Annotated in this window: 49 protein-coding genes and 3 tRNA genes (2 of these 52 cut by a window edge); 38 read left to right on the top strand and 14 right to left on the bottom strand. The window is 46.3% G+C overall.

Annotated elements, in window-relative coordinates; translation table 11 throughout:
- Together FD963_RS06190 and FD963_RS06185 are read left to right on the top strand one after the other, a co-directional pair.
- Positions 1 to 10,109, top strand: the 3' portion of a protein-coding gene (locus FD963_RS06190) for an autotransporter-associated beta strand repeat-containing protein (protein WP_215361154.1). The gene continues 1,072 nt to the left of window position 1, outside the view; the window shows 10,109 of its 11,181 coding nt (coding positions 1,073-11,181); its start codon lies beyond the left edge, outside the window; it ends in the stop codon at positions 10,107 to 10,109.
- 6 nt (positions 10,110 to 10,115) lie between these two features.
- A complete protein-coding gene (locus FD963_RS06185; protein WP_215361152.1) occupies positions 10,116 to 10,661 on the top strand; it encodes a hypothetical protein in 546 nt (181 codons plus the stop codon).
- 15 nt (positions 10,662 to 10,676) lie between these two features.
- On the opposite strand, the gene FD963_RS06180 is transcribed toward FD963_RS06185, so the two are convergent.
- Both FD963_RS06180 and pgi read right to left on the bottom strand, forming a co-directional pair.
- Complete coding sequence (locus FD963_RS06180; protein ID WP_215361150.1) at positions 10,677 to 12,062, bottom strand: phosphomannomutase/phosphoglucomutase; 1,386 nt, start codon at positions 12,060 to 12,062, stop codon at positions 10,677 to 10,679.
- A 75-nt stretch (positions 12,063 to 12,137) separates the two neighbouring features.
- On the bottom strand, positions 12,138 to 13,664 hold the full coding sequence (gene pgi / locus FD963_RS06175; RefSeq protein ID WP_215361145.1) for a glucose-6-phosphate isomerase: 1,527 nt from the start codon (positions 13,662 to 13,664) through the stop codon (positions 12,138 to 12,140).
- 137 nt (positions 13,665 to 13,801) lie between these two features.
- On the opposite strand from pgi, the gene FD963_RS06170 reads away from it, so the two are divergent.
- A complete protein-coding gene (locus FD963_RS06170; RefSeq protein WP_215361143.1) occupies positions 13,802 to 14,947 on the top strand; it encodes an NAD(P)/FAD-dependent oxidoreductase in 1,146 nt (381 codons plus the stop codon).
- 44 nt (positions 14,948 to 14,991) lie between these two features.
- A tRNA-Ser gene (locus FD963_RS06165) sits at positions 14,992 to 15,081 on the top strand.
- 83 nt (positions 15,082 to 15,164) lie between these two features.
- Here the strand turns inward: FD963_RS06165 and FD963_RS06160 are convergent.
- Positions 15,165 to 15,746, bottom strand: coding sequence for a hypothetical protein (locus FD963_RS06160; protein ID WP_215361141.1), 582 nt, complete (start codon positions 15,744 to 15,746; stop codon positions 15,165 to 15,167).
- A 105-nt stretch (positions 15,747 to 15,851) separates the two neighbouring features.
- Positions 15,852 to 16,805: a hypothetical protein gene (locus tag FD963_RS06155; protein ID WP_215361138.1), complete on the bottom strand. Its 954-nt coding sequence runs from the start codon at positions 16,803 to 16,805 to the stop codon at positions 15,852 to 15,854.
- Between the two features lie 46 nt (positions 16,806 to 16,851).
- Between FD963_RS06155 and FD963_RS06150 the strand changes: the two genes are divergently transcribed.
- On the top strand, positions 16,852 to 18,300 hold the full coding sequence (locus FD963_RS06150) for a sensor histidine kinase (protein WP_215361136.1): 1,449 nt from the start codon (positions 16,852 to 16,854) through the stop codon (positions 18,298 to 18,300).
- A 99-nt stretch (positions 18,301 to 18,399) separates the two neighbouring features.
- Positions 18,400 to 20,505 (top strand): alkyl/aryl-sulfatase, encoded by a 2,106-nt coding sequence (locus FD963_RS06145; RefSeq protein WP_215361134.1) that lies wholly within the window; start codon positions 18,400 to 18,402, stop codon positions 20,503 to 20,505.
- Positions 20,506 to 20,609: 104 nt separating this feature from the next.
- Here the strand turns inward: FD963_RS06145 and FD963_RS06140 are convergent, their stop codons facing one another.
- Positions 20,610 to 21,857 carry a CaiB/BaiF CoA-transferase family protein gene (locus FD963_RS06140; RefSeq protein ID WP_215361132.1) on the bottom strand — a complete coding sequence of 416 codons (1,248 nt, stop codon included), beginning with the start codon at positions 21,855 to 21,857 and terminating at the stop codon, positions 20,610 to 20,612.
- A gap of 76 nt (positions 21,858 to 21,933) precedes the next feature.
- Here FD963_RS06140 and FD963_RS06135 point away from each other — a divergent pair, with 76 nt between their 5' ends.
- Both FD963_RS06135 and FD963_RS06130 read left to right on the top strand, forming a co-directional pair.
- The gene (locus tag FD963_RS06135; RefSeq protein WP_215361131.1) at positions 21,934 to 22,923 is read left to right on the top strand and encodes a tripartite tricarboxylate transporter substrate binding protein; all 990 of its coding nucleotides are present in this window, start codon (positions 21,934 to 21,936) and stop codon (positions 22,921 to 22,923) included.
- A 7-nt stretch (positions 22,924 to 22,930) separates the two neighbouring features.
- Positions 22,931 to 23,728, top strand: coding sequence for an enoyl-CoA hydratase/isomerase family protein (locus tag FD963_RS06130; RefSeq protein WP_215361128.1), 798 nt, complete (start codon positions 22,931 to 22,933; stop codon positions 23,726 to 23,728).
- Between the two features lie 27 nt (positions 23,729 to 23,755).
- Here FD963_RS06130 and hemW read toward each other — a convergent pair whose 3' ends face one another.
- Genes hemW through rph form a run of 3 tightly spaced genes read right to left on the bottom strand, consistent with a single transcriptional unit; the run spans position 23,756 to position 26,275 of the window.
- Positions 23,756 to 24,961 carry a radical SAM family heme chaperone HemW gene (gene hemW, locus FD963_RS06125; RefSeq protein WP_251367198.1) on the bottom strand — a complete coding sequence of 402 codons (1,206 nt, stop codon included), beginning with the start codon at positions 24,959 to 24,961 and terminating at the stop codon, positions 23,756 to 23,758.
- The gene (gene rdgB, locus FD963_RS06120) at positions 24,936 to 25,526 is read right to left on the bottom strand and encodes an RdgB/HAM1 family non-canonical purine NTP pyrophosphatase (RefSeq protein WP_215361125.1); all 591 of its coding nucleotides are present in this window, start codon (positions 25,524 to 25,526) and stop codon (positions 24,936 to 24,938) included. The genes hemW and rdgB overlap by 26 nt, the downstream gene beginning before the upstream one ends.
- Positions 25,527 to 25,534: 8 nt before the next feature.
- On the bottom strand, positions 25,535 to 26,275 hold the full coding sequence (rph, locus tag FD963_RS06115; protein ID WP_215361122.1) for a ribonuclease PH: 741 nt from the start codon (positions 26,273 to 26,275) through the stop codon (positions 25,535 to 25,537).
- Between the two features lie 68 nt (positions 26,276 to 26,343).
- Here rph and FD963_RS06110 point away from each other — a divergent pair, with 68 nt between their 5' ends.
- Genes FD963_RS06110 through FD963_RS06095 form a run of 4 tightly spaced genes read left to right on the top strand, consistent with a single transcriptional unit; the run spans position 26,344 to position 30,597 of the window.
- The gene (locus FD963_RS06110; protein WP_215361120.1) at positions 26,344 to 27,273 is read left to right on the top strand and encodes a YicC/YloC family endoribonuclease; all 930 of its coding nucleotides are present in this window, start codon (positions 26,344 to 26,346) and stop codon (positions 27,271 to 27,273) included.
- A 16-nt stretch (positions 27,274 to 27,289) separates the two neighbouring features.
- Positions 27,290 to 27,928, top strand: a complete 639-nt coding sequence (gene gmk / locus FD963_RS06105) for a guanylate kinase (RefSeq protein ID WP_215361118.1) — start codon at positions 27,290 to 27,292, stop codon at positions 27,926 to 27,928.
- Between the two features lie 44 nt (positions 27,929 to 27,972).
- Positions 27,973 to 28,176, top strand: a complete 204-nt coding sequence (rpoZ, locus tag FD963_RS06100; RefSeq protein WP_011902918.1) for a DNA-directed RNA polymerase subunit omega — start codon at positions 27,973 to 27,975, stop codon at positions 28,174 to 28,176.
- 15 nt (positions 28,177 to 28,191) lie between these two features.
- A complete protein-coding gene (locus FD963_RS06095; protein WP_215361116.1) occupies positions 28,192 to 30,597 on the top strand; it encodes a bifunctional (p)ppGpp synthetase/guanosine-3',5'-bis(diphosphate) 3'-pyrophosphohydrolase in 2,406 nt (801 codons plus the stop codon).
- 3 nt (positions 30,598 to 30,600) lie between these two features.
- Here FD963_RS06095 and greB read toward each other — a convergent pair whose 3' ends face one another.
- Positions 30,601 to 31,101 carry a transcription elongation factor GreB gene (greB, locus tag FD963_RS06090; RefSeq protein WP_215361114.1) on the bottom strand — a complete coding sequence of 167 codons (501 nt, stop codon included), beginning with the start codon at positions 31,099 to 31,101 and terminating at the stop codon, positions 30,601 to 30,603.
- 18 nt (positions 31,102 to 31,119) lie between these two features.
- Between greB and FD963_RS06085 the strand changes: the two genes are divergently transcribed.
- From FD963_RS06085 to FD963_RS06050, 8 genes are all read left to right on the top strand, one after another.
- Positions 31,120 to 31,196 (top strand) — tRNA-Arg (locus FD963_RS06085).
- A gap of 89 nt (positions 31,197 to 31,285) precedes the next feature.
- Positions 31,286 to 32,458: an ABC transporter permease gene (locus FD963_RS06080; RefSeq protein WP_215361112.1), complete on the top strand. Its 1,173-nt coding sequence runs from the start codon at positions 31,286 to 31,288 to the stop codon at positions 32,456 to 32,458.
- Positions 32,458 to 33,234: an ABC transporter ATP-binding protein gene (locus FD963_RS06075; RefSeq protein WP_215361110.1), complete on the top strand. Its 777-nt coding sequence runs from the start codon at positions 32,458 to 32,460 to the stop codon at positions 33,232 to 33,234. Before FD963_RS06080 ends, FD963_RS06075 begins: the two co-directional genes overlap by 1 nt.
- Positions 33,231 to 34,160, top strand: coding sequence for an MlaD family protein (locus FD963_RS06070; RefSeq protein WP_215361089.1), 930 nt, complete (start codon positions 33,231 to 33,233; stop codon positions 34,158 to 34,160). The genes FD963_RS06075 and FD963_RS06070 overlap by 4 nt, the downstream gene beginning before the upstream one ends.
- Positions 34,157 to 34,783: a membrane integrity-associated transporter subunit PqiC gene (locus tag FD963_RS06065; protein ID WP_215361086.1), complete on the top strand. Its 627-nt coding sequence runs from the start codon at positions 34,157 to 34,159 to the stop codon at positions 34,781 to 34,783. Before FD963_RS06070 ends, FD963_RS06065 begins: the two co-directional genes overlap by 4 nt.
- A 4-nt stretch (positions 34,784 to 34,787) precedes the next feature.
- Positions 34,788 to 35,774: a tripartite tricarboxylate transporter substrate binding protein BugE gene (locus tag FD963_RS06060; protein ID WP_215361084.1), complete on the top strand. Its 987-nt coding sequence runs from the start codon at positions 34,788 to 34,790 to the stop codon at positions 35,772 to 35,774.
- A gap of 29 nt (positions 35,775 to 35,803) precedes the next feature.
- Positions 35,804 to 36,589 (top strand): SDR family oxidoreductase, encoded by a 786-nt coding sequence (locus FD963_RS06055; protein ID WP_215361082.1) that lies wholly within the window; start codon positions 35,804 to 35,806, stop codon positions 36,587 to 36,589.
- Entirely contained in the window at positions 36,586 to 39,072 is a 2,487-nt protein-coding gene (locus tag FD963_RS06050; RefSeq protein WP_215361081.1) for an ABC transporter permease, read from the top strand. Before FD963_RS06055 ends, FD963_RS06050 begins: the two co-directional genes overlap by 4 nt.
- 23 nt (positions 39,073 to 39,095) lie before the next feature.
- On the opposite strand, the gene FD963_RS06045 is transcribed toward FD963_RS06050, so the two are convergent.
- The 4 genes from FD963_RS06045 to FD963_RS06030 are packed head-to-tail and all read right to left on the bottom strand — an operon-like array spanning position 39,096 to position 41,294.
- Entirely contained in the window at positions 39,096 to 39,632 is a 537-nt protein-coding gene (locus FD963_RS06045; protein WP_215361080.1) for an RDD family protein, read from the bottom strand.
- An 8-nt stretch (positions 39,633 to 39,640) separates the two neighbouring features.
- Positions 39,641 to 40,267, bottom strand: a complete 627-nt coding sequence (locus FD963_RS06040; RefSeq protein ID WP_251367197.1) for a DUF3106 domain-containing protein — start codon at positions 40,265 to 40,267, stop codon at positions 39,641 to 39,643.
- A 2-nt stretch (positions 40,268 to 40,269) separates the two neighbouring features.
- Positions 40,270 to 40,728, bottom strand: coding sequence for a DUF3619 family protein (locus FD963_RS06035; protein ID WP_215361079.1), 459 nt, complete (start codon positions 40,726 to 40,728; stop codon positions 40,270 to 40,272).
- Positions 40,725 to 41,294, bottom strand: coding sequence for an RNA polymerase sigma factor (locus FD963_RS06030; RefSeq protein ID WP_072582501.1), 570 nt, complete (start codon positions 41,292 to 41,294; stop codon positions 40,725 to 40,727). The genes FD963_RS06035 and FD963_RS06030 overlap by 4 nt, the downstream gene beginning before the upstream one ends.
- A gap of 193 nt (positions 41,295 to 41,487) precedes the next feature.
- Between FD963_RS06030 and FD963_RS06025 the strand changes: the two genes are divergently transcribed.
- From FD963_RS06025 to FD963_RS06000, 6 genes are all read left to right on the top strand, one after another.
- Complete coding sequence (locus FD963_RS06025) at positions 41,488 to 43,275, top strand: acetolactate synthase 3 catalytic subunit (RefSeq protein ID WP_215361075.1); 1,788 nt, start codon at positions 41,488 to 41,490, stop codon at positions 43,273 to 43,275.
- Positions 43,275 to 43,766 carry an acetolactate synthase small subunit gene (ilvN, locus tag FD963_RS06020; RefSeq protein ID WP_011902903.1) on the top strand — a complete coding sequence of 164 codons (492 nt, stop codon included), beginning with the start codon at positions 43,275 to 43,277 and terminating at the stop codon, positions 43,764 to 43,766. Before FD963_RS06025 ends, ilvN begins: the two co-directional genes overlap by 1 nt.
- A 51-nt stretch (positions 43,767 to 43,817) precedes the next feature.
- Positions 43,818 to 44,834, top strand: a complete 1,017-nt coding sequence (gene ilvC, locus FD963_RS06015; RefSeq protein WP_215361073.1) for a ketol-acid reductoisomerase — start codon at positions 43,818 to 43,820, stop codon at positions 44,832 to 44,834.
- 41 nt (positions 44,835 to 44,875) lie between these two features.
- Positions 44,876 to 45,523: a phosphatidylserine decarboxylase gene (locus FD963_RS06010; protein ID WP_215319888.1), complete on the top strand. Its 648-nt coding sequence runs from the start codon at positions 44,876 to 44,878 to the stop codon at positions 45,521 to 45,523.
- Positions 45,524 to 45,551: 28 nt separating this feature from the next.
- Positions 45,552 to 46,415 (top strand): CDP-diacylglycerol--serine O-phosphatidyltransferase, encoded by an 864-nt coding sequence (pssA, locus tag FD963_RS06005; protein ID WP_215361071.1) that lies wholly within the window; start codon positions 45,552 to 45,554, stop codon positions 46,413 to 46,415.
- Positions 46,416 to 46,645: 230 nt separating this feature from the next.
- Positions 46,646 to 48,193 (top strand): 2-isopropylmalate synthase, encoded by a 1,548-nt coding sequence (locus tag FD963_RS06000; protein ID WP_215361070.1) that lies wholly within the window; start codon positions 46,646 to 46,648, stop codon positions 48,191 to 48,193.
- 24 nt (positions 48,194 to 48,217) lie between these two features.
- Here the strand turns inward: FD963_RS06000 and FD963_RS05995 are convergent, their stop codons facing one another.
- Positions 48,218 to 48,814: a YSC84-related protein gene (locus tag FD963_RS05995; RefSeq protein ID WP_215361069.1), complete on the bottom strand. Its 597-nt coding sequence runs from the start codon at positions 48,812 to 48,814 to the stop codon at positions 48,218 to 48,220.
- A gap of 218 nt (positions 48,815 to 49,032) precedes the next feature.
- Between FD963_RS05995 and rpsO the strand changes: the two genes are divergently transcribed.
- The 12 genes from rpsO to nuoF all read left to right on the top strand — a co-directional run.
- Complete coding sequence (rpsO, locus tag FD963_RS05990) at positions 49,033 to 49,302, top strand: 30S ribosomal protein S15 (protein WP_011902897.1); 270 nt, start codon at positions 49,033 to 49,035, stop codon at positions 49,300 to 49,302.
- A gap of 269 nt (positions 49,303 to 49,571) precedes the next feature.
- Positions 49,572 to 51,740 (top strand): polyribonucleotide nucleotidyltransferase, encoded by a 2,169-nt coding sequence (pnp, locus tag FD963_RS05985; RefSeq protein WP_215361068.1) that lies wholly within the window; start codon positions 49,572 to 49,574, stop codon positions 51,738 to 51,740.
- Positions 51,741 to 51,764: 24 nt separating this feature from the next.
- Positions 51,765 to 52,763 carry an NAD(P)H-quinone oxidoreductase gene (locus FD963_RS05980; RefSeq protein ID WP_215361067.1) on the top strand — a complete coding sequence of 333 codons (999 nt, stop codon included), beginning with the start codon at positions 51,765 to 51,767 and terminating at the stop codon, positions 52,761 to 52,763.
- Between the two features lie 18 nt (positions 52,764 to 52,781).
- Positions 52,782 to 53,540 (top strand): triose-phosphate isomerase, encoded by a 759-nt coding sequence (gene tpiA, locus FD963_RS05975; RefSeq protein ID WP_215361066.1) that lies wholly within the window; start codon positions 52,782 to 52,784, stop codon positions 53,538 to 53,540.
- 22 nt (positions 53,541 to 53,562) lie between these two features.
- Positions 53,563 to 53,907: a preprotein translocase subunit SecG gene (secG, locus tag FD963_RS05970; protein WP_215361065.1), complete on the top strand. Its 345-nt coding sequence runs from the start codon at positions 53,563 to 53,565 to the stop codon at positions 53,905 to 53,907.
- Positions 53,908 to 53,993: 86 nt separating this feature from the next.
- Positions 53,994 to 54,078 (top strand) — tRNA-Leu (locus FD963_RS05965).
- A gap of 109 nt (positions 54,079 to 54,187) precedes the next feature.
- On the top strand, positions 54,188 to 54,547 hold the full coding sequence (locus tag FD963_RS05960) for an NADH-quinone oxidoreductase subunit A (protein ID WP_012357790.1): 360 nt from the start codon (positions 54,188 to 54,190) through the stop codon (positions 54,545 to 54,547).
- A 5-nt stretch (positions 54,548 to 54,552) separates the two neighbouring features.
- Positions 54,553 to 55,035 carry an NADH-quinone oxidoreductase subunit B family protein gene (locus FD963_RS05955; RefSeq protein ID WP_011902891.1) on the top strand — a complete coding sequence of 161 codons (483 nt, stop codon included), beginning with the start codon at positions 54,553 to 54,555 and terminating at the stop codon, positions 55,033 to 55,035.
- 3 nt (positions 55,036 to 55,038) lie between these two features.
- Positions 55,039 to 55,638: an NADH-quinone oxidoreductase subunit C gene (locus FD963_RS05950; protein ID WP_215361064.1), complete on the top strand. Its 600-nt coding sequence runs from the start codon at positions 55,039 to 55,041 to the stop codon at positions 55,636 to 55,638.
- Positions 55,639 to 55,641: 3 nt separating this feature from the next.
- Entirely contained in the window at positions 55,642 to 56,895 is a 1,254-nt protein-coding gene (locus FD963_RS05945) for an NADH-quinone oxidoreductase subunit D (RefSeq protein ID WP_215361063.1), read from the top strand.
- 23 nt (positions 56,896 to 56,918) lie between these two features.
- Entirely contained in the window at positions 56,919 to 57,425 is a 507-nt protein-coding gene (nuoE, locus tag FD963_RS05940) for an NADH-quinone oxidoreductase subunit NuoE (protein WP_072582488.1), read from the top strand.
- Positions 57,422 to 57,671, top strand: the 5' end (the start) of a protein-coding gene (nuoF, locus tag FD963_RS05935; RefSeq protein WP_215361062.1) for an NADH-quinone oxidoreductase subunit NuoF. The gene runs 1,049 nt beyond the window's last position; the window shows 250 of its 1,299 coding nt (coding positions 1-250); it begins with the start codon at positions 57,422 to 57,424; its stop codon lies off the right edge, out of view. The genes nuoE and nuoF overlap by 4 nt, the downstream gene beginning before the upstream one ends.

The following is a 57,671-nucleotide window of genomic DNA, read 5'->3' as shown; positions in this document are numbered from 1 at the left end:
GCGTGGTTGGAACAAGTTGCTCATTTAACTTGGGTGGCACAACGACATTCTTGAGTTCTAACAGCGTATTTGACTTTGGTACCTCACCAATTACCTTAAACAATGTTCTCTTAGGAAACGGCGTCACCTTGTACTTGGGTGGTGGTAGCTCTGGTGCGATTACTGTTGCCTCGATCACTGGCACTGTAGGTGGCGCAGCATCTAATGTGGTGATTAATACTTCCGGTGCAGTCAGTGTGACGGGTGCTATTGGTACTGATATCGGTACATTAACTATCACGAATGCTGGCGGCGCTATTTTTGGTGGAGCAGTTACCACATCAACCGTTGCTTTAACTAGCGCAACTGGCACGATTGCATTTAATGATGTATTAACTGCAAATACTTTAAGCACTACAAGCAATGCCTATAACGTAGCTATCAATGCTAGCGGTTCTACTATTACTAACGCAGTGACCTTTAGCAATACTGGCACTGTTGCTTTAGGTTCTAGTGGCGGCACACAAACTTATGCCGGTGGAATTACTGCAACCGCTCCTTCGTCAAGCACTTTGAAGGGCACCATCAATACCACCAATACAGCCATGACATTTGGCCCAGTAACGCTTGGCGCTAATACCACTCTAAATTCCAATGCAAGCACCAATGCAGGGGATATTACTTTAGGGGCTGTAACAGGATCCTCATATAGCCTAACGTTGAGTACTGGATCTGGCGTAAGCGGCGCTGATGTGAGCGGCACTTCATTCTCCGGAACAGGCAGTCTGAACCTACAAAATATCGGTGGCACTGCAAGCTTTACTGGAGGCATTACAGCAGCGGATTTCACCATTGCCAATACTGTTAATAATGTCTCATTGACTGGTGCTGGCGGCACGGTCACTAACGCCATCACATTTAATAACACCGGTACATTGACCCTAGGGTCAGCCGGTAATACGCAAACTTACACCGCTGGTATTACAGCAACAGCACCTTCATCTATCACTACCGCTGGCACATTAGTGATGGGTGGTAATACAACTCTGGGTGATGGCGATACCTTGGTAACTCTTGGTTCTGCTACAACATTAAGCGCTGTTGCTGGTGGAACCATTACTTTGGGTAGCAATATCCAAGCTTCTAATATTGGCCTAACCATCTCTGGGGCGGGCAACACAGTCATTGCATCAGTGATTGATATTGGCTCAGGCACCTTAACAAAGTCTGGTTCTGGCACCTTAACCTTGTCCGGTCCTAACACCTACACCGGCACAACAACCGTATCAGCGGGTACATTGGCTCTAGGAGCTAGTGATGTGATCTCCAATAGCTCAGCACTTACAGTCAACGGCGGTACTTTTGCCCTAGGTAGCTACTCAGATACTGTTGGTGCAGTAACCATTGGCACAAACGGTGGTTCTATCACCAGCACTACTGGCGTTCTCACCGGTTCAAGCTACACCTTTAACAACACCACTAGTGCAACCGTATCAGCCATCTTGGCAGGTAGCGTAAATCTGACTCAAGCCGGTAGCGGTACAACGACTCTGTCAGGCGCCAATACTTATAGTGGAACAATGACTATTAGCGGTGGTACCTTATCCATCTCTGCAGATAATCAGTTAGGTGCTGTGCCAGTATCTGCTACACCAGGATCCATCGTATTTAACAGCGGAACCCTCAAAACCACTGCTACCTTTACCTTAAATGCTAACCGTGGCATCGCCATGACTGGTAACGGCAACATCAATGTAGATGGTTCCACAACCTTGACCTATAACGGCATCATTGCTGGCACAGGTGATCTCACTAAGAGCGGGGCAGGTACCTTGGTGTTGGGTGGTAACAGCACTTTATCTGGCACAACCACAAACAGCGCGGGTACATTACAAATCGGTAATGGCGCAACCTCTGGCTCACTTGGATCAGGCGCCGTAATTAACAGCGCTATCTTGGCTTATAGCCGTTCTGATGACGTCATCCTCAGTGGAGACTTATCAGGCGCCGGAAGTATTGCTCAATCTGGTAGCGGAACTCTCTATCTCACTGGCACCAATACCTATTCTGGTGATACCTACATCAACTCCGGTAGCTTATCCGTGGGTAATGGTGGTTCCACAGGAAGCTTTGGTAGCGGCTCAGTATTTAATAATGGATCACTCATCATTAATCGTACTGGAAGCATTTCAGTAAGTAATGTGATTTCTGGTACTGGCTCACTTACGAAGTTGGGTTCTGGTACCTTAACTCTGTCAGGCCCAAACACCTACACCGGTGGCACAACGATTAATTCTGGTACCGTAGCTCTCGGCGCTTCTAATGTTCTGGCTAATACTGGCGCTGTAACGATTGATGGTGGTACTTTTGCCTTAGGTAGCTACTCTGACACCGTTGGCGCTGTAACGATTGGCACAAATGGTGGTTCCATCACTAGCACTACTGGTGTGCTGTCCGGTTCAAGCTACACATTGAATAACACGGTTGGTGCAACTGTCTCAGCTATCTTGGCAGGCAGCGTAAACCTGACTCAAGCTGGTAGCGGTACAACAACTCTCTCGGGCAGCAACACCTACACCGGTGGCACAACGATTAATTCTGGTGCCGTAGCTCTCGGCGCTTCTAATGTTCTGGCTAATACTGGCGCTGTAACGATTGATGGTGGTACTTTTGCCTTAGGTAACTACTCTGACACCGTTGGCGCTGTAACGATTGGCACAAATGGTGGTTCCATCACTAGCACTACTGGTGTGCTGTCCGGTTCAAGCTACACCTTTAATAACACGGTTGGTGCAACTGTCTCAGCTATCTTGGCTGGAGCAGTAAATCTGACGCAGGCTGCCAGCGGTAGAACAACGATCTCTAGCAACAATACTTACACCGGTACCACTACCGTATCTGCCGGTACCCTCAATGTCACCGGCACCTTGTCTGATAGCACTGCAGTAACCGTTGCTTCTGGTGCTACTTATATTGTTGGTGCTAACGACACCGTAGCTTCAATTGCTGGCGCCGGTAATATCACCTTGACTGCAAACCTCACTGCAGGCTCTACACCAGACACTACCTTCAGTGGTGTGATGAGCAGCACAGGATCCTTCACTAAAGTAGGATCTGGTACCTTAACCTTGTCTGGCCCAAATACCTACACCGGCACAACGACTATATCTGCGGGTACTCTGTCCTTAACTGGCACAGGCTCCATTGCTACTTCGAGCAGTCTGATCAATAACGCTACGTTCAATATCAGTGGCACCACTTCTGGCGCCTCAATCATCAGCCTATCTGGTAACAGCACTGGCTCGGTCGTATTAGGTAGCAAGACTCTTACCATTAGCAACGCTGCTGATACCTTTGCTGGTGTGATCTCTGGTACCAACGGTAACCTGGTCATCTCTGGCGGTACTCAAGTATTAACAGGCACTAATACCTACAGTGGTACAACGACGATTAACACTGGCACCCTTAGTGCCGCTAGTGCCAATGCTCTGGGTACCAGCGCCGTATCGATTGGCGCAGCAGGTACCTTAGATCTGTCTTATAGCGGTACTGTCACTTTAGGTTCTAGCCTATCGATGACTGCGGGTTCTGCGATTACCAACAGCACCAATAACTCTGCTTTAGTGGTAACAGGGGTTAGCAGCCTAAGTGGCAATATCACCACAAACGGTAGTCAAACTTACACTGGTGCAGTGACCTTAGGTGCCAACACAGCAATTGCCACAAGCAATGCTAATGTGACCTTTACCTCTACTTTAAATAGCAGCGCTACTAATTACTACGGCCTAGCGATTACCAATGGCACTGGTAATGCCACCTTCACTGCTAGTGTTGGATCAAACAGTGGAACCAGTGCTCTAGGCTACTTATGTATTAATGCAAGCAGCTGCAATGCAAGTACTGTCGGTACAGCGCAAAACACCGGCACTACCACCTTAGGTGGCAATGTGATTACTAGTGGTAATCAGACTTATGGTGGTGCGTTGGTATTAAATCAAGATACAACACTGACTACAATTACCAATGGATCTGTATCAATTGCTGGTAATGTAAGTGGAAGTGCTACTACCCCATCTGTCACTTTCTATAACTCAGGCGGTGGAACACTAACCTACACCGGTGTAGTGAACTATGCGGATTCATTATCATCCTCTAGTCCAACGTGGGCTTTGCTGTATTCCCGTGGATTTAACGATCAGGCTACTTCCTTGCTGCTTTCAGCGGGTGCCTCTACAACCGTTTATGTAGACGCAGTCGGCAGTTCGATTATTAATACATTTACTAATTCAACCAGTACAGCACAGCGTTACACCTTAAGTAGTAGTGCTGGTTCAGCCTTTATTTTGACTGGTGGTAGCGGTGCTAATGCATTAACTATTTCCTCTGGAGCTGGTCGAGTCAACATTGTGGGCAATATCAATGCAACCACACTCTCCATTAACTCCACAGCCAACAATAGTGCCATCAGCGGCACCATCGGTGGATCTACTGCAGTCATTTACAACTCAGGCGCTGGCTATACCGGCTCCAATACTGGCGCCTTAACTCTCACCAACACTAATACCTACACCGGCACAACCACCATTAATGGCGGCACCTTGGCTGTAACCGGCACAGGATCGATTGCCGCTTCAAGCAGCATCATCGATAACGCAATCTTGGATATCAGTGGCACCACCTCTGGCGCCTCGATCATCAGCCTATCCGGTAACAGTGCTGGCTCTGTCGTATTGAGTAGCAAGACTCTCACCATTACTAATGCTGCTGATACCTTTGCTGGAGCCATCTCTGGTACCAACGGTAATTTGGTTCTTACTACCGGTACGCAAGTATTAACAGGCACCAACACCTACACTGGCACAACCACCATCAACGGCGGTACTTTACGTTTAGGTACTGGCGGCTCACTGGCTGCTGCTAGTGCATTGATCATGACTGGCACCAGCATCTTTGATCTGTATGGCAACTCCCAAAGTATTGCTTCCTTAACCGGTGCTACTGGTAATACGGTCTTGAACTCTAAAGGAAGTACTGCTTCTACCTTAACGGTCGTTGGTGGCACTACTACTTATGCTGGTGTGATTGCTGATAACGCCGGTACTGGCGGCTCTGTTGTCTTAGCGCTCTCAGGTGGTTCCTTAACCCTGTCTGGTGCTAATACCTACACCGGCACAACCACCATTAATGGTGGCACCTTAGCTTTAACCGCAACAGGATCGATTGCCGCTTCAAGCAGCATCATCGATAACGCCACCTTCGATATCAGTGGCACTACCTCTGGCGCCTCGATCATCAGCCTATCGGGTAACTCCTCAGGCTCTGCCGTATTAGGTAGTAAGACTCTCACCATTAGCAACGCTGCTGATACCTTTGCTGGTGTGATCTCTGGTACCAACGGTAATTTGGTTCTCACTACCGGTACGCAAGTATTAACAGGCACCAACACCTACACTGGCACAACCACCATCAATGGCGGTACTTTACGTTTAGGCACTGGCGGCTCACTCGCTTCTGCTAGCGCATTGATCATGACTGGCACCAGCATCTTTGATCTGTATGGCAACTCCCAAAGTATTGCTTCCTTAACTGGTGCTACTGGTAATACGGTCTTGAACTCTAAAGGAAGTACTGCTTCTACCTTAACGGTCGTTGGTGGCACTACTACTTATGCTGGTGTGATTGCTGATAACGCCGGTACTGGCGGCTCTGTTGCCTTAGCGCTCTCAGGTGGTTCCTTAACCCTGTCTGGTGCTAATACCTACACCGGCACAACCACCATTAATGGCGGCACACTGCACATTAGCAATAACACTGGCTTAGGCAGCAATAGCGGCGGGGCAGTGACTGTTAATAGCGGCGCTACCTTAGATCTGGTCTCCGTCACTGTTGGTACTAAAGCAGTAGTCCTCAATGGCGGTACCTTAGCCGATGCCACGAGCTCCTTAGCAGGCAACATCAGCTTCACTAGCGCTAGCACCATTAATGCTGCTACTGGCGATACGCTGACCTTGTCTGGCATCCTCTCTGGTAACTATGGCTTTACTAAGACTGGCGCAGGTACTTTAGTTCTGACCAATAGCGCCAACACCTACACTGGTACAACAACCGTATCAGCCGGTACTCTGTCCTTAATTGGCACAGGCTCCATTGCTACTTCAAGCAGTCTGATTAATAACGCCACCTTTGATATCAGTGGCACCACCTCTGGCGCTTCTATCATTAGCCTATCGGGTAATAGCGCTGGCTCTGTTGTACTAGGTAGCAAGACTCTTACCATTAGCAACGCTGCTGATACCTTTGCTGGTGTAATCAGCGGTACCAACGGTAACCTGGTCATCTCTGGTGGTACTCAAGTATTAACAGGCACTAATACTTACAGTGGTACAACGACGATTAACTCTGGCACCTTGTCTCTCACTGGCGCTGGCTCGATTGCCGCCTCCAGCAGCATCATCGACAACGCCACCTTAGATCTAACTGGCACTACATCTGGCGCCTCCATCATCAGCTTGGCTGGCAATACTTCCGGATCATTGTTGATAGGTAGCAAGACTCTCACCATTACTAATGCAGCTGATACCTTCGCTGGTGTGATCAGTGGTACTAACGGCAATCTCGTTTTATCTTCTGGTACTCAAGTATTGACAGGTGCCAACACCTACACCGGTACCACTACCGTATCTGCCGGCACCCTGAATGTGACTGGCACCTTGTCTGATAACACAGCAGTAACCGTTGCTTCTGGCGCTACTTATATTGTGGGTGCTAATGACACCGTAGCGTCTATCGCTGGCGCCGGTAATATCACCTTAACTGCAAACCTCACTGCAGGCTCTACACCAGATACCACCTTCAGTGGTGTCATGAGCAGCACTGGATCCTTCACTAAAGTAGGATCTGGTACCTTAACATTGTCTGGTCCTAATGCCTACACCGGTGGTACTAATATCAATGCCGGTACAGTTGCGCTAGGTGCCAATGATGTCTTGGCCGATACTGGTGTAATCCATGTTGCTGGTGGTAGCTTGGCTATGAGCACCTATAGCGATACTGTCGGTGCCATCACCTTATCTAGTGGTTCTATCTCTGGTACTTCTGGTGTTCTGACTGGATCAAGCTATGATGTGACTAACTCTACTGGCACCACAACGATCTCAGCCATCTTGGCAGGCACTGCTAACTTAGTGAAGAGCGGGGCGGGTACTTTAGTTCTTAGCAATGCGAATACCTACACCGGTACCACTACCGTATCTGCCGGCACCCTCAATGTCACCGGTACTCTGTCTGATAACACAGCAGTAACCGTTGCTTCTGGCGCTACTTATATCGTGGGTGCTAATGACACAGTTGCTTCAATTGCTGGCGCCGGTAACATCACTTTGACTGCAAACCTCACTGCAGGCTCTACACCAGACACTACCTTCAGTGGTGTGATGAGTAGCACTGGATCCTTCACTAAAGTAGGCTCTGGCACCTTAACCTTGTCTAATGCCAACACCTACACCGGTATCACTACCGTATCTGCCGGTACCCTGAATGTGACCGGCACCTTGTCTGATAGCACTGCAGTCACCGTTGCTTCTGGTGCTACTTATATTGTTGGCGCTAATGACACGGTAGCTTCAATTGCTGGCGCCGGTAACATCACTTTGACTGGCAACCTCACTGCAGGCGCTACAACAGACACTACCTTCAGTGGTGTGATGAGTAGCACTGGATCCTTCACTAAAGTAGGCTCTGACACCTTAACCTTGTCTAATGCCAACACCTACACCGGTACCACTACCGTATCAGCCGGTACCCTGAATGTGACCGGCACCTTGTCTGATAGCACTGCAGTCACCGTTGCTTCTGGTGCTACTTATATTGTGGGTGCTAATGACACGGTAGCTTCAATTGCTGGCGCCGGTAACATCACTTTGACTGGCAACCTCACTGCAGGCACTACAACAGACACCACCTTTAGTGGTGTGATGAGTAGCACAGGATCCTTCACTAAAGTAGGGTCTGGTACCTTAACCTTGTCTGGCCCAAATACCTACACCGGTGGTACTAATATCAATGCCGGCACAGTTGCGCTAGGTGCCAATGATGTCTTGGCTGACTCTGGTGCAATCTATGTTGCTGGTGGTAGCTTGGCTATGAGTACCTATAGCGATACTGTCGGTGCAATCACTTTGTCTAGCGGTTCTATCTCTGGTACTTCTGGTGTTCTGACTGGATCAAGCTATGATGTGACTAACTCTACTGGCACCACAACGATCTCAGCCATCTTGGCAGGCACTGCTAACTTAGTGAAGAGCGGGGCGGGTACTTTAGTTCTTAGCAACGCTAATACCTACACCGGTACAACGACAATTAATGGTGGCGTTGTCTCTATCAGTATGGATAGCAATTTAGGCCAAGCACCTGGCTCTGTAAATGCTGCGGCCCTGGTATTTAGCGGCGGCACTTTAAATGCCTCCTCAACATTTATCCTAAATGCTAATCGCGGTATTGCCTTGTTAGGTAGCGGAACAATCGATGTTGATGGATCTAGTACCTTAACTTACAACGGAATCATGTCCGGCGCTGGATCATTTACTAAGACTGGCGCTGGTATATTGATACTGGGCGCTACCAATACTAATACCGGTATCACAACGGTCTCTGCAGGCACCCTTGATGTTAAGGGCGCTTTAGCAAGTACTGCAGATTTGATTGTTGCAGCTGGTGCCAGCTATATCGTTGACCGAGCTGCCGTGCTCAATACTATTACCGGTTCTGGTACTGTGGTGCTCGCTACCAACTTAAGCTTAGGTGGCGGCAATACAAACTTTGCGTTTGATGGATCATTTACCGGATCTGGTACTTTGACAAAGGTTGGCTCTGGATCAATGACATTAAATGGTGCAAATACCTATTCAGGTAATACCGTGTTGAATACCTCACAGTTGATTTTGGGTAATGCAAATGCTCTCGGTGCAGGCGCATTAATATCTACTAATGGCGTATTGAGCTTGGCTTCAGGCGTGACATTGTCGAGTTTAACTATTAATGGCTCGGCAACGATTTCTTCAGACATTAGAACAACTGGCGCGCAAACCTATAACGGTAATGTGGTGGTTTCTCCTAGCGTTGCAGGCGCAGTCACTCTCACTACAGCAAATGCCCCAATTACTTTCAATGGTTTGATTGATAGCGCTGCAAGCAAAGCCAATACACTCAATGTCAATGCCGGCACAGGAATTGTCACTATTGCTAATAGCGTTGGTTCTGTAGCGCCGTTAGCGAGCTTCGTGATTACGGGCTCAACGATTAATCTCTTGGCGGACGTATTAACCTCAAGCCAACAAATTTATAACGGCTCAGTAGTTGTTGGAACTAACGGCAATGACGGATTCTTGTACGCAATGTTCCTGGCTCAAACCCGTCCTACATTGAATTTCAAGGTACTTGATACTGTACATACCCGCACCTTGATTTCTCTAGATCCATTGGTTGAATTTAACGGAACACTCAACCCAGCATCTGCTGCGCTGTACTCCTTAATGGTGGCTGCAATCTACCCTGGATATGTTAACGGCGATCTTACTAAGATGCCTGTGGTTAGTTTCAATGGCCTAGTGGGCAATATCTATCCGTTCTACTCTGCAAATATCCAGACGTTGCAGGCAGGAGATCTCTTTGCGCTTACACCTGCTACAGGTGTCATTAACGTCACAGGTGGTGTAGAGACTACTGCAAATCAAAATTACAGCTCCGCACAAATTGCCTTGACTGCAAATCCAACGCTAAATAATGTGGTCTTCAAATCACTGCAGGGAGCTGGAGGCAATATTAATTTTGATATTTCTAAAGTTGATGGCAAGTTTGATATGACAGGTAAAGTTTCGCTAGTAATCGACGCAAAGACAAACTTTACTGGTAGCGGCATCGATCTGTTAGGAGTGAGATTCCCGGTTGCTGAAGCCGAAGCTGCCGCAGCTTCATCTTCAGGTGGTAACTTAAGCAATGTTCTTAAGGTCTCCAAGCTTGTTTCGCTTGATGGAAGCGCTTCTGGAGATGCAGAAGTAACAGTTGAGATGGGTGAAGCATATTCAGGTAAAAAAGAATGCAAATCTCAAGACGATAGTGGGCTTTGCAAATAGTGCCAAATGAAAATAAAGCAATTAAACGCATCCTACTTAGCCCACGATGATCGACTTCTGTTTCGGTTTAATACCGATGAAAATACAGAGTTCCGATTTTGGTTTACGCGTAGAGTCACGCTATTCATCTTGGCAGCTACGCAGCATTTGATTGTCAAAAAACTAGAGCAAACTCATACGCCTGAAGCTGCAAAAGCAATTGCTGAATTTGGTAGTGTTGCGGCACATGTCGCACAAGATCGGGATCAAAAAGGATCTGAGCCATTTCAGCCGGCAGATAATTTTCCATTTGGGGCGGATCCATTACTAGTAATGGATGTTAAATGTAGTCTAGAAAAAGAGTTGCTTGAGGATATTTTGTCACTGGATTTGATCTTGCCTGGAGGCGCTAATGTCAATCTCAAATTGGCTGGTTCAATTCTTTATGGAATGTGTTCATTGCTGAATCAGCTTCGGGAGCATGCGTCATGGGGCGATGTTCCGCCAGTGGTAGATCAGACCTCAAACGAACAGGAGGATAAAAAAGAGGGCACAAAGCCCTCAGTTCACTAACTTCTTGTTTAGCAACTAAAAAGGTAACTTAGCTTCCGGCTTAGCGGCCAACAACACAGCCTTAAACTCCGCCTGAATACGCGCGATAGCTTCTTCACTATCGGCTTCAAAACGCATCACTACTACCGGTGTGGTATTTGAAGGTCTGGCCAAGCCAAATCCATCTTTATATTCCACTCGCACTCCATCAATAGTATTAATTGACTCAGAGGTGGGGAACTTAGCATTAGCCTTTATGGTTTCTAGTAATTCAAAAGGCTCTCCTTCAGCGCAAGCAAGTTGTAACTCAGGCGTGCAAATGGCGTTTGGTAAATCATTGAGTGTTTGATTCGGATCCTTCTCTTTAGAGAGGATCTCTAGCAGACGTGCGCCCGTATAGAGCCCATCATCAAAACCAAACCAACGGTCTTTAAAGAAGATATGGCCGCTCATTTCACCAGCAAGAGGTGCGCCAGTTTCTTTGAGCTTGGCTTTCACTAAAGAGTGGCCTGTTTTCCACATTAAAGGCTCACCGCCATGCTGCTTTACATAAGTTGCGAGGTTGCGGGTGCATTTGACGTCATAAATAATCTGGCCACCTGGATTGCGTGAGAGCACATCCTTAGCAAAAAGCATCATTTGACGGTCTGGGAAAATCACTTGACCATCTTTTGTGACAACGCCCAAACGATCGGCGTCACCGTCAAACGCGAGGCCTAATTCATTATCGGTAGTCTGTAGGTTCTTGATGAGATCTTGCAAGTTTTCAATATGAGCGGGGTCTGGATGATGATTCGGAAAATGGCCGTCTACCTCACAGAAGAGTTCCTGCACTTCACAGCCTAAAGCTCTAAACAGTTTTCCTGCAAATGCGCCGCCAACTCCATTGCCACAATCAACAACAATCTTCATGGGACGTGCCAATTTCACATCGCTCACAATGCGCTCTAAGTACATTGGGAAAATATCAAAGGTGCTTCTAGCGCCCTGACCAGAAGCAAATTGCTTGGCTTCAATATGCTTACGTAATGCCTGAATCTGATCACCATAAATTGCAGCACCCCCTAGAACCATCTTGAAGCCGTTGTAGTTCGGGGGATTGTGGCTACCGGTAATCATGATGCCGGATTTTGGCTTCTTGCCATTGAGCTCTTGGTTGGCGCCAAAGTACACCATAGGTGTAGCAACCATACCTAAGTCAATGACGTTAATGCCGGTTGAAAGTAGTCCTTCAGTCAAGGCTTCAATCAAGCTTGGGCCAGATAGGCGCCCATCACGACCAATGACGACCTCTGTTTCGCCAAGTTTACGCATCTCGGTACCAAATGCTTGGCCAATCAATTTAGCAATTGATGGATCCACTGTTTCATCAATGATGCCGCGAATGTCATAAGCCTTGAAGATGGATGGAGAAAGTTGCATGAAAGACCTTTAAATTAAAGGAGGCGCAGGGCGCTCAATAGATTGATTGAAAGACTAAATCAAGAATTTAGGAAGCTAAGAATTTAAGAAATTTATACGAGCAGCAGTAATCGCATCAATACTATCGTCCGCAATAACATGGTCGGAACCGCTGGCAAGGGCTTTCTCAATTGGCTTAGCAAGAACCTTGCCATATTCAACGCCGGGTTGATCAAAGCTATTGATATTCCAGAGGGCGCCTAGAGTCGCGGCACGGTTCTCATAAAGGGCTAATAAAGCCCCTAAATAGAAGGCATTTAGTTCAGGAAGTAGCAATAAGCTGCTTGGGCGCTTACCTGGGTAAACATTATTCGGATTGCTATCGGTCTTGCCATGGGCTAGAGCCTGGGCCTGGGCTAAACAGTTGGACAGCAGAATACGATGATGTGCAACAGCCTCAGGAAGATCACTCATGGGCTTACGAACCGCAATGAAATCAATCGGAATGATTTCAGGGCCTTGATGAAAGAGTTGAAAATAGGAGTGCTGCGCATTACTGCCAGCGCTGCCAAACACCACTGGTGAAGAATGTTTAACCGGTTTGCCATCTTTACCAATACTCTTGCCATTGCTTTCCATATCGAGTTGCTGCAACCACTTTGGAAACCAATCCAAAGCATCTGCATACGGAATGGCAGCATAGGCTTTAATGCCGTGCTTCTCTTGTTGGTATAGCAAGGCTAAAGCCATGATGACCGGCAAATTGCCTTCTAGAGGCGCATTCTTAAAATGCAAATCCATCGCATGCGCGCCGGCTAAAAATTCTTCGAAGGTCTTAAAGCCATATTGCAGGGCAATCGGCAGGCCGACTGCAGACCAAACAGAGTAACGACCGCCAACCCAATCCCAAAATGGGAAGATGTGATCTTCTTCAACCCCAAACTCTTTGGCTGCTGCCACATTAGCGGTAACCGCAAACAAGGTTTTGTTAATTTGGCTATTCGTACAGCCAGAAGCTTTCAGCCAAGCCACGACTGCCTTGGCGTTCATGGTGGTTTCTAAGGTGGTGAATGACTTGGAAACAATAATGACGCGGGTGCTATGAGGAAGTGCACGATCCAGAATGCGGGCTAATTCAGCAGTATCGATATTGGCCAAGAAATGCATGCGCATACCGCGGCTTTCAATATCGGGCACATGTGCTAATGCTTCAATTGCTAAGCGTGGCCCAAAGTCTGAGCCACCAATTCCAATATGAATGACATCGGTGACGCCAACCCACTTATTGCAGAGTGCTTCAATACGGCGCCATACTTCTATAACTGCCGGCATGACATCCTGACCATCCAGGATGACAGGAGATTTTGAGAGATTGCGGAGTGCCGAATGAAGTGCAGGGCGATCTTCGCTCTGATTAATATGTTTGCCAGCAAATAGATCGGCAATAAATTCTGAAAGATTTGTCTTGCGGGCGATATCAAATAGAGAGGCCCAGCTTTTTGCATCCATACCTTGATAGGCAGTATCCAGAACCACATCCACGGCAGAATGAGCGCCATTGGGCATAACGCCAGGGAGGCTATCAGTGGAATTAAGGTTGTCAGAATCAGGCTTTAAAGACATATCTAGATTTTATCAAGAAGGGGCTCAAAATCCCCTAAAACACTGAAAATGTTAGGATTTCGGTATATTCAATGTCATTAAGTAGTCAAAAATTGAAAAATAAGTAATAAAGACAAACCAAATACGGGTGGAGATAGATGGAGCAGGTTGATTGCGTCGTGGTGGGTGCCGGAGTTGTCGGATTGGCTGTCGCCCGCGAAATGGCGCTTCAGGGCCGTGAAACCATCTTGCTTGAGCGCGAGAGTTCTTTTGGAACCATTAGCAGCGCTCGCAATAGCGAGGTTATTCATGCTGGCATTTATTACCCAAAAGATTCTTTGAAGGCCAAACTTTGTGTAGAGGGTAATCGGCTACTCTATGAGTACTGCCGTAGTCACCAGGTGGCTACTCAACCCTATGGCAAGCTGATCGTTGCGGCTGATGATGATCAAATCAATGACTTGCAAGCGATCTTATATAAAGCACAAAAGAACGATGTTCCTGAAATTCAGATGATTTCAGGAGAAGAGGCAAAAGCATTGGAGCCAAATCTCAAATGTGTTGCCGCAATTCTCTCATCTACCACAGGTATTGTTGACAGCCACGGCTATATGCTCTCACTGCTCGGGGGCTTTGAGGATGCGGGTGGTATGGTCGCCTACCAATCACCTTTAATCAGCGCAAAGCCAATCGGAAATCATGCGGAGGGTGGTTATGAGTTAACCATCGGCAGTGTCGATGGCGCTGATGGTATGCAAATCAAAACTAAGCTTCTCATCAATTGCGCTGGTATAAGTGCACCAGCAATTGCGCAAAAGATTGAAGGCTTAAAGCAAGATCAAATACCCAAAGCCTACTTTGCTAAAGGCAATTATTTCTCGCTCTCTGGCAAATCGCCATTTAAGCATTTGATCTATCCCATTCCAGAGCCTGGTGGTTTGGGGGTACATCTCACTTTAGATATGGGTGGTCAGGCAAAGTTTGGGCCTGATGTGGAATGGCTCGACATCGATTCTGAAGAGCAAATTGATTACAAGGTCAATCCAAAGCGAGGAGAGGGCTTTTATGAAGCTGTCAGACGCTATTGGCCGGATTTGAAAGACGGTTCCCTTCAGCCCGATTATTCGGGGGTGAGGGCAAAGATCGTGCCGCCAAATGCTCCTGCAGGCGACTTTTGCTTCAACACCCCCAAGGATCATGGACTCCAAGGCCTCTTTAATCTATATGGCTTTGAGTCCCCTGGATTAACCTCCAGCCTTGCGATTGCCAAGCATTTAGAGGGGCAAATCAAAAGTTCTTTATAATCTGGTGCTTGAATCAACCGTGATTCACAGTAAGTAGAATTAAAGGAAGAGTGGCAGAGCGGTTGAATGCACCAGTCTTGAAAACTGGCGAGGATGAAAGTCCTCCGTGAGTTCGAATCTCACCTCTTCCGCCAAGTTACATGTGAAAAAGCCCAGCAACTACTTGCTGGGCTTTTTGTCTTTTCAGCTACTGGAAAAGAATTACTTCATTTTTTGATTACTTCTTAGCTGCTGGTGCAGTTACCACTGCAGCAATTGCTTCTGTGTAAACCACTTTTACTTGATCGTTTACAGCGATATCTTTCATTAAGTCAGGATTCTGAACCTTAACCTTGATGATGTTTCCTTGTGGACCCTTCAAAGAAACGATATTTTTAGCTGCATCAATCGCTTCAACATTGGCGGTTGCAGTAACGGTATTGGTCGTGATCATCCCTGGCTTGTCACCTTGTGGGGCAGTTGTAGTACTAGTGCTAACTTGTTCGCTAGTTGTGCCTGGATTTTTTACCTTAACCAACTCAATAGCTACCGCAAGTTCATAGACAACGTCAAAATGATCGCCCACTTTAATTTCTGCAAAGTTCTTTACTTCAGGACCAGCAACAATGGAGGTTTCGCCATCTTTGTTCTTGAGGGTAACTGTGCGAGTCGCTGCATCAATTTTAGTTACTTCACCATCATAGATAAGTGCGGATTCTTGAGCGGCCACACCAGCAATAGGCGCTTTTGGTTTGGTGAGGAATAAGTAGCCGCCAACTGCGATTGCAGCAATGACAACAGCAATGATAATTTTTTTCATAATGGTTGGATCCTTAAGGTGTTAAAAGTGCGTCACCGCTGAGTGGTGACGCGGAAACAAGTAAATACTAGCAATTCAGTATTTGTAGCTATTGTATTGCCCATATTAGAAGCTGGCAGCTAAGCCAATAGAGGTTCCGTGCACATTTTGACCAAATTGGTAGCGAAACACCACTCTGATGCGAGTAAAGACAGGATCAGATGCGCTGCGATCCAATTCAATACCAGTACCTACGGAGGAGAGGGAGTTAAACCCCAAGGCTCCTCGTAAGTCGCCCAGGAATTCGGTATGTGCCACTTCAAACACAGCTCTTAAAGGTCTATCTAGCAGTGTGATCGGCGTCGGAATGCGACTTCTAGCCCAAAGTGCCAGACTTTGCGAATCAGCTGAACCTTGCACTGCAGTGGAGGTATCAAATGTTTGTACTGGAATATTGGTATAGCGTAACTCCACGTCAATCTCTTGATCGGGTTGGTAGTTCTCATAGTCCAGCATGACCGAGCCACCCAAACCATAGGAATTCATACGGCCGCCATTGAGGAATTGTAGGTCAATACTTTTTTGATTCTGAAGAACCCTAGAAGCAATCGAAAGATCGCTCTCTAAATGCCCCAGCATGACATTGGCAATAGGGCGGAAACGCAATTCATTGGTAATTGGAAAATCCCAACCAATACCGCCGGTGCCTGTGATGCTGTTCCAATGAACCGGTACTGTAACGGATGTATTGGCGATTCCATCACTAAACGTTGGGTTGTAACGATTAACCGCTAAGGTCCCCTCTAAATAAAGAGGAAAGTTTGCGCTAATTCGATCACCGCCTCCTAGAGAAATCATTTGCAAGTCGGAGTTATCGCCACCATTGTTACGGATCGACAACGATCCTGTTGTCACATCCGGTGTAAGTGAATAACCCGTAATCGTCATAAAAGCGTCAGCGCGCTTTTTAAGATAGTTGTTAGCGGCGTTATAAAAAGCCGATTGGGCATGAGCAAAGCTAACCCCAGCGACTAATAGGGTGACAAAGAAAAGGAGTTGGGATCTACTAAAAAGCCGCATGACACGCATTTTAGCGAATCAATTCAGTGGATGTACCATAGCAAACATGAAGCTGCTCATTTCTATCTACTTCTTTATTCTGGCCGTCATTCAGATGGGCCTATTTTTTGGAATCTATCACTATTACCGCTCTCAGAACCTCCTGAGACCCAGTTTGTATTGGATGTCCTCCCTACTAGTGAATGTGGTGGGGTTATTTATTTTTGGGGCAGGAATTATTACCCTCCAAAATATTGCTAATCCAGAATTTAATTTCACGGTAGCCAATACCTTCTTCTATGTAGCAACGATGCTGCAAGCATTATTTTGTCAGTCACTCAATCATGAAGTTTCTAAGCGAGTAAAGATAGTTGCCTCAGTTTCAGTCCTCATTTTTATTGCCGTATTTGATTCCATGCGTCTATACGGATCTTTTGAAAGTCGTACTGCGGTAATGGCAGGGCTTGCTAGTATTTTTTATTGCTGGCAAATATATGAGCTAGGTAAGAAGAGAAAATCTTCCCCATCTAAGCAATTGGTTTATATGCAATACGCCAATTTTGCTGAAATGTTTTTTGCTTTAGGGCGATTCGTCATCATGGTTGCCTCGGCCTTTACCATTCGTCAAGTTGATCAGATCCCTCAACTGCTGATTCTGTTTACCATTTCCCAACTTGTGATGAATACCTTGTCATATATTGCGATTGGGGGATACTGGGCCGAGCAAATTACTATTGCGAATATCAAAACAGCGAATGAAAGTGAAGCTGCTAAAGCGCATTTACAGGAGCGAGAGCTCCTAATCGCATCGCTATTAAAGGCCAATAAGACCGCCAGTACCGGGGCTTTATCGGCCTCTATTGCACATGAGCTTAATCAGCCCTTGGGTGCTTCTAGTTTAAATATTCAATTTTTGCAAAAGAAAATAGCAGAAGGAGAATTGAATCCTAACTTACAGAGAGAAGTTTTGGATTCTTTGTTGGCAGACAATCAGCGTGCAGCAAGTATTATTCGTTCCCTTAGATCGGTGTTCGCTGATGAAAAGATGGCATCTACAAAAGTTGACCTTGCTGAATTAATTGATTTAGTGCTTACCATTGCTCGCCCAGAAATTGTTAAGCAGAATATTCGGATGGTTCTCAAGTTCGAGGAAGACCTCTTTATCACTGCTAATAAGGGAGAACTTCAACAAGTACTATTGAATTTAGTGAACAACGCAATTGATGCATTGAAGTCGACTGAAAATTTAAATAAATTAATCACGATTCGAGGCGAGCATAGTAGTACTGGCGTTCAAATATCGATCGCAGACACAGGCTCAGGAATTGATGAAAATGTGCAGACCCACATTTTTGAGCTGCTTTCAACTACCAAGGGTTCCGGTATGGGAATTGGTCTTTGGTTATGTAAGCATATTGTGATGAGACACGGTGGATCTATCTGGTTTGAGTCATTCCCTGGCAAAGGGACTACCTTTTTCATTGGCTTACCTGTTGTTGCAGTCTACGCAATTTAATATTCTGAATAGACTGACATTAGCTGTGGGGCTAATTGCCATTGATTAGCTCAAACATATCATTGAAGTAATCAAAATACTTTTTTACTTTGGGCTTTTATGAAAATCAAACTCACACAGTTTTCGGTAGCGGCCACATTAATGACCGCTGGGTTGGCGATTGCGGCAGGGGGTGGTGGTGTGGTGGCGGATCCTGGCGCTATGCAGGGGAAGCATTTCGATCCAAAAGGTAAGGCGCCATCAAGCTATACGGTTGAGCTGCAAAATGGATTGCGCAAGACGCTGCCTTTCGAAGATCAGCGTGATTTTGAGGAATCCAAAAAAGGCTTCATAGCAGCCCCGCCATATAAAACGATCATGGCCGATGCTGGCAACGTGGCATGGGACATGGGTAGTTATGAATTCCTCCTGCAGGGGAAAGACTTTGATAGTGTGCACCCTTCATTGCAACGTCAAGCTATTCTCAATATGGGCTATGGCTTATATGAAGTTGTACCAGGAAAAATTTATCAGGTTCGTGGCTTTGACTTGGCCAATATTAGTTTCATCAAAACAGATACTGGTTGGATAGTTTTTGATCCACTAACCGCTAAAGAGACTGCACGCGCAGCCCTAGAGCTCGTAAATGAGAAGTTGGGCAAACGTCCAGTAGTAGCAGTCGTGTACTCCCATTCGCATGGTGATCATTTTGGTGGTGTGCGTGGTGTAGTCGATGAGGCAGACGTGAAGAGCGGCAAGGTCAAGGTCATTGCGCCAGCTGGTTTTATGGATCATGCGATTGCTGAAAATGTCTACGCAGGCAATGCTATGACCCGCAGAATGTATTTCCAGTACGGTGTGTTATTGCCTCGCAGCCCATTTGGTCACGTCGACCAATCCATTGGTAAAAATACTGCTGCTGGTAATCTAGGGTTGATTGAGCCTAACGTCTATATCAATCAACCTTATGAAAAAATGACCGTGGATGGCGTGGAAATGGAATTCCAAAATACTCCAGGCACTGAAGCTCCTGCGGAGATGAATACCTATTTCCCGCAATTTAAAGCATTCTGGGCGGCAGAAAATATCACTGGCACCATTCATAACATCTACACCTTACGCGGCGCCTTAGTTCGCGACTCACTGGCATGGTCCAAGAACATTAACAACGCTTTATATCGTTATGGCACTGAGAGTGAGGTCATGTTTGCATCGCATACCTGGCCGCGCTGGGGTAATGAGCGCATACAAGAGGTGATGCGTACCCAACGCGATAGTTATGCTCATCTTCATAACGAAGTGCTCCATTTAGCAAACAATGGCGTCACTATTAATGAAATCCAGAATGTATATAAACAGCCTGAGAGTCTGAAGAGGCAATGGGCAGCTCATAGCTATCATGGTTCCGAAGAGCACAATAGTCGTGCCGTGATAAATCGTTATCTAGGTTATTGGGACGCTAACCCAGCAACACTAGCGCCACTATCCCCAAAAGATTCGGCACCACTGTATGTGGAGATGATGGGTGGCTCGGCCAAGATCATGGCTAAGGGCAAAGAGCTCTATAAGCAGGGCAAATACCGTGAAGCTATGGAAATTGTTAACAAGTTGGTTTATGCGCAACCGAACAATACGGCCGCCAAAGACTTGCTGGCAGATATTTTTGAGCAGATTGGCTACCAAAAAGAAAGTCCAAGTATGCGCAATAGCTTCTTGGGGGCCGCTTATGAACTACGCCATGGCATGCCTTCAGGGGCATCACCGAAATCCAATGGCCCAGACATGATTAAAGGCATGACAACCGAACTCTGGCTCAATGCTTTGGCTATCAGCATGGACAGCAAGAAAGCGGCGGACATGAACTTTGTAATTAATCTCTCTACACCAGACAATGGTGAAAAATTTGTAATTGAGATGAGTAATTCTGCTTTGACCAACATTAAAGGTCAGCAGGCCAAGAATCCAAATCTGACCATCACATTAAATCGTAGTGATCTCGAGCAGGTGATGGGTGGACAAACAACTTTTGAAAAGTTGCTAGCTGAAGGCAAGGTGAGGTTTGATGGTGATCGCAAATCATTCGATCAACTCAGAAGCACCTTGACGGTCTTTGTGCCTGATTTTGAACTCATGCCAGGTACTAAAGGTAAGGCGGCTCCTAAGCCAGCTGCTCCAGCCAAAGATCCATTCTCAGCACAAGAGATGGCCATTACTGCTGGCGAGTAACTAAAGCAACTGGCGTAATTAGGCTTCTCTAAAATTAAAAAAGGCTCTACGGAGTCCTTTTTAGTTTCTTTTTTACTTAATCATTACGTTTATTAAGCTACAAACTAGGGTGCAAAAGCGCCACCCGCTTCAAGAGACTTCAGTTCATCACCCGCAATACCGAGCTCAGCAAGAAGCTCGCTGGTATGTTCACCCAACAAAGGAGGGTGGCGATACACCTGTTGTGGCGTGCCATTCATTTTGACGGCAAAACCAATATTAGGCACCTTGCCTTCAATAGGATGATCAATCTCCATCCGCATCTTACGATGACGGCCATGCTCGCTATCGAATGCCTCTGGATAGGTGTTGATAGGGCCTGCAGGGATGCCTGCGGTCAATAAGGTGTCTACCCATTCATCCGCAGTTTTGGAGACAAACGTTTTCTCAAGCTCAGAAGCTAGCTCTAAGCGATTGCCTAAGCGCAGTGGATTTGTTTTGAAGCGGGCATCTTCAAATAATTCAGGACGCTCAATCTTGTCGCACAGCAACTTCCACAGTTTTTGATTTGTAGCACCCATGACAAAGTAACCATCAGCAGCTTTCATGGCTTGGTAGGGGGCGCTCATATGATTGGCTGTGCCAAGTTTGTAGGGCTCAACTCCAGTACCCCAGTATTGAGCGGTATCCCAAATGGAGAATGCCAAAGCGGAATCAAAGAGTGAGGCATCAATAAACTGACCTTCACCCGTTTTGGTTTTGCCAATATATGCCGACAATATTCCATATACCGCAAAAAGTGCGCAGCCAATATCAGCTACCGGAACGCCAGCTTTAACTGGAGGACCATCTGGATAGCCTGTAACGCTCATGACGCCAGACATCGCTTGGGCCATGAGATCAAAACCAGGGCGTTCTGCCCATGGGCCAGTTTGGCCAAAGCCAGAAATGCTGGCATAGACCAAACCAGGATTGATATCTTTTAAAGAGGCGTAATCGATTCCTAGTTTTTTCATCACCCCAGGGCGATAGTTCTCTACCAAAATATCAGCGGTTTTGACCAACTCAAAGAATACTTTCTTACCGGCCTCGGTTTTGAGATTCAAGGTGAGACTACGTTTATTGCGGTTCATGTTCAGAAAGCCCATACTGTCTGAACCCTTCATCTTGAAACCCATTGCGCCACGAGTCTGATCACCTGTGCCCGGAGGCTCGATTTTGATAACATCCGCACCTAAGTCCGCCAATAGCATGCAGCAGTAAGGGCCGGCCATGACCTGGCTGACGTCAAGCACACGTACTCGTGAGAGGGGTAATGGTCTTGATCCATCATCCGCACCATTTAAAGCGTCATTTATAGGTGTTTTCGTCATTGTCTCGTTGCTTCTTATATGTTTAGAATTAGTCTCTAATAGTATCAAACACAATAAAAACAATTTTGGAGACTTTATGTTGCTTAAATCGCCTCAGTGGGCTGTTCGTAGTTTGCTCGCAATTACTCTGGCTACGAGTTCGTTCTTTGCTTTAGGGCAGCAGTCTTACCCAACAAAACCAATCCGACTGATTGTTGGTTTTGCACCTGGTGGCGGTACCGATATTGTTGCTCGAGCCCTGGCCCCAAAAATGGGTGAGATTCTCGGTCAAAGCGTGATTGTGGAAAATAAATCTGGTGCGGCGGGAACAATTGCAGCCGATCAAGTTTCCAAGTCGAATCCGGATGGCTACACTTTACTAGTAGGTCACTCTAACTCCAATGCGATTGCGCCATTTGTGCTGACTAACGTTCAATACAATCCTGCAACGGATTTCACACCTATTACTTATTTGGGATATGTGCCGAACGTTTTAGTAGTGAAGGCTTCATTGCCTGTGAACTCGGTATCACAATTAATCTCCCTTGCTAAAGCAAATCCAGGTCAGATGACTTATGGTTCGTCTGGTATTGGCAGTACTCAACACTTAGCAGGTGCTTTGTTTGCCAAGATTGCTGGCATTCAGTTAAACCATGTGCCCTATAAAGGTAGCGGTCAGGCCATCATTGATTTGCTAGGTGGTCAAATTACGATGAACTTTGATACCTTGCCGCCGAACTTGCAGCAAATTAAAGACGGCAGCTTGAAGGCTTTGGCAATCTCCACCCCAAAACGATTATCTATTCTTCCAAACGTACCTACGTTTAACGAAGTGGGTATTACAGGATTTGACGTCACGAACTGGTACTCCATCATGGGTCCAAAGGGCATGGATCCTGCAGTAGTGAACAAGATTGACCAAGCTGTTAAAGCCGCCATGGCCGATCCACAAATTAAAAAGACACTTGATTCACAGGGTTTACAGCCTGAAGGGCCTGCAACACCTGCAGCATTTAGTTTGTTCTTAGCTGGCGAACTGGCGAAATACCAGCGTTTAGTAAAGAGTCTGAATATTAAGGCTGAATAAACTCTCTATGAGTGATTCCGGAAAAGGAGGTAATGTTGCTCAAGTCGTTTTAGAGACGCAGGGTGACATTGCCTACATTACTTTTGATCATGTAGCGGCTCGCAATGCAATGACAGTAGGGATGTATCAAAGCCTGAAGTCGATCTGTGAAGATATTGCTAAGAATCCCAAGATACGTGTAGCCATCTTACGCGGTGCTGGCGGCAAGTCTTTTATATCCGGTAGTGATATAGCGCAATTTGCTAGCTTTAAAGATGGTCACGATGGCATTCGTTATGAAGAGGGTATTGATGATTATCTGGGTCCGCTTGCCACCTTGCCCATCCCAACAATTGCCGTTGTCGATGCTATGGCTGTTGGGGGTGGATTAGCAATAGCCAGTTGCTGTGATTTCCGAATCTCAACTCCCGAAGCTAAGTTTGGCGTACCTATAGCCAAAACACTTGGTAACTGTTTATCTGCTGCAAATGTTGCATGGCTAGTTGCTCATCTAGGAATCAACATTGTTAAGCGGATGCTGCTTCTTGCGGAAATGATTCCTGCAAAAGAGTTGCTCCAACAAGGTTATCTTTTAGCAACATACGAGCAAGAGCAGCTAGGTCAAGAGGCTGCCAATCTCGCAGAGCGACTGAGTAAGTTGGCTCCCATTACCCAAAAATCTAGCAAGCTGGTATTGGCTAGATTAATTAAAAACAATCTGCCCGACTGTAGTGACCTCATCAGTGAAACCTATGGCAGCAATGATTTCCAAGGCGGAGTTGCTTCATTCTTAAAGGGTGAGCCACCTATTTGGACGGGTAGCTAGCGCTCAACGCATAGCGGCTAAAACGGTTTAATCCAAAAACATTTCTTGCAGATTATTGAGGTAGCGCATTCCTAGTGGTGTGGCTTTCAGCTGACTGGGATTCTCATCCAGTAATTGCTTGTTACTAGCTTCAGCTAAGCCTTTGCTAATCACGTTTAAAGGCAGACCTGTTCTTTCGCTGAAAGTATTGGTGGCAACGCCATCTGTCAGTCTTAGGGTATTGAGCATGAATTCGAAAGGCAGATCCTTAGCTTCAAGAACCCGAGATTCAATTAACGCATTTCCCTTGGACTCCATTGCTTGCATATAACTTTCTGGATGGCGTTCCCTTACTTGGCGAGTAATTTTGTCTGGAAAAGAAATCTTTCCATGAGCGCCTGCACCAATGCCCATGTAATCACCAAAGCGCCAGTAGTTCAGGTTGTGTTTGCACTCTTGGTTTTTCTGAGCGTAGGCAGAGACTTCATAACGTTTGTAGCCTGCCTTGGTGAGTAAATCTAAATTCTGCTCAAAGATGGCATCCACTTCATCATCGCTAGGTAATTGTGGAGGAAAGTTTGCAAAGTAGGTATTCGGTTCCAACGTGAGATTGTAGAAAGACAGATGGGGCGTTTTAAAAGAAAGGGCTGTCTCAATATCTGCCTTGGCTAAATCTAATGTCTGCTTTGGGAGCCCGTACATCAAATCCAGATTCACCGATTTGAAGTGTTTCAGGGCAATTGCTATTGCGCGCTTGGCTTCCTCGCCATTGTGTATACGTCCCAAGGCTTTGAGCTGTTCATCCTGAAAGCTCTGAACTCCGATCGACACACGATTAATCCCTGCCTTTGCAAATCCTGCAAATTTATCGGCTTCGATTGATCCTGGGTTTGCTTCCATCGTAATTTCAGCATCGGGCTCAAGATTTACTCGAGCGCGGATAGCGCAAAGTAATTGATCCATGCCTTCGGCTGATAGCAGGCTTGGCGTTCCCCCACCAATAAAGATGCTATGGACCTGACGCCCCCAAATATTAGGTAATTCAGTTTCTAGGTCAGCAATCAGTGCATTGATATAGCGCTGCTCATCAAAGCCCGCCCTGGTAACACCTTCTTTAATTTGATGTGAATTGAAGTCACAATAAGGGCATTTCTTTTCACACCAAGGAAAGTGAATATACAAAGCCAAAGGAGGCAATGCAGTTAGCGTTACTTTGTTGGGGCTCGAATTAAGCACGACTTTTGAGTTGTGCAATCAATTCACGTAGTGCTTGACCGCGATGACTGATTGAATTCTTTTTTTCTGGCTCTAGCTCAGCAGCGGTGCATTTTTGATCCGGCAAAAAGAAGTGGGGGTCATACCCAAAACCATTGCTACCCGATGCCTGATCAATAATTTGCCCATACCAACGTGTTTGCACAATGATGGGTTCGGGATCATTTGCGCTATTTACGAAAACCAAGGCGCACACATAATGCGCTCCTCGATCTGCCTGATCTTTTAATTCTTGAATGAGTTTACGATTGTTTGAGACATCATCACCTTGCTCACCAGCAAAGCGAGCCGACAAAACGCCGGGCTTGCCGTTTAAAGCATGTGCACATATACCAGAATCATCGGCCAACGCCGGCAAGCCTGATGCAGCGCTTGCATGCCTTGCCTTAGTAAGAGCATTCTCCACAAAGGTGAAGTGTGGCTCTTCTGCAGAAGGAATGCCCAATTCACCCTGGGGGATCACTTGAAAGTTCAAGGGCGCCAATAGTGCCTGAAACTCTTTTACCTTGCCGGCATTGTTAGATGCGAGAACGAGTTTTTGCATGTCGATCTTTATTTCAATGCATCACTTTGCATTTGGGTGAGCTCTTGAATACCTTGTTCGGCCAGATCCAGGAGTGCATTGAGCTCCGCCCTTGAGAAAGCGACACCTTCTGCTGTGCCTTGAACTTCAATCATTCCGCCTTTGCCGGTCATGACCACATTCATATCGGTATCGCAAGAAGAGTCTTCTGGGTAATCCAAGTCCAGCACTGGAACGCCTTGATAAATGCCAACTGAAATTGCAGCAACGCTATCGATAATGGGGTCCTTGCTCAGGACGCCACTTTTAAGAAGTTGGTTTACTGCATCACGAGCCGCAACATAGGCGCCAGTAATGGATGCAGTACGTGTTCCGCCATCAGCCTGCAGCACGTCGCAATCGAGGTGAATAGTTCTCTCGCCCAGTACTTTTAAATCAAAGACGCTACGCATGGCACGGCCAATGAGGCGCTGAATTTCTTGGGTACGACCAGATTGTTTGCCACGGGCAGCTTCACGATCGCTGCGGGTATGGGTGGAGCGGGGCAGCATGCCGTATTCAGCGGTTACCCAGCCTTCGCCAGAGCCTTTCTTATGTGGAGGCACCTTTTCGAGGATGCTGGCAGTACACAGCACCTTGGTATCCCCAAAGGCAATTAATACCGAACCTTCAGCATGCTTGGTAAAGGCTCTAGAGATGGTTACTGGACGCAAATCGGTGGGCTTACGGCCGCTAGGGCGGGCAATATTGGCTGGGTTTGCTGTGCTCATGGAAAGGGGGTCCTGTGGGGTTAGGGTCTGGATCGGGTCTAGTTCAATAATGAATCTACAATGTCCATATGATATCGAGCATGACTGGTTATGGCAGCGCTTCTCGCCAAGTCTCCCTAGGGGCGGGCGTAGTTGCTGATCTGCAGGTGGAATGTCGGGCAGTTAACAGCCGCTTTCTGGATCTAGGATTTCGTCTTCCGGACGAATGCCGCGGGGCAGAGCCTGCCTTACGAGAACTGGCTACTCAAAGCCTTTCTCGGGGCAAGGTGGAGTTTAGGGCGGCATGGCGGGTCAATAGTGCCGCAGCAGGTGCCGCCAAAAGTAATCCCCATGCCCTAGGTGCGATTAGTCGAGATCGTCTTGATGCCCTTTATACCCTTCAAGAGAAAGCCCAGGAAGCATTTCCAAAAGCACAAGAATTGAGTATTTCTGAAGTGTTGCGTTGGCCTGGCATTGTTTCCGAGCCTCGGGGCGAAGAGGATAGTTGGATCACTGCCACTGTCGAGGCTGGGCGCGCAGCCCTAGCAGCCCTCATGGAGAGTCGTCATGCCGAGGGTAAGGCCTTGGTTGGTGTACTTACCAGTATCACTGGCAAGATGCGCGATATCGTTAGAGTAATTGAGCCCAAAGTTCCTGAGTATGTAGCCCAGTACCAAGAAAAGCTCACAGAGCGTCTTGCTGAAGCGCTAGCTGCTCAAGAACAAGCCAAGGCGGGCGCTGAACTGATGGAGCGTATTCGTCAAGAGGTTGTGCTCTATGCAGTGCGTATCGATGTGGCTGAAGAGTTTGCGCGCTTAAAGACTCATCTTCAGGCAGTAGATAACGCACTTGCAGGCAAAGGCCCTGTTGGTAAGCGTTTAGATTTTTTGATGCAAGAGTTGAATCGCGAAGCCAACACCCTAAGTTCTAAGTCTGTATCGGAAGAATGCACACAAGCAGCCTTAGAACTCAAGCTTATGATTGAGCAAATGCGTGAGCAAGTTCAAAACCTCGAGTAATCCATACTATTGATTTATGACTAACTCCACTCCAACACCATCCTACCAAGGCAGCATGTTGATGATTGTTGCGCCCTCAGGCGCAGGAAAATCCTCTTTGGTAAATGCCTTACTTAAAGACGAAGCTGGACTGAAGTTATCTTTATCAACCACTACACGTACACCGCGACCTGGTGAAGTTGATGGCAAGGATTATCGGTTTCTGACAAAAGAAGATTTTTTGCAAGAACGTGATCTGGGATATTTTCTAGAATGGGCAGAAGTCCATGGTCATTTTTATGGGACTTCAAAACCTTGGATTGAATCTCAAATGCAGGCAGGCAGCGATGTCATGCTGGAGATTGATTGGCAAGGCGCCCAACAAATTCGGAAGTTAATACCTTCTGTGCAGTGGATCTTTATCTTCCCGCCATCCATAGAGGCTTTAGAAGAGCGTCTACGTAAGCGTGGTCAGGACGATGAGGCAACGATTCAACGCCGCTTGGCAGCTGCCCATGTAGAGCTTTTGCATGCTCATGAGGCAGATTACATCGTGGTGAACGATTCTTTTGACCAGGCTTTGGTCGATTTAAAGCACATATTAGCTTCCAGCCGTCTGCGCTCTGGCCCCAGTATGGCCAGAAATCCAGCGCTTTTGAAGCGCCTCGGGGTCTAATCAGTTATCCTATAGGTATTGAAGCTAAATTAAGTGAGTCCAGCATGGCACGTATTACTGTAGAAGATTGCCTTAAAACTATTCCAAACCGTTTTGAACTGGTTTTGGCTGCGACATATCGTGCTCGCCAATTAGTACAAGGTCACTCCCCACGCGTTGAGTCCAGAGATAAAGCTACCGTAGTTGCATTACGTGAAGTAGCTGCTGGTGTGACTGACCGTGACATGTTGACCAAAGTACCTCTGTAATTAAGGGGTTCCGGTGTGGAGCTCCCTTTAGGAATAGCCAATACATCGGAAAAAGTAGGAAGCATCTCGTCTAAGGATGCTTCGCTTGACGCTTCACGAGACTCAGCTCAAGCACAGTTGTTGGATACGGTTTCCGACACACCAATTCAAAGTGGTAAAAAATCCATCATTGCGAGTTTGTTGGCGCAATCGAGTCGCCATTTGTTCGGCCCGACATCTGCGCCGATACTTCCGCTCAAGCATCAAGTAGTTTCTATTGAGGGATTGCTGGCGAAGCTCTCTTATCTGAAGCCTGATGAGATTGCACAAGTTAAAAAAGCATTTCAGTTTTCTGACGCTGCGCATTTAGGTCAATACCGTCATAGCGGCGAACCTTACATTACCCATCCAGTTGCTGTGGCTGAACTATGTGCAACGTGGCGCTTGGATGCGCCATCCATCATGGCCGCATTGATGCATGATGTGATTGAAGATACCGGCTGTACTAAAGCAGATTTGGTTGAAAAGTTTGGCAATAAGGTGGCAGAGTTAGTTGAGGGCTTAACTAAACTCGATAAATTAGAATTTCAAAGTCATGCTGAGGCGCAAGCAGAGAGCTTTCGCAAGATGTTCATGGCTATGGCGCGTGACGTGCGTGTCATCTTGGTCAAGCTTGCTGACCGCACCCACAATATGCGCACCTTGGACGCTGTACCCATGGAGAAGCGCCGTCGGGTAGCTGCTGAAACAATTGAAATCTACGCACCAATCGCCCATCGTCTTGGGCTAAATATCATTTACCGCGATCTACAAGATCTCAGTTTCCGCTACTCCATGCCCATGCGTTTCCGAGTCATTGAGGGAGCTGTTAAGCGTGCACGTGGCAACCGCAAGGAAATGGTTGAAAAGATTTTGCAGGCTTCACGCATGGCCTTTGCTAAAGCCAATTTAGAGGTTGATCTGCGCGGTCGTGAGAAGACGCTCTTTAGCATCTATACCAAGATGCGCTCAAAGCATTTAAGCTTTTCACAGGTATTAGATGTTTATGCTTTCCGCGTAACGGTGAATTCGATTGATGAATGCTATCGCGCTCTTGGTATCTTGCATGCGCTATACAAGCCCATGCCGGGTAAGTTTAAGGATTACATTGCCATTCCTAAATTAAATGGCTATCAATCCTTGCATACGACCTTATTGGGCCCATCTGGCGTGCCGGTAGAGTTCCAGATTCGCACAACTGAAATGCATGCGGTTGCTGAGGCGGGAGTAGCGGCGCACTGGGCTTATAAAGACGGCTCTCCTGATATGAGCGAAGTGCAAAACAGGGCTCACCAATGGCTTCAGTCATTAATAGATATTCAGGATAGCAGTGGCGACTCTCAAGAATTTTTAGAGCACGTCAAAATTGACTTGTTCCCAGACGCGGTTTATGTATTTACACCCACTGGGCAGATTAGGGCCTTACCAAGGGGCGCAACTGCTCTAGATTTTGCTTACTCTATCCATAGTGATCTGGGTAATACCTGCGTAGCCGTCAAAATCAACGGCCTGCAATTGCCTTTGCGTAGCGAGCTTAAGAATAGTGACATTGTTGAAGTCATTACTTCGGCAAGTTCACAACCCAATCCAGGTTGGTTGGCATTTGTGCGGACCGGAAAAGCGCGCGCCTCAATACGACATTCCCTTAAAACTAAACATTATTCTGAATCACTTCAACTAGGCGAGCGCCTTTTAGCAAATGCTTTACGTCAACAGGGTGTTGATGCTGCTTTGTTAAGCCCAGAAATTTGGGAAAAGCTAACGCATTGGACGGGTGATAAAACCCGCGAAGAAGCATGCGTCAACATTGCTTTAGGCAGACGCTCTCCTCAGGAGCTCGCTATTCGTCTGAAAATTTTGATTGATGATGAGGGTGGGGCTGAGCAAATGCGTTTAGGTGTTGCTGATTGGGTCGCGCCGAACCAAGAGGCAAGCCATCATCAACAACGCCAAGCTATCTTGGTCGATGGGCGTGAGGGCAATTCGATTCATTTCCAAACTTGCTGCCATCCTATTCCAGGCGATAACATTATTGGCTACCTTGGCAAGGGCGAAGGGTTGCAAGTTCATACCAACGATTGTCCGGTGGCATTGCGCATGCTCTCTAAGGATAGTGATAAGTGGGTCGAGGTTGAGTGGGGCAAAGAGCTGAATCGCGAGTTTGAATTAGATCTAGCGATCGATACGCGTCAGGGCAAGGGTGTTTTGGCTAGAGTGGCAAGTAGTGTTACTTCAGCGGACTCCAACATCATGAATGTATCGATGGAAGATCGTTTCAAGGAAGATTCGGTCACCATCCGCTTTACCATCCAGGTTTATGACCGATTGCACCTATCTAAGGTGATGCGCAGTTTGCGAGCCAATCCTGATGTCATGCGCGTGACGCGTACTCGTGCTGTTTGAGTTTTACAAGTACTGAACATCTAAGATTTCAATTTCAGCAGGGCCGGTGGGTGTTTGAATAAAGACACAGTCCCCGATCCGAGACTTAATTAAGGCTTTGGCTATTGGTGAGACCCAGCTGACGTGCCCCTTGTCTAGGTCAACCTCATCAACGCCCACTATTGTGATTAGAGTCTTCTTATTCGCTTCAGGTCCCTCTAGGGTTGCGTAGGTCACTGTTGCTCCAAAAAATACCTGTTCAGCGTCATTTTCTCCCGATTTTCGAGCGGAATTATCGACAACCAGGGCAAATTCTAGGCGTTTATTAAGGAAGCGGATCCGTCTATCTATCTCTCTTAAACGCTTTTTCCCATAGATATAGTCCCCATTTTCGGACCGATCGCCATTGCTGGCAGCCCAGTGGACAACCTTGACAACCTCCGGTCTATCAAGGTTTAAGAGCTGAAGTAGCTCGGTCTTAATGCGTTCGTGACCAGCGGGGGTGATGTAGTTCTTCTCTTCCATGGCATAATTATGGCTGTTGCGGCTGTAGCTCAGCTGGATAGAGTACTTGGCTACGAACCAAGGGGTCGTGGGTTCAATTCCTGCCAGCCGCACCAACCTTTATGAGGGCCTAGTTGAAAGACTGGGCCCTTTCTCTTTTTAGGCTTTTCTCAGATCTTTCACAGAGATACCTTATAGTCTGCTTATGAGCACTTCTGACACCATTTCTGCCGTTTCTGACGCCCCAGTGGCTGTTTGGTCACAGGCAGATGCCAATAATGCCAAAGTGCTAATGAGTGGCAATGTGAATGTCTATTCTTTGGGTAGTGTTTGGACTCAAATTCGCTATTCTCAAGATGCGTGGCTCAAGCAGGGTGATAGCAAAAGCAAGTCTCTGACATTTGATGCATCCAAAGTCACTTTTCTAGATGGTGCTGGTATTGCATTTCTGATTGGGATTGAAGAGGCGCAAACAACAGCGGGTGCAAAGTTTGATGTCGTGGGCTTAGACCCCCGCTATGAACCGTTACTAGCTGAATTCAATCCAATCGGTAATTTGTTTCCAGTTCCCGTTGTAAAGCCTAAAAGAAGTTTTGTGGTCAGCACTGGAATGGCGACCCAAAATTTAATTGATGATGCTGTTGGATTAATTTCATTTACCGGTCATCTGGCAGCTGATTTAGCTTGGTCCATTCGTTACCCTAATCAAGTGCGCTGGGGTGATTTTGTAAACGCTGCTGTGCAGGCAGGTATCGCAGCATTGCCCATCGTTGGGTTAGTGGCTTTTTTAATTGGTGTCATTCTCTCCTTCCAGGCCGCTATTGGCATGCAGCAGTTTGGGGCAGTATCTTTTGTTGGCCCACTAGCGGCCTTGGGTATTGTGCGAGAAATGGGGCCATTAATTACCGCCATTTTGTTAGCAGGACGTTCCTCAGCAGCCTTTGCTGCTGAGATTGGCACGATGACTGTCAATAGTGAGGTAGATGCGCTGGTATCTGGCGGCTTAAGCCCCATTCGTTTTTTAGTCGTGCCACGCGTATTGGCGGGTATTTTAGTTGCGCCTATTTTGACTTTGTTTGCCGATATCGTCAGTATTTTTTCCTCAATGTTGACGATGTTGATCTATGGCATTCCTTTTATTAATTTCTACAACGGCATGCTTTCAGCTGTGGATATCGAAGATATTGGTTCTGGTTTAATTAAAGCGACGCTTTTTGGCGTGGTTGTTTCAGCGGTTGGTTGTTTGCGTGGCATGCAAACTGGAAATGGTGCGGCTGCAGTTGGTATTTCAGCAACAAGAGCAGTTGTCAGTAGTATTGTTTTGATTGTGTTGGTCGATGGTATTTTTGCCTTCATTTCCTATAAGACAGGTTTCTGATGGATACGCCTAACAAATCACAAAGCGCGATTGATGTTCAAAACCTCACCGTAGGTTATGGTTCTAATGTCCTGATGCAAAATCTGAATTTCACGGTCAATTACGGTGAAATTTTTGTGATTCTGGGTGGCTCAGGTTGCGGCAAATCTAGTTTGCTAAAAAACTTGTTCGGCCTCTATCAACCCCTGTCTGGTGATGTTTTGATTGAAGGACAAAACATCACTACCGCAGTTGGAGCGGAGCGCCAGAAGATCATGACAAGCTTTGGCGTAATGTATCAACAAGGCGCATTATTTGGCTCGATGAACTTGCTCGATAACGTAACTTTGTTTATGCAGGAATATACCCAGCTAACACAATCACAAATGGATCTATTGGCGCGCTGCAAGCTCGATCTTGTGGGTCTATTGCCGTATGAATCTTATATGCCCAGTGAAATTAGTGGGGGGATGCAAAAGAGGGCGGCGATCGCTCGGGCCATGGCGCTGGATCCCAAAATATTATTTTTAGATGAGCCATCTGCCGGCTTAGATCCTATTACCTCTGCTGATCTTGATAGCACGATCCAAGATTTATCAAAAAACCTAGGCATCACATTCGTCATCGTATCCCATGAGCTTGCCAGCATTTATGCCATTGCTGACAAAGTGATCATGTTGGACAAGGGTACTAAGGGAATCATTGCCGAGGGAGATCCAAAAGTGTTGCGCGATACCAGTAAAGATCCGCGGGTGCATCAATTCTTCAATCGTATTATGAGCAAGGACGCAGCATGAGTAATAACTCAAATCCCAATTATTTTCGCCTGGGCGCTTTTGTGCTCGCCGCAATTGGTGTACTGATTGCTGTGATTCTCATTTTTGGCGGAGGCAAATTCTTCCAAAAATCATTCATGGTTGAAACCTATATCAAACAGTCCGTAACCGGCTTGGATGCAGGTGCGGCAGTTCGTTTCCGTGGAGTCAAGATTGGTCAGGTCACATCGATTGGCCTATCTGGTGATATCTACGAAAAAGATTTGCCTTTTCATGATCGTCGCCAGTATGTTGTTGTCAGAATGCAAATTTTTGGTGACAAAGTAAATGAAGATCAAATCAGTGAGTTTGTAAAAAATAATCTACGTGCTCGCGTAAAGTCGATGGGTATTACTGGTGTGAACTATATTGAGTTTGATTTTGTCGCAAATGCCTCTCTCACCCCACCACTTCCTTATTCTTGGAAGCCTGCGTACTCAGTTATTCCATCTCTACCGAATCAAGCGGATGAAATTATTTCGGGCATTCAGAGGTTGATTGGCGCACTTAATGATATGAATATCGATGGCACTCAGAAGAAATTGGATGCCTTGCTAGGCAATCTCAATGTACTGATGGCTGGAGATGGCAAAGGTAATCAGGGTGTCATTGAGTCTGTTAATCAGTTAAACGTCATCATGGCCCGCATCAATAAAGCAACCGACAAAGAGGAGATCGGTCTTCTAATGCGCGAGTTGGTTGCAGCAACTACTTCCTTGCGTCAGACTATTACTAGTGTTCAGGGCGATACCGTGTTGACAATAGAAAATATTAAGCAGGCCAGCGAAAACCTAAACGAATTTAGCCGTATTGCCAGCCAATCACCATCAAGCCTGATTTGGAGTGATCCGCCCAAAAAAATAGCGCCACAGAGTGCGACTGCTGGTGAGTCTGGAGTGAAGAAATGATGAAGCGTCTACTATGCTCCTTCGCTATTTTGGGCTTGGTTTCCTGTTCCCTGCCTACTCGGCCGCCTGTAGGGCCTGCAACCTGGTTAGTTTCTCCTGATAGAACTGCGTCACCGCGCCAGGCTCGCACAGATATTTGGTTAAAGATGGGTTCTGTATCGGTTACGCCACCTTTTGATGGCAGGTCTTTGGTATACCGTACTGGTGATCAACGTTATGAAAAGGATTTTTATAACGTCTACGCAACTATTCCTGCGGAAATGATTGGTAATGCAGAGCGCCAATGGATGAACAAGGCCAATATTTTTTCTTCAACGGTCGGTCAAAGTAATAGCCTCTTTCCTTACTATTATTTACAAGCAACAGTAGAGGAGTTTTATGGTGATTATCGCAAGCAACCAGAGGCTGTAGTGAGTGTTGAGTTTTTCCTGAGCGCTACTAGCGCTGGCAAAGTTAATCCCTTGATTGGTGCAAATCGCTATACCAAGCGCATCGCCCTGAAAGACAATACTCCCGAAGCGCTGGTATTGGGTCTGCAAGAAGCGCTGGCTCAGATTTTCCAGGAGTACGAGGCACAACTCTATAAATACGCGGGTAATTTACCAAAACCTTTAGGCCAGTAATTTTATGAAATACAACTCAGTAAGCATCGTCAAATTCGTTGGAGCAGCATTCCTTATTGCCGCAAGTTTCCTGAATGCGGTCCATGCAGATACATTCCCGAATAAACCGATTCGCTTGGTTGTTCCATTTGCTCCTGGCGGTAGTACAGACATCATTGCACGAGCCGTTGGTGATGCTTTGGGTCGTCAGTTGGGTCAACCGGTAATTGTCGAGAACAAAGCGGGTGGCGGCGGCTCTATTGGGGCGTTGGAAGTGATGCGATCACCGAAGGATGGCTATACCATTGGCATGGCTACCGTTTCCACTACAGCAGCCAATCCAGCGATTAACCCAAAGATTGGCTACGATCCTGTTACGGACTTCACGGCCATCAGCAATATTGCTGCGACTCCAAACATCATTGCAGTAAATCCATCATTTCCGGCAAAGGATTTCAAAACCTTTATGCAGGTTTTGAAGGCTAATCCCGGTAAGTATTCGTATTCAAGCTCTGGTACTGGTGGTATTGGCCATTTGCAAACCGAACTCTTTAAGAGTTTGACTGGGGTATTTATTGTGCATATTCCTTATCGTGGAGCTGGTCCCGCATTGGCTGATACCGTGGGCGGTCAGGTTTCGATGATCTTTGACAACTTGCCATCGTCCTTGCCATTTATTAAAGACGGCAAGCTAGTGCCGATTGTGGTGGCTGCACCTAAGCGCTTGGCTCAATTACCGAATGTGCCGACTTTTGCTGAAGTGGGTTTAGCGCCAGTTAATCGGATGGCTTATTACGGTCTTTTAGGTCCCGCAGGAATGCCAAAAGAGATAGTAGATAAATATACGGCTGCATTGCAAAAGGTGGTTACCGATCCGGCGGTTAAGAAGCGTATTGAAGATACTGGCTCGATCATCAATGTGAATGGTTCTGAGGCCTTTACAAAAGAAATTAAAGCCGAGTACACCGTCTATAAAGAGGTGGTTGCCAAGCAGAAATTGCAGTTAGATTAAAAATATAAAAATTAGTTTTTGGAGATGAGATGGACTTAGGATTAAAAGGTAAGGTTGCATTGGTGATGGCGTCTAGCCGTGGCTTGGGTCAGGCAATGGCCGTGTCATTGGCTAAAGAGGGCGTAAAGGTAGCCGTTACTGGGAGAAATGCTGAAGGCTTAAGTGAATCCGTGAGGTTGATAGAGGCTGCAGGTGGACAGGCTTTGGCACTGAATTGGGATCTAGCAGATTCTTCGGTTATTGATAGCTTGGTCTTAAAAGTAGAGCAGGAACTTGGCCCCATCGATATTTTGATTAACAACACAGGTGGGCCGCCGCCAACACCAGCAGCCGGCCAAGATCCAGCGCTCTGGCAAAAGTGCTTTAACGATATGGTTTTATCGCTCATTGCTATTACAGATCGTGTATTGCCCGGCATGCGCCAGCGTAAGTGGGGTCGCATTATTACCAGCACCACTTCCGGCGCAATTGCGCCTATTAAAAATCTAGCCATTTCCAATACTTTGCGTGCTGCGTTGCTGGCGTGGTCTAAAACATTGGCTGCAGAAGTGGCTGCCGAAGGCATAACTGTCAACGTCATCATGCCTGGAAGAATTGCAACTGATCGTCTGCGCCAGTTAGATGAAGCGCGTGCAAAGCGGGAAGGCACAAGCTATGACGATGTCGTTAAAGCAAGCTTAAGACAAATTCCAATGGGTAGATATGGCGACCCCAAGGAGTATGGCGATGCTGCTGCATTTTTAGCTAGCCAAAATGCATCATTCATTACTGGTACCGTCATGCGTATTGATGGCGGACAAATTCAGGCAATTTGATTAAATTATTTCATCGTTTCTTAGGTGGCTTGAGACGTGATTTGCGTTCAAGCGAGTTAGCTTGGCTATTCGTTGCATTAACTCTTTCGGTAACAGCGTTATCTAGCGTCAGTTTTTTAGCGGATCGAATGCAAAGGGCTTTTGCATTTGATGCCCGCCAACTCTTAGCTTCGGACTTGCTGATCGTTTCTGACCAGCCTTTACCCAATCTGTTTATAGATGAGGCAAAGAATAGGGGCCTACAGCTAGCTCAGACGATCGTGTTTCCGAGTATGGCAACTGTAGGCTCACACAGCAAACTCGCTTCACTTAAGGCGGTAAGCCCCCAATACCCCCTGCGTGGCGCTTTGCGGGTTCAATCTAGGTCTCAAGACAAGACATTGACTACTGGACCTCAGGAGGGATCAGTGTGGGTTGACCCTGCTATGTTGGCGAGCCTGCATGCAGATGAAGGTGACTCCATTCAGCTTGGTCAAAAAGTCTTCGTAATCGGCGGAATTTTAGAGCGTGAACTCGATCGTGGTGCAGGGTTTATGAACTTTGCGCCCCGAGTAATGATGTCTATGACTGATCTTGCTGATACTGGACTGATTGGTCTTGGCAGCAGAGTTATCTACCGCTTGTTATTGGCAGGCTCTGATGAACAAATTCATTCTTATGGCGAATGGGCAAGTCAATATATTGAATCCGAGAGTATTAAGGGTATTCGCATTGAAACTCTGGAGAATGCACAACCCTTGATGCGCAAAACACTTGAACGCGCAGATCGCTTTCTCTCTTTGATTGCATTATTAACTGCGATGGTAGCTGCCGTTGCTATTGCTTTATCGGCTCATCGCTATACACGCAAACAAGCAAATACCTGCGCTGTTCTGAAATGTCTTGGAGCCAGTTCCACCATGATCCTTAGGCGACAAGGGCAGACTCTTCTAGCGCTTGGCTTCATCGCCGCAATCATGGGCTCTATTTTGGGTTACCTTGGCCAGTATGTTTTAACTCTTCTTTTGGGAAATCTAGTCTTAACTGAATTGCCGCTCGCATCTTTAACCCCCGTCCTCTGGAGTGCGTTGGTTGCTTGCTCCTTATTGTTTGGTTTTGCTGGCCCAGCAATGTTCAGTTTGGTAAAGGTATCCCCAATCAGATTGATTAGAAAAGAGTTTGATGGCATCGGCATCTCCACTATTTGGACTGCTCTATGTGGATTAGCCGCGGCAGTGATATTGATCATGCTTGCGGCACGCGACTGGAGGCTAGCGTTATGGACAAGCCTTAGTTTTGGGCTTGCCATCTTGATTTTTGCCTCTGTATCTTGGGGTATATTAAAGTTGCTATGCAGGATGCGCACTCAAGGTTTTTCTCTGGGATTTGTCATTCTTTCTCAAGGTCGAAGAACAGGTCTTGCAGTGGTGCAAATTACCGCGCTCGGTATTGCATTGATGGCGCTCTTATTGGTGCTGCTCTTGCGAGCTGATTTCTTAAGCGCCTGGCAAGGCAATATACCGAGTGATGCTCCTAATCGCTTCATGATTAACGTTCAAGGCGATCAGAAGCGGGGGCTTACAGAGTCTCTTCAGAATGCAGGCGTTTCAGCTCCGCAGTTTTATCCAATGGTGCGTGGTCGCTTGATTGAGGTGAATGGCAAAGACATCACACCTAACGACTATGTAGAAGAAAATGCCAAGCGATTAATTGATCGAGAGTTCAATTTATCGTATACAGATCAATTGCCATCAGGTAATCAAATCCTAACAGGTAAGTGGATTGAGGGCGATGCGCCGCAGATTTCCATGGAAACTGGTATCGCTAAAACCTTGAAGCTGAAATTGGGCGATCAGCTAACCTTTGAGGTTGCCGGAGAAAAAATTGTTGCCCCAATTACCTCCTTGCGAAAGCTTGACTGGGGTTCGATGCGCGTGAACTTTTTCGTTATCATGCCCCCGGCCCAGTTGCAATCATTGCCGCAATCTTGGATTACCTCTTATTACCAATCACCCAAAAAAAAATCCTTGGATTTTGATTTAAGCCAGTCTTATCCCAATGTAACCATCGTAGATGTTTCAGCATCACTCCAACAAATACAGGAAGTGTTGAATAAACTTTCTTCTGTATTAGGCTTGCTATTAATCTTTACCATAGCAGCAGCGTTCTTGGTTTTAATGTCAGCGATCGCAGCCACTCAAGATGAGCGCTATAAAAATGCGGCCTTATTAAAAGCTTTGGGAGCCTCTCGAAATACCTTAGCCAAGATTGCGAATCTTGAATTAGTCATGATCGGCTTGATAGCAGGGTTGCTAGCAGGTTTAGCCTCTGGCGCTGCAGCTTGGGCTTTGGGCTATTTTGTGATGGAGGTTCCATTTAATGCCTTCGGAGAGGCCTTATTAATGGGTATCGCATTTGGAATTAGCGCTTGCCTTGCCTCTGGATATCGCTTTCAGAGAAGAATTCAGAAGGCGACTGCAGTGGAATGTTTACGAGAAGCCTAAGTTAGAAAATCAAGATGCAGTTCTTAAGTCAAGGTAACGAGGTTTTTTGGGAGTTCAACCAATCGTGTGCCAGCCAAACGGTCTGGAAGGCTTTGTCGATATAGAAAACTCTGACGATCTAAATAGATGCTGAGTGGCCAAATTAACAAAGCAACAGCGAATAGCATTTCAATGATTTGCCATTTCTCCAAATGAAATGCCCATTGCAAGAGTACGCAAGGAATAAGCCAGAGCGAGCCATAGACATAACGCCAAAACGCTTGTTGTTTCGTGAGATTGAAACCGCCGCGTCCAACAAGGCGAACCCGCCATGTTTGCATTGCCAGAGTTTGACCAGATTTAGTCCAGTACCAAACAAAATAAATTCCCAGTACAGCGTAGAGATATAAAAATGTCAGCCAGCTGGGTAATGAAATGCCAAATAGCATCCCTAAGCCAAGATTAGGGACTAGAAAAGTAAATGCAATGACGCCAAGCAATACGAGTTGCTCATAGAGGCAGCAAGACACTCGTCGCCAAAATTGAGGTGAGGGTAATGCGTCTAATTCAGCGGATGTCATGCGACAGCTCAATAGGGGGAGCTCGATTCCGCATTTGATCCAGAGTTTTCTGCTGGCGCAGGAGTGCTTGGAGCTATGACGGCAGCAGGGAGCGCGGCTTTAGGTGAGATAGGGTGCTGCTGAAGTGTTGGGGCATTAGCGGCCGTAGGCTTCTTTTTGAGTTCGGATTCAGCTAACTTTTTCTTTTGCTCGTCACTTAATTTTTGGTAGGCATACCATGCCTCCGCTTTTTTCTCGGCGGGGAACTTGAGGCTAGTGAGGTAATTTTCGCGAGCAATGCGACGATCTTTCTGCGAGAGATTGGACCAGCTTGTCATGCGAGACTGAAGGCGCTCTTGATCTTGTGCGCTCATCTTGGGATAGATGTTAGCAACCTGAATCCATTTTTTGCGACTATCAGGCAGCATGTAATCCCAGTCGCTTTCTAACGGCGCAAGAATTTTCTGTTGTGCTGGCTTTAAACCATCCCAAGTACCATCAGGTTTTTTTTCGGGAATGGCCGTAGCCTTTCCATGCGGAGCGCTAGGCGCTCCTTGCGCAAGTGCTGGACTCACCTGGGCGGCGCAGAAAAACGCCAATAGGACTGCGCCACAAACTTGACCTGATCTAGTTCCCATAGACATCAAACGAGTCAAGATTATTTGCTGCGTACTAAGTCGGATTGGCTATCAGCTTCGGAGAGAGGGCCGTTTTTGAGGAAGGCCATAAATCCACTGTCTGCATATGCATCAGGAGGAACATCATCAGACAAGAGAGCGGCATCCACTTCGGCGATGTCATTAATGCGGGAATCATCTTGCCATTGGGCAATGCCAATCAGGCCAAATACGAGAACCACTAAAGGAGCAATCCAGCCAAGGGTATCCCAGAGGCCGTTGGATCCAGGCGTCCAATTACGTGAAGAACCAGCAAAAACATGCTTCTGAATGCGAACTTTTTCAGGTTTTCTAACTGAAAGGGCCTTCATACGTGCTGCATATAGGCGATCTTTTACATGCTTGGGAATACTCTGAGTCCCTTGACGAAGCAGGGCAGCGCTAGCCTGGCCAAATTGGTCGACTTGGGTCTGGGTAAATTGGTCATCAAAGTGTTTCACAGCGTAATTCCTTTTAATTTCAATGCTTTAGCTAATGTCTGGGTGGCTCTAGAACAGTGCGTTTTGACGCTACCTTCACTGCAACTCATTGCTTTGGCCGTCTCAGTAATGCTTAGCTCATCCCAATAACGCATCAGGAAGGCTTCTCGTTGACGTACAGGCAATTTAGATATTTCTGACTCCAAAGCCTGTAAAAGCTGACTTTTTTCAAGCTTTTGAGCTCCATCTTGGTGTATTTCACTGTCATCAGGGGCCGAAAGGGACTCTAGAGGGTCAAAATCATCGCTTTCATCAGTCTTTTTGCCCATATTGGAAAACAAGGTGACCCAGGTATTTCTAACCTTTTGCCTTCTAAACCAATCATGAATGCGATTTTGCAGAATTCTGGTGAATACTAGGGGAAGTTCTCCTGCTGGTCGATCGCCGTATTTCTCCGCTAATTTGATCATGGCATCTTGCACGATATCCATCGCAGCATCATCGTCACGCACGGCGTAAACCGCTTGCTTAAAAGCGCGCTGCTCGACACTACTGAGAAAGTCGGATAGTTCTTGGGCTGATGCCATGCAATGGATTAGACCTGAATCTGTGAGAATTGAGTCATTTTAGGGGATTGCTATAGAATATAGGGCTTACTACCTAGAATCTCATTCAAGAAGTGGTTTTTTCCGGTAGCAGCGCCGTTCGAACTCGGGCCATAAGCAAGAGATAGAACAGACCAAACAATTTTTTGCCGAAAATTGCAAAGGACGAAAGAAAATGAATACAAGCAGCGCCGAATTCTTAGCTTCTAAAGCTAACAAAGACTCAACAAATACAAACAATGATGCTGCACCTCCAGAAATGATTGGCGCAGAAATGCTTGTGCATGCATTGCACAAAGAGGGTGTTGAATTTGTCTGGGGTTACCCAGGCGGATCCGTTCTCTTTATCTACGATGAAATTTTTAAGCAAGATAAGTTTGAACATATCTTGGTTCGCCATGAGCAAGCAGCTGTTCACGCTGCCGATGGCTATGCTCGCGCTACCGGTAAGGTTGGTGTTGCATTGGTTACCTCTGGTCCTGGTGTTACCAATGCGGTGACTGGTATTGCAACTGCATATACCGATTCCATTCCACTGGTGATCATCAGCGGTAACGTACCAACGTACGCTATTGGTGAAGATGCATTCCAAGAGGCTGATACCGTTGGTATTACTCGCCCAGTAGTGAAGCACAACTTCCTCGTGAAAGATGTCAAAGATCTTCCGTTGGTTTTGAAGAAAGCTTTTCATATTGCGCAGACAGGTCGACCAGGCCCCGTGTTGATCGACATCCCGAAGGACGTATCCGCGGCTAAGGGCCCATTTGTTTATCCAGAAACCTTGGAAATGCGTTCTTATAACCCTGTTGTGAAGGGTCACAGCGGCCAGATTCGTAAAGCGGTAGCGTTACTGCAAGAGGCAGAGCGCCCATACATCTATACCGGTGGTGGCGTGATACTGTCTGATGCAGCTCCTGAGTTAAAAGAGTTTGCTGACTTACTAGGTTATCCAGTAACCAATACCCTCATGGGCTTAGGTGGGTTCCCTGGAACTAGCCCACAGTTCTTGGGTATGCTCGGTATGCACGGTACATACGAAGCCAATATGGCTATGCAACACAGTGATGTGTTGATTGCCATTGGCGCACGTTTTGATGACCGCGTGATTGGTAATACACAGCACTTTGCAAGTCATCCGCGCAAGATCATTCATATTGATATCGATCCTTCCGTTATCTCAAAGCGTGTCAAAGTAGATGTTCCTATTGTTGGTAATCTCAAAGAAGTATTGGTAGAGATGACTGCCCAATTGAAAGCTGCTGGTCCACGTAAGAATGGCGACAAAGTTGCTGCTTGGTGGGATCAAATTAATGAGTGGCGCAAAAAAGATTGCTTGAAGTACGACGAAGCCTCACAAATTGTGAAGCCACAGTACGTGGTTCAAAAGTTGTGGGAGCTCACTGGTGGTGATGCATTCATTACATCTGACGTAGGTCAACATCAAATGTGGGCTGCTCAGTTCTATAAGTTTGATCAGCCGCGTCGTTGGATTAATTCAGGTGGTCTGGGTACCATGGGCGTAGGTTTGCCTTATGCCATGGGTATCAAGAAAGCATTTCCTGATAAGGATGTATTTGCCATTACTGGTGAAGGCTCAATTCAGATGTGTATTCAGGAGCTTTCTACCTGTAAGCAATACAACACTCCTGTGAAGATCGTGTCTTTGAACAACCGTTACCTGGGTATGGTTCGCCAGTGGCAAGAGCTCACCTATAACAAACGTTATTCGAGCTCATACATGGATTCTTTGCCTGACTTTGTGAAGTTGGCAGAGGCTTATGGTCACGTTGGTATGCGTATCGAGAAAAAATCCGATGTTGAGGGCGCGCTCAAAGAGGCGATTCGCTTAAAAGATCGTACGGTGTTTATGGACTTCCAGACTGACCCAGAAGAAAATGTTTGGCCTATGGTTCAAGCAGGCAAGGGTATTACTGAAATGCTTTTGGGTAGCGAGGATCTGTAATGCGACACATTATTTCTGTACTCATTGAGAACGAGCCGGGTGCCTTATCGCGTGTGGTGGGTTTGTTTTCTGCGCGCGGTTACAACATTGACACTTTGAGCGTTGCACCTACTGAGGATCCATCCTTATCTCGCATGACTATCGTCACATTTGGTTCTGATGACGTCATTGAGCAAATTACTAAGCACTTAAATCGTTTGGTTGAAGTTGTGAAGGTGTTTGATTTAAGTGAAGGTCCACATATTGAGCGTGAGCTCATGATGATTAAGGTGCGTGCGGTAGGTAAAGAGCGCGAAGAGCTTAAACGTACTACTGATATCTTCCGCGGTCGCATCATTGATGTGACTGACAAGAGTTACACCATTGAGTTAACTGGTGATGGTGCCAAGTTGGATGCCTTTATTGATTCGATCGATCGCGCATCAATTCTGGAGACCGTCCGTTCGGGTGGTTCTGGGATTGGTCGTGGTGAACGTATCCTTAAGGTTTAATTTTTTTAACTAATTACTGCATTAATTACATTTTCAATACAAGGAAAGAGCATGAAAGTTTTTTACGATAAAGACGCTGATTTGTCCCTCATTAAGGGCAAGAAAGTCACCATCATTGGTTATGGTTCACAAGGTCACGCACACGCATTGAATCTGAAAGATTCAGGCTGTAACGTTACTGTTGGTTTGCGTAAAGATGGCGCTTCCTGGAGTAAGGCTGCGAATGCTGGCTTGACAGTCAAAGAAGTTGGCGAAGCGGTTAAAGATGCAGACGTAGTCATGATGCTCTTGCCAGATGAGCAAATTGCTGATGTTTACAGCAAAGAAGTTCACGGCAATATCAAACAAGGTGCTGCTTTGGCGTTTGCTCATGGCTTTAACGTTCACTACGGTCAAGTTCAGCCACGTGCTGACTTGGACGTAATTATGATTGCTCCAAAAGCTCCTGGCCATACAGTGCGTGGTACTTATGCTCAAGGTGGTGGTGTTCCTCATTTAATCGCTGTTTACCAAGATATGTCCGGTTCAGCTCGTGATGTTGCTTTGTCATATGCAACAGCTAACGGCGGTGGTCGTGCTGGCATCATTGAAACCAACTTCCGCGAAGAAACTGAAACTGACTTGTTCGGAGAGCAGGCTGTTCTTTGTGGCGGCGCGGTTGAATTGATCAAAGCTGGTTTTGAGACTTTAGTTGAAGCTGGTTACGCTCCTGAAATGGCTTACTTCGAGTGCTTGCATGAGCTCAAGTTGATTGTTGACTTGATCTACGAAGGTGGTATTGCCAATATGAACTATTCCATCTCTAACAACGCTGAGTACGGTGAGTACGTTACTGGCCCACGTGTTGTGACTGAAGATACTAAGAATGCAATGCGTCAGTGCTTGAAAGATATTCAGACTGGTGAGTATGCTAAGAGCTTTATCTTGGAAAACAAAGCAGGTGCGCCTACTTTGATTTCACGTCGTCGTTTGAATGCTGAACATGACATCGAAGTTGTTGGTGCTAAATTACGCGCCATGATGCCTTGGATTGCTAAGAACAAGTTAGTTGACCAGACTAAGAACTAAGCATCTACTAATAGCAGTTCAATAAAAGGCTCAGAACAAAGATGATGTATCCGCACCCCATTATTGCGAAAGAAGGTTGGCCGTATTTAGCGTTAGTGGGGGCAGTGACTTTGCTGGTTCACTATTTAGGTGGGATAGCTTGGTCATGGCCTCTTTGGATCATTTTTTTCTTTGTTCTGCAGTTCTTTCGTGACCCACAGCGTATTCCTGCTTTAGGTCGTGATCTTGTTTTATCTCCAGCAGACGGCCGGATTGTTGTCGTTGAAAAAACCAATGATCCGTATGCTGGCCGAGAAGCGCTCAAAATCAGCGTGTTCATGAACGTATTCAACGTGCACTCTAATCGTAGTGCGGTAAATGGCTTGGTCAAAGAGATTCAATATTTCCCTGGCAAATTTGTGAATGCAGATTTGGATAAGGCATCTACGGAGAATGAGCGTAACGCTGTTGTTATCGATGCTAATGGTCAAGTGGTTACTTTGGTCCAGGTTGCTGGTTTAATTGCCCGCCGCATTCTTTGCTACATTCATGTTGGCGATCGCCTCAAAGCAGGTGAGCGCTATGGATTTATTCGCTTTGGTTCGCGAGTAGATATTTATTTGCCACTAACTGCAGAGCCGCTAGTGAGCGTTGGTGATAAAGTATTTGCAACAAATACAGCCTTGGCTCGTTTGCCTGGTTTGGATTGATTCGAAATATTATTCACTGGGATATTCTTTGACTACATTTCGCCGTCGTGGTCGTATTGACCGAAGTCGTCTCTCTCAGAGACGTGTTACTTCTTTAGAAGATCAATGGGCTGAAGACTTAGGTGATGGTATTGATTACGAAGTAGAGGAGTTGCATCCTCAAAAGCCCCGCTTACGCAGCAAGGGCATCTATCTGCTTCCAAATGCCTTTACAACCGCAGCTTTGTTTTGTGGCTTCTATGCCATTGTGAACGCCATGAATCACCAGTTTGAGATTGCGGCAATCGCTATCTTTGCTTCAATGGTATTGGACGGAATGGATGGCCGTGTGGCCCGTATGACCAACACTCAAAGCGCATTTGGTGAGCAGTATGATTCTCTTGCTGATATGGTCTCATTTGGGGTTGCGCCTGCTTTGGTTGCTTATGAGTGGGCTTTAAAAGATTTAGGTAAGTGGGGGTGGTTGGCGGCATTCACATATTGTGCTGGCGCTGCCTTGCGTTTAGCTCGCTTTAATGTGAATACGGGCGTAGTGGATAAGAAGTTTTTTCAAGGTCTGCCAAGTCCGGCTGCAGGCGCATTAATGGCTGGCTTTATTTGGTTGGCTGATGACAATAAGATTCCAGTTCGCGATACAGCAATCCCTTGGATTACCTTCTTTATCGCTGTCTATGCTGGACTCACCATGGTTTCTAATGCCCGCTTTTATAGTGGTAAGGCCCTGGATGTCCGTTACCGAGTGCCATTCGGTGTGATGGTATTAATGATCTTGACCTTTGTCTTGATTTCCTCAAATCCGCCCTTAACGCTGTTTGGTTTATTCGTGGTGTACTCCATCTCTGGCTATGTAATTTGGGCTTGGGAGCGTCTCAGCGGTAAACGTTTTAGCTAATTCCCTATTTTTGGGGTATATTAATTCCATGTTGATGAATTTCTCACCTTTATCTGGCCTCCTTCTGCTAGCACTAAGCCTAAAGCTTGGGGCGGGTAAGGCCTGAGTTAATGAGATAAAGCACATTCATTAACCACCACATACCAGCCCCAGCTAATTGCTGGGGTTTTTGTTTTATAAGATTGAGTTATCTGAAGAAGTTCAGAAGTATTTAAAACCGGAGAGTAGTGATGAGCGACAAAGTAATCATATTTGATACCACCTTGCGTGATGGTGAGCAGTCACCTGGCGCATCCATGACTAAAGACGAAAAAGTACGCATTGCGCGCCAGTTAGAGCGTCTTAAAGTGGATGTGATTGAGGCAGGCTTTGCTGCTAGCTCGGAGGGCGACTTCCAGGCTATATCTGCGGTGGCTGCCGCTGTTAAGGACTCGATTGTTTGTTCCTTGGCTAGAGCTAACGATAAGGACATCACACGAGCCGCTGATGCATTACAAGCGGCTAATGCAAAAAGAATTCATGCATTCTTGGCAACAAGTCCATTGCACATGGCCGTGAAATTACGCATGTCTCCAGAAGAAGTTTTAGAACAGGCTAAACGCTCCATCCGTTTTGCACGTAACTTAGCTGAAGATATTGAGTTTTCTGCAGAGGATGGCTATCGCTCAGAAATGGATTTCTTGTGCAGAGTAGTTGAGGCGGTTATTAACGAAGGTGCATCTACTATCAACATTCCAGATACCGTAGGTTATGCAACTCCCGAGCTGTATGGCGAGTTTATTAAGACTTTGCGAACCCGTGTGCCTAACTCTGATAAGGCTGTTTGGTCTGTGCATTGCCATAACGACTTGGGAATGGCTGTTGCCAATTCCTTGGCAGGCGTAAAGATTGGCGGAGCCCGTCAAATTGAGTGCACGATTAATGGCTTAGGCGAGCGTGCAGGTAATACTGCCTTGGAGGAAATTGTGATGGCCTTGCGGACCCGCAAGGACTATTTTGATATGGTGTGCGGCATTGATGCAACACAAATTGTTCCTGCTTCTAAATTGGTTTCTCAGATTACTGGCTTTGTTGTGCAACCTAATAAAGCCGTAGTAGGCGCCAATGCCTTTGCGCATACCTCAGGCATTCATCAAGATGGTATTTTGAAGAACCGCGACACCTATGAAATCATGCGTGCAGAAGATGTGGGTTGGTCTGCTAATAAGATTGTTTTGGGCAAGTTATCTGGCCGAAATGCCTTTAAGCAGCGCTTGCAAGAGCTGGGAATCACTGTTGAGGCTGAGGCTGATTTGAACGAAGCCTTCACCAGATTTAAAGCATTGGCTGACCAAAAGTCTGACATATTTGATGAAGATATTATTGCCATCATGTCTGATTCTGCTGCTGCAGAAGAGGGTGAGCACTATAAATTTATTTCACTAAGCCAGCATTCTGAAACTGGCGAGCGCCCTAAATCTCGCGTGACGTTCCGCATGGGTGATAAACAGATTAGCTCTGAAGCAGAAGGTAATGGTCCAGTAGATGCAAGCTTAAATGCAATTGAAGAAATCGCTAAGAGTGGGGCAGAGCAGTTGCTCTATTCTGTCAATGCCATTACTTCAGGTACGCAGTCTCAAGGTGAGGTTACCGTACGCTTGGCAAAAGGTGGTCGTATTGTGAATGGAGTGGGTACAGACCCAGACATCATTGCTGCTTCTGCAAAAGCCTATTTATCTGCCTTGAACAAATTGCATGATCCGAGTCAAGCTAAGCTCAATGCACAGATGACTCCTTAATCATTGAGTCATCTGCAAAGAAATTTACTTATTTAAGTCAGTGTTCTTATAGTACTTGGTGCCTTTGCCGGTGATTTCAGCGGCAAGGCCAGAGTCTGTCAATTGGTACATTAAAACTCCCGGGGCAACTACGGTTGCATCCTGGTATGCGCCGCCATCTTTTTCGTATTTCGCAGCTGCAGTTACCTGGCCACCAAAAGTCCACCCTGAGTTAATAAAGTCATTCATGGCTGCTTCGGTTTCAAATACAAAAATATTTTGGAATGATTTAATGCCAAGACCTAAGCCAGCCTGAACTTCAGCCATATTCATGTAGATGGGCTTCTTGTTTGCTTTGTTAATTACAACACCGCTACCAGTTCCGCCTCCTGCAATCAAAATTTTCATGCCGAAGTTACTAAAGGTCGCATAACCTACTGACTTTTCAATGAGATCCTTCGCTTTTGGCTGCGCCTCATAAAGTTGCTTCAAGATCGCTTGGTTTTTAATCAAAATTTCCTGGCGTTGCTCTGCAATCGTTTTATCTTGCCCAAAAAGGGATCCAAACTGGGCATGGGCGGGCTGAAAAAGTCCGAATCCGAGACAGAAAAATGCAATAAGTGAGCGATATAGTAAGGACATATTTTATAAGTTATTGATTAATATAGGAAAAGTGTATATATTTGGCTAAATCTAAGCCTACAGCATAACAAGTTCCATGGGGGAATTCGGTAATTGGGTGTTGGCTCTGCTACAATTCGATGGCTTTGATTTTTAAAGCTTTTTTGTTTTATTTTGTTAATCACGCACGACACAGATTGGGTGAGAGCTCAAGTGTTCGCAAGTAAGGAGTATTAAAAATGGCAGTTGCTGATATTAAAACGGCGGAAATCGTCAAAGATAACGCGCGCAGCGCAAACGATACGGGTAGCCCTGAAGTTCAAGTTTCATTGCTCACAGCCCGCATCAATGAATTAACCCCCCATTTCAAGGCTAACGCCAAAGATCATCACAGCCGTCGTGGTTTGTTGAAGATGGTTTCACGTCGCCGTCGCCTCTTGGATTACCTCAAAGGCAAAGATTTGGATCGCTATCGCGCATTGATTGAGAAATTAGGTCTCCGTAAGTAATTCTTATCGGTATGCAATGCCATCTATCTTAGGGTTGTTTCTTCGCGGATTCAGTCTTAAGCAGATGGCATGTTTTTTTGGGCGCTTCAAGATTATTTGTGTAGGGGATTGTGTCATTCCAATGAGCTTCTGAAAGTTGATTCAGAGTCTCCCTGGAATGGCATCCCTTGTGATCTTAAATCGCTCCAGTGTTGTCGTGACACTGCTTTATCCCACGACAAGCGCAACTCTCATGTGGGTTTTGTGTGAACAATTTGGAGAAGATCAGAATGACAATGTTTAAAAAAGCAGTAAAAAGTTTTCAATGGGGCAATCATCAGGTAACTATGGAAACAGGCGAGATCGCTCGTCAATCCGGTGGCGCCGTTATTGTTAACGTCGATGACACAGTGGTAATGGGCACGGTAGTGGCCTCTAAGTCTGCAAAGCCAGGCCAGTCTTTTTTCCCGTTGACTGTTGACTACCTTGAAAAAACATACGCAGCAGGCAAGATCCCTGGTGGCTTCTTCCGTCGTGAAGGTCGTCCTTCAGAAGGTGAGACATTGATCTCCCGCTTGATCGACCGTCCATTACGTCCTTTGTTTCCAGAAGGCTTCTTGAACGAAGTTCAAGTGGTGGTTCATGTGTTGTCTATCAACCCTGATGTTCCCTCTGATATTCCTGCTTTGATCGCTGCTTCTGCAGCGTTGGCTATTTCAGGCATTCCATTTGCTGGCCCAGTTGGCGCAGCACGCGTTGGTTATGCCAATGGTCAATACCTCTTGAACCCAACTCGTACAGAGCAAGCTACTAGCGAACTCGATTTAATCGTTGCTGGTACACAAGCCGCTGTATTGATGGTTGAGTCTGAAGCTAACCAGCTTTCTGAAGAAGTCATGCTAGGTGCGGTTGTATATGGTCATGACCAAATGCAAACTGCGATTAACGCAATTAACGAATTAGTTGCTGAAGCTGGTAAGCCAGATTGGGATTGGTCTGCTGCCCCGAAAGATGAACCATTTATCGCTAAGGTTACTGCCTTGGCTGAAACGCCATTGCGTGAGGCTTATCAGATTCGTCAAAAGGGTGCTCGTTCAGACAAGCTGAAAGAAATTACTAAAGAAGTAGTTGCAAAGTTGCAAGAAGAAGGCGATGTTGACGCTGTAGCCGTTAACGACATCTTGTTCGAAATCGAAGCGAAGATTGTGCGTAGCCAGATTTTGAATGGTGAGCCACGTATTGATGGTCGTGACACACGTACTGTGCGTCCGATTGAAATTCGCAATGGCGTATTGCCACGAACACACGGTTCTGCATTGTTTACTCGTGGTGAAACACAGGCTCTTGTTGTAGCTACCTTAGGTACTGCACGTGACGAGCAGATTATTGATGCGCTCGAAGGTGAATACCGCGATCGTTTCATGTTCCACTACAACATGCCTCCGTTCGCTACTGGTGAAACTGGCCGTGTAGGTAGCCCAAAGCGTCGTGAAATTGGTCACGGCCGTTTAGCTAAGCGCGCTTTGATTCCAGTATTGCCAAGCCCAGAAGATTTTGCATACAGCATCCGTGTTGTTTCAGAGATTACTGAGTCCAATGGTTCATCTTCAATGGCTTCTGTTTGCGGCGGCTGTTTGGCGATGATGGACGCAGGCGTTCCAGTTAAAGCGCACGTTGCTGGTGTAGCAATGGGCTTGATCCTTGATGGCAACCGTTTTGCCGTGTTGACAGACATCTTAGGTGATGAAGATCACTTAGGTGACATGGACTTCAAGGTTGCAGGTACCGCTAATGGTATTACTGCCCTCCAAATGGACATCAAAGTTCAGGGTATTACTAAAGAAATTATGCAAGTAGCTTTAGCGCAAGCTAAAGAGGGTCGCTTGCACATCTTGAGCAAAATGCAAGAAGCAATGGGTTCAGTTCGCACAGAATTGTCTGCTCATGCCCCACGCATGGTTTCTTTCAAGATCCATCCAGATAAGATTCGTGAAGTAATCGGTAAGGGCGGCGCAACAATTCAAGCGTTGACTAAAGAAACTGGTTGCAGCATTGATATTAAAGATGATGGCACTGTAACAATCGCTTCTACTTCTGCTGAAGGCATGGCTGAAGCTAAAGCACGTATCGAGGGTATTACTGCTGAAGCAGAAGTAGGCAAGATCTACGAAGGTCCAGTTGTGAAATTGCTTGAATTCGGTGCTTTGGTAAACATTCTGCCCGGTAAAGACGGTCTATTACACATCTCAGAAATTTCTAACGAGCGTGTAAAAGAAGTTAAAGATTACCTCGCAGAAGGCCAGGTAGTACGCGTCAAATTATTAGCTGCTGATGAGCGCGGTCGTTTACGTTTGTCATTGAAGGCTGCGATGGCTGATGAGGGCGGCACAATTGCTCCTTTGGCTGGCGCTACTGAGGCCTCTGCAGAGGCAGCCCCAGCATCTGGTGAGTCTGCTTAAGTTCATTGGCGAGCGGGAATCTCTATGCGCGTAATTGAAATCAAAGAATTTGGTGCCCCAGAAATGCTGGTGCCAACTACTCGCCCTGATCCAGTAGCTCCCGCTGCTGGGACTGGCGAAATTCTGATCAAAGTTCTTGCAGCTGGAATTAATCGACCTGACGTTTTACAACGAAAGGGCCATTACCCTGTTCCAGCTGGCGCATCTGATATTCCTGGTCTTGAAGTTGCTGGTGAAATCGTCGGCGGTGATTTAGCTCACGCTGATAATGTATTTGGCTTAAAGGTAGGCGATAAAGTTTGTGCTCTCGTTCAAGGCGGTGGTTATGCTGATTTATGCACTGCACCTGTCGCGCAGTGCTTACCTTATCCAAAGGGATTTACCGACCAAGAAGCCGCAGCCTTACCTGAAACGTTTTACACCGTATGGAGCAATGTCTTCATGCGGGGTCAATTAGCCGAAGGTGAAACATTATTGGTTCAAGGTGGGTCCAGTGGTATCGGTGTGACCGCAATTTTGATCGCTAAAGCCTTAGGCCATAAAGTATTTGTTACGGCTGGTACTGACGAGAAGTGTGCTGCATGCGTGGCATTGGGTGCTGATCTCGCCATCAACTACAAGACGCAAGACTTTGTAGAAGAAGTGAAAAAGGCCACTGATGACAAAGGTGTGAACGTCATCCTTGATATGGTGACTGGCGCTTATGTTCAAAAAGAAATTGATTGCTTAGCTGATGATGGACGCATCGTGATTATTGCCATCCAGGGCGGATCAAAGGCAGAGGTAAGTACTAATCAAATTTTGCGTCGTCGCCTAACGATTACTGGCTCAACATTACGTCCACGCCCAGTTTCATTCAAGAAGCAAATTACTAAACAGCTTTTTGATAATGTTTGGCCTTTACTTAATGCAGGGAAGCTGAAGCCTGTCATCTATAAAACGTTTACGCTAGATCAAGCGGCAGATGCTCATGCATTGATGGAGTCATCTGAGCACGTTGGCAAAATTGTTTTAACCGTATAGATATATTCATTACCCCCTATGCGACCACTCATCGTTATCGGCAACTGGAAAATGAATGGCAGTCTTGCAACTAATCAAGACTGGGTCAAAGCTGTTGCCCGTGGCATGGAGAGTGGAATGCCATCGGGACGTAAATATGCGGTCTGTCCGCCATTCCCCTACTTATCCCAATGTGCTCACTTAATTAAAGAGCATTCATCAGCCTTTTTAAATCTGGGCGCACAGGATGTTTCTGCCCATAGTTCTGGCGCTTATACCGGTGAAGTTGCTGCATGCATGCTCAAAGAGCTTGGCTGTACTTATGTCATTGTTGGTCACTCTGAGCGTCGTCAAATGCACCAAGAGGTCGATGAGGCCGTAGCTGCAAAAGCTCTTGAGGTATTAGACAATGGCATGACTCCGGTAATTTGTGTTGGTGAGACTGCTGATGAAAGAAATTCAGGCAGGGCGGAAGAGATTGTGTGTGCTCAGGTTGCAAGGCAGGTGGGTGTTTTACAAGACCGCCTCGCTGACTGCTTAATCGCTTATGAGCCCGTATGGGCGATTGGCACAGGTAAGGTTGCCAGCGCCCAAGTTGCACAAGATATGCATCGCGCTATTCGCTTGCAATTGGCTGAATTTAATGAGGATGTTGCGTCTCACGTTGGGATTTTGTACGGCGGCAGTGTCAAGCCTGATAATGCTGTTGAATTATTTGCCATGCCAGATATTGATGGTGGATTGGTTGGGGGAGCATCGTTGAGTCCCCAAGACTTTCTAGCCATTTGTCAGGCATAGATTTTTTATTTGGAGATAAGCTGTGGAATGGTTTAAGACTTTATTGATCGTATTGCAGGTAATTTCAGCTTTGGCTGTCATTTTATTAGTGCTATTGCAGCAAGGTAAAGGTGCTGATATGGGCGCAGCCTTCGGCTCGGGCTCTTCTGGCAGCCTTTTTGGCGCTAGCGGATCTGCTAATTTCCTGTCTCACGCAACCGCTGTTTTTGCGGCAGTTTTCTTTCTTTGCACCTTAGGGATTACTTGGATTGGAAATAAGAAGGAAGTAAGTCCTGGAGTCCTCTCGGGGACTGTAGCCCCGGCCGCAACGCCATCAGCCCCAGTAGCGCCAATACAGGACCCAAGTAAACCAGCGGTTCCTAAGTAATACAGTAGGCTTTTACAGATTTACTAGCCCAAATTTTGGGGTAGTGCACTTGTGCAATGCAGTAGAATTGATGAGTTTTGCAAGATGCCGACGTGGTGAAATTGGTAGACACGCTATCTTGAGGGGGTAGTGGCTTAGGCTGTGCGAGTTCGAGTCTCGCCGTCGGCACCAATAAGGGATATTGATAAGCGATTTTTGCTCTAAATCAATGTCTTATGTAGTGGAATAAGTAATAATTTGTTGTTTTTAAGAATTACCAGACAAACGAATCAGGGCTATTTTGAATCTCGCTAATTACTTTCCTGTTCTGCTTTTTATCCTCGTAGGTATTGGGGTCGGATTGGTCCCCATGTTCCTCGGAAAAATCTTGGCTCCCTCAAAGCCTGACGCTGAAAAACTCTCTCCCTATGAGTGCGGTTTTGAAGCCTTTGAAGATGCGCGCATGAAGTTTGACGTGCGTTACTACTTAATCGCCATTCTCTTCATTCTGTTTGACTTAGAAACTGCGTTCCTATTCCCATGGGGTGTAGCGCTACGTGATATTGGATGGCTTGGCTACGCCTCTATGGTGATTTTCCTATTGGAATTCATTGTAGGATTTGTATATATCTGGAAAAAGGGCGCTCTCGACTGGGAGTGATAGATATGGCATTAGAAGGCGTACTTAAAGAAGGTTTTGTAACCACCACTGCGGACCAGTTAATTAACTGGACACGTAATGGCTCCTTATGGCCCATGACCTTTGGGCTAGCTTGTTGTGCGGTGGAGATGATGCATGCGGGTGCTTCCCGTTATGACCTTGATCGATTTGGCGTCGTATTCCGTCCATCTCCACGTCAATCAGATTTGATGATTGTTGCGGGTACTTTATGTAACAAGATGGCCCCCGCCTTGCGCAAGGTTTACGACCAAATGCCAGAACCGCGTTGGGTAATTTCCATGGGTTCTTGTGCCAATGGTGGTGGCTACTACCATAATTCATATTCAGTAGTACGCGGTTGTGACCGCATTGTTCCAGTTGATATTTATGTTCCTGGTTGTCCTCCAACTGCAGAGGCGTTGATCTACGGAATTATTCAGCTGCAATCTAAGATTGCTCGTACGAGCACGATTGCTCGGAAGGCTTAAGTCATGTCAGATCGTTTAATTCAACTAGCGGCTAACTTGGAAAAAGTTTTAGGTAAGCGCGCTAAATCCATTGAGATTGCGCTAGGTGAAGTCACTTTAGTTGTTAATGCAGATACATATTTTGAATCTGCAATGTTGTTACGTGATGATCCTTCGCTTGCTTTTGAGCAATTGATTGATCTGTGTGGTGTGGACTATCAAGATTTCCGTGATGGTGCATGGGGTGGTCAGCGTTTTGCTGCTGTAACACACCTCCTGTCTTTGGCTCATAACTGGCGTTTGCGTGTTCGAGTATTCGCTCCTGATGACTCCTATCCAGTTGTTGCCTCACTGACGCCAGTTTGGGCTGCGGCCAATTGGTTTGAGCGCGAAGCTTTCGATCTCTACGGCATCCTGTTTGACGGTCACGAGGACTTGCGTCGCATTCTGACTGACTATGGCTTTATTGGTCACCCATTTAGAAAAGATTTCCCGATCAGCGGTAATGTTGAAATGCGTTACGACCCAGAGTTAAAACGTGTTGTCTATCAACCGGTCACGATTGAGGCACGAGAAATTACTCCACGCATTGTTCGTGAAGAGCAGTACGGAGGTCCGGTTTAAGTCATGGCACAAATTAAGAACTACACCCTCAATTTCGGTCCTCAGCATCCTGCAGCACATGGCGTATTACGTCTAGTGCTTGAGCTTGATGGTGAAGTGATCCAACGCGCTGACCCGCATATCGGTTTATTGCATCGCGCGACAGAAAAATTAGCTGAAACACGTACTTGGATTCAAAACGTTCCCTACATGGATCGTTTGGATTACGTGTCCATGATGTCCAATGAGCATGCCTATGTCATGGCCATTGAAAAATTACTGCAAGTTGATGTTCCATTGCGGGCTCAATATATCCGCGTAATGTATGACGAGCTCACTCGTTTGCTAAATCACTTGCTTTGGATTGGTTGTCATGGTCTGGACGTTGGTGCGATGGCTGTCTTCTTGTACGCTTTCCGTGACCGCGAAGATATCTTTGATATGTATGAGGCGGTATCTGGTGCACGTATGCATGCTGCTTACTATCGTCCAGGTGGCGTTTATCGTGACTTGCCTGATCAAATGGCTCAGTACACTAAGAACAAGATTCGCAGTACATCCACCATTAAGCGTTTGAATGAAAACCGTAGTGGCACATTATTGGACTTCATTGAACAATTTACAAATGGATTTGATGCCAATGTGGATGAGTATTGCAACCTCTTAACTGATAACCGTATTTGGAAGCAACGTTTAGTGAACATCGGTATCGTGACTCCAGAGCGTGCATTGCAGCTCGGCTTCACTGGTCCGATGCTACGTGGTTCAGGTATCGAGTGGGATTTGCGTAAGAAACAACCATATGAAGTCTATGACCGTTTAGATTTTGATATTCCAGTTGGCGTGAATGGCGATTCTTATGATCGTTATTTGGTTCGCATGGAAGAAATGCGTCAATCTAATCGCATCATCAAACAGTGCGTAGCTTGGTTAAAGGCTAATCCAGGTCCTGTGATGAGCGACAACCATAAGGTTTCCCCACCAAAGCGCGTGGATATGAAAACCAATATGGAAGAGTTGATTCACCATTTCAAATTATTTACTGAAGGCATTCACGTTCCAGACGGCGAGGCTTACTCAGCCGTTGAGCATCCTAAGGGTGAATTTGGTATTTACCTGATTTCTGATGGCGCGAATAAACCATATCGCATGAAGATTCGTGCGCCAGGATTTGTGCACTTGTCGGCAATGGACGAGATGTCACGTGGCCACATGTTGGCTGATGCAGTAACCATTATTGGTACCCAAGATATTGTGTTCGGGGAGATTGACCGCTAATAAGGCGTGCCAAGGAATATTTAATGACTACGACTCTGCAACTATCTGATAAAACACTGGCTGATATTCATCGCAATATCGCTAAGTATCCTGCTGAGCACAAGCAATCTGCTGTGATGGCTTGTTTGATTGCTGCTCAAACTGAGGTGGGTTGGGTTTCTCCTGAAGTGATTGAAACGGTTGCCCAGATTTTAGAAATGCCAAGCATTGCTGTAGATGAAGTGGCTACTTTCTACAACATGTACAACACTAAGAAAATTGGTAAATACAAATTGGTGATCTGCACTAATTTGCCATGCCAATTAACTCATGGTGAAACCGCAGCAACATATCTCAAAGAGACTTTAGGTATTGGCTACAACGAAACTACCCCATGTGGAACTTTTACCTTGAAAGAGGGAGAGTGTATGGGCGCCTGTGGTGATTCACCAGTGATGTTAGTGAATGACAAGCGGATGTGTAGTTTTATGAGCAAAGAAAAGATTGATGCTTTATTGAGTGAGTTACGTGCAGAAGGGAAAGCAGCATGACCAGCTTGCACGATCGCCATATCAAACCTTTAATCCTCGCTGGATTAAATGGAGATAACTGGCGTTTAAAGGATTACGAAAGTCGTGGTGGTTATCAACAACTACGTCGTTTAATTAACGACAAAGTATCTCCCGATGCCATCATTGCTGAATTAAAAGCTTCTTCATTACGTGGTCGCGGAGGTGCAGGCTTCCCAACAGGTTTGAAGTGGAGCTTTATGCCTCGTCAATTCCCGGGACAAAAAT

The organism is Polynucleobacter sp. JS-JIR-II-50, assembly GCF_018687895.1.
Taxonomy (GTDB): Bacteria; Pseudomonadota; Gammaproteobacteria; order Burkholderiales; family Burkholderiaceae; genus Polynucleobacter.
This window is presented reverse-complemented; position numbering and strand designations above follow the sequence as displayed.

Excerpts from the sequence above, each read along its gene's own strand:
- FD963_RS06025 (WP_215361075.1), top strand. The coding sequence starts at position 41,488 with ATGAATACAAGCAGCGCCGAATTCTTAGCTTCTAAAGCTAACAAAGAC.
- tpiA (WP_215361066.1), top strand. The coding sequence starts at position 52,782 with ATGCGACCACTCATCGTTATCGGCAACTGGAAAATGAATGGCAGTCTT.
- FD963_RS06075 (WP_215361110.1), top strand. The coding sequence starts at position 32,458 with ATGGATACGCCTAACAAATCACAAAGCGCGATTGATGTTCAAAACCTC.
- FD963_RS06070 (WP_215361089.1), top strand. The coding sequence starts at position 33,231 with ATGAGTAATAACTCAAATCCCAATTATTTTCGCCTGGGCGCTTTTGTG.
- rpoZ (WP_011902918.1), top strand. The coding sequence starts at position 27,973 with ATGGCACGTATTACTGTAGAAGATTGCCTTAAAACTATTCCAAACCGT.
- rpsO (WP_011902897.1), top strand. The coding sequence starts at position 49,033 with ATGGCAGTTGCTGATATTAAAACGGCGGAAATCGTCAAAGATAACGCG.
- rdgB (WP_215361125.1), bottom strand. The coding sequence starts at position 25,526 with ATGCAAAAACTCGTTCTCGCATCTAACAATGCCGGCAAGGTAAAAGAG.
- FD963_RS06030 (WP_072582501.1), bottom strand. The coding sequence starts at position 41,294 with ATGGCATCAGCCCAAGAACTATCCGACTTTCTCAGTAGTGTCGAGCAG.
- FD963_RS06000 (WP_215361070.1), top strand. The coding sequence starts at position 46,646 with ATGAGCGACAAAGTAATCATATTTGATACCACCTTGCGTGATGGTGAG.
- FD963_RS06010 (WP_215319888.1), top strand. The coding sequence starts at position 44,876 with ATGATGTATCCGCACCCCATTATTGCGAAAGAAGGTTGGCCGTATTTA.
- FD963_RS06155 (WP_215361138.1), bottom strand. The coding sequence starts at position 16,805 with ATGCGGCTTTTTAGTAGATCCCAACTCCTTTTCTTTGTCACCCTATTA.
- FD963_RS06185 (WP_215361152.1), top strand. The coding sequence starts at position 10,116 with ATGAAAATAAAGCAATTAAACGCATCCTACTTAGCCCACGATGATCGA.
- gmk (WP_215361118.1), top strand. The coding sequence starts at position 27,290 with ATGACTAACTCCACTCCAACACCATCCTACCAAGGCAGCATGTTGATG.
- FD963_RS06065 (WP_215361086.1), top strand. The coding sequence starts at position 34,157 with ATGATGAAGCGTCTACTATGCTCCTTCGCTATTTTGGGCTTGGTTTCC.
- FD963_RS06060 (WP_215361084.1), top strand. The coding sequence starts at position 34,788 with ATGAAATACAACTCAGTAAGCATCGTCAAATTCGTTGGAGCAGCATTC.
- FD963_RS05980 (WP_215361067.1), top strand. The coding sequence starts at position 51,765 with ATGCGCGTAATTGAAATCAAAGAATTTGGTGCCCCAGAAATGCTGGTG.
- FD963_RS05950 (WP_215361064.1), top strand. The coding sequence starts at position 55,039 with ATGTCAGATCGTTTAATTCAACTAGCGGCTAACTTGGAAAAAGTTTTA.
- nuoE (WP_072582488.1), top strand. The coding sequence starts at position 56,919 with ATGACTACGACTCTGCAACTATCTGATAAAACACTGGCTGATATTCAT.
- FD963_RS06180 (WP_215361150.1), bottom strand. The coding sequence starts at position 12,062 with ATGCAACTTTCTCCATCCATCTTCAAGGCTTATGACATTCGCGGCATC.
- FD963_RS06110 (WP_215361120.1), top strand. The coding sequence starts at position 26,344 with ATGATATCGAGCATGACTGGTTATGGCAGCGCTTCTCGCCAAGTCTCC.
- FD963_RS06150 (WP_215361136.1), top strand. The coding sequence starts at position 16,852 with ATGAAGCTGCTCATTTCTATCTACTTCTTTATTCTGGCCGTCATTCAG.
- FD963_RS05945 (WP_215361063.1), top strand. The coding sequence starts at position 55,642 with ATGGCACAAATTAAGAACTACACCCTCAATTTCGGTCCTCAGCATCCT.
- greB (WP_215361114.1), bottom strand. The coding sequence starts at position 31,101 with ATGGAAGAGAAGAACTACATCACCCCCGCTGGTCACGAACGCATTAAG.
- FD963_RS06140 (WP_215361132.1), bottom strand. The coding sequence starts at position 21,857 with ATGACGAAAACACCTATAAATGACGCTTTAAATGGTGCGGATGATGGA.
- FD963_RS06170 (WP_215361143.1), top strand. The coding sequence starts at position 13,802 with ATGGAGCAGGTTGATTGCGTCGTGGTGGGTGCCGGAGTTGTCGGATTG.
- FD963_RS06130 (WP_215361128.1), top strand. The coding sequence starts at position 22,931 with ATGAGTGATTCCGGAAAAGGAGGTAATGTTGCTCAAGTCGTTTTAGAG.
- FD963_RS06045 (WP_215361080.1), bottom strand. The coding sequence starts at position 39,632 with ATGACATCCGCTGAATTAGACGCATTACCCTCACCTCAATTTTGGCGA.
- pgi (WP_215361145.1), bottom strand. The coding sequence starts at position 13,664 with ATGTCTTTAAAGCCTGATTCTGACAACCTTAATTCCACTGATAGCCTC.
- FD963_RS06160 (WP_215361141.1), bottom strand. The coding sequence starts at position 15,746 with ATGAAAAAAATTATCATTGCTGTTGTCATTGCTGCAATCGCAGTTGGC.
- rph (WP_215361122.1), bottom strand. The coding sequence starts at position 26,275 with ATGAGCACAGCAAACCCAGCCAATATTGCCCGCCCTAGCGGCCGTAAG.
- FD963_RS06080 (WP_215361112.1), top strand. The coding sequence starts at position 31,286 with ATGAGCACTTCTGACACCATTTCTGCCGTTTCTGACGCCCCAGTGGCT.
- FD963_RS05955 (WP_011902891.1), top strand. The coding sequence starts at position 54,553 with ATGGCATTAGAAGGCGTACTTAAAGAAGGTTTTGTAACCACCACTGCG.
- FD963_RS06145 (WP_215361134.1), top strand. The coding sequence starts at position 18,400 with ATGAAAATCAAACTCACACAGTTTTCGGTAGCGGCCACATTAATGACC.
- ilvC (WP_215361073.1), top strand. The coding sequence starts at position 43,818 with ATGAAAGTTTTTTACGATAAAGACGCTGATTTGTCCCTCATTAAGGGC.
- FD963_RS06055 (WP_215361082.1), top strand. The coding sequence starts at position 35,804 with ATGGACTTAGGATTAAAAGGTAAGGTTGCATTGGTGATGGCGTCTAGC.
- FD963_RS05995 (WP_215361069.1), bottom strand. The coding sequence starts at position 48,814 with ATGTCCTTACTATATCGCTCACTTATTGCATTTTTCTGTCTCGGATTC.
- FD963_RS06135 (WP_215361131.1), top strand. The coding sequence starts at position 21,934 with ATGTTGCTTAAATCGCCTCAGTGGGCTGTTCGTAGTTTGCTCGCAATT.
- ilvN (WP_011902903.1), top strand. The coding sequence starts at position 43,275 with ATGCGACACATTATTTCTGTACTCATTGAGAACGAGCCGGGTGCCTTA.
- pnp (WP_215361068.1), top strand. The coding sequence starts at position 49,572 with ATGACAATGTTTAAAAAAGCAGTAAAAAGTTTTCAATGGGGCAATCAT.